Source organism: Terrabacter aerolatus (assembly GCF_007991735.1).
Taxonomy (GTDB): domain Bacteria; phylum Actinomycetota; class Actinomycetes; order Actinomycetales; family Dermatophilaceae; genus Terrabacter; species Terrabacter aerolatus.
In genome coordinates this window covers 56,467-111,459 of record NZ_BJYX01000014.1, presented here as the reverse complement: position 1 = coordinate 111,459, position 54,993 = coordinate 56,467, and the positions used below count along the sequence as shown (strand labels likewise).

The 54,993-nt window shown below is 72.6% G+C and carries 60 protein-coding genes (2 of these 60 cut by a window edge); 31 read left to right on the top strand and 29 right to left on the bottom strand.

Features of this window, described 5'->3' with window-relative positions; translation table 11 throughout:
• Both TAE01_RS13675 and TAE01_RS13670 read right to left on the bottom strand, forming a co-directional pair.
• Positions 1-373 carry the beginning of a carbohydrate ABC transporter permease gene (locus TAE01_RS13675; protein WP_147067348.1) on the bottom strand. Its footprint begins 623 nt before the window's first position, so the window shows 373 of its 996 coding nt (coding positions 1-373); it begins with the start codon at positions 371-373; its stop codon lies beyond the left edge, outside the window.
• Positions 374-502: 129 nt separating this feature from the next.
• Positions 503-1,834, bottom strand: a complete 1,332-nt coding sequence (locus tag TAE01_RS13670) for an ABC transporter substrate-binding protein (RefSeq protein WP_147067347.1) — start codon at positions 1,832-1,834, stop codon at positions 503-505.
• Positions 1,835-2,047: 213 nt separating this feature from the next.
• On the opposite strand from TAE01_RS13670, the gene iolC reads away from it, so the two are divergent.
• Complete coding sequence (gene iolC, locus TAE01_RS13665; protein ID WP_147067345.1) at positions 2,048-3,037, top strand: 5-dehydro-2-deoxygluconokinase; 990 nt, start codon at positions 2,048-2,050, stop codon at positions 3,035-3,037.
• Positions 3,038-3,371: 334 nt separating this feature from the next.
• On the opposite strand, the gene TAE01_RS13660 is transcribed toward iolC, so the two are convergent.
• The 4 genes from TAE01_RS13660 to TAE01_RS13645 form a co-directional block, all read right to left on the bottom strand.
• Entirely contained in the window at positions 3,372-4,712 is a 1,341-nt protein-coding gene (locus tag TAE01_RS13660; RefSeq protein ID WP_147067342.1) for an MATE family efflux transporter, read from the bottom strand.
• Positions 4,709-5,419, bottom strand: a complete 711-nt coding sequence (locus TAE01_RS13655) for a DNA alkylation repair protein (RefSeq protein WP_147067340.1) — start codon at positions 5,417-5,419, stop codon at positions 4,709-4,711. The genes TAE01_RS13660 and TAE01_RS13655 overlap by 4 nt, the downstream gene beginning before the upstream one ends.
• A 64-nt stretch (positions 5,420-5,483) precedes the next feature.
• On the bottom strand, positions 5,484-6,110 hold the full coding sequence (locus tag TAE01_RS13650) for a class I SAM-dependent methyltransferase (RefSeq protein WP_147067338.1): 627 nt from the start codon (positions 6,108-6,110) through the stop codon (positions 5,484-5,486).
• Between the two features lie 21 nt (positions 6,111-6,131).
• Positions 6,132-6,407, bottom strand: coding sequence for a DUF2277 domain-containing protein (locus tag TAE01_RS13645; RefSeq protein WP_147067336.1), 276 nt, complete (start codon positions 6,405-6,407; stop codon positions 6,132-6,134).
• Positions 6,408-6,551: 144 nt separating this feature from the next.
• Between TAE01_RS13645 and TAE01_RS13640 the strand changes: the two genes are divergently transcribed.
• The 3 genes from TAE01_RS13640 to TAE01_RS13630 all read left to right on the top strand — a co-directional run bounded on the left by TAE01_RS13640 (position 6,552) and on the right by TAE01_RS13630 (position 9,757).
• Positions 6,552-7,331 carry a glucosamine-6-phosphate deaminase gene (locus TAE01_RS13640; protein ID WP_147067334.1) on the top strand — a complete coding sequence of 260 codons (780 nt, stop codon included), beginning with the start codon at positions 6,552-6,554 and terminating at the stop codon, positions 7,329-7,331.
• A gap of 436 nt (positions 7,332-7,767) precedes the next feature.
• A complete protein-coding gene (gene dnaB / locus TAE01_RS13635; protein ID WP_147067332.1) occupies positions 7,768-9,156 on the top strand; it encodes a replicative DNA helicase in 1,389 nt (462 codons plus the stop codon).
• Positions 9,157-9,235: 79 nt separating this feature from the next.
• Positions 9,236-9,757: a putative immunity protein gene (locus TAE01_RS13630; protein WP_147067330.1), complete on the top strand. Its 522-nt coding sequence runs from the start codon at positions 9,236-9,238 to the stop codon at positions 9,755-9,757.
• Between the two features lie 8 nt (positions 9,758-9,765).
• Here TAE01_RS13630 and TAE01_RS13625 read toward each other — a convergent pair whose 3' ends face one another.
• The 4 genes from TAE01_RS13625 to TAE01_RS13610 form a co-directional block, all read right to left on the bottom strand.
• Positions 9,766-10,539 (bottom strand): helix-turn-helix domain-containing protein, encoded by a 774-nt coding sequence (locus tag TAE01_RS13625; protein WP_147067328.1) that lies wholly within the window; start codon positions 10,537-10,539, stop codon positions 9,766-9,768.
• Positions 10,540-10,557: 18 nt separating this feature from the next.
• Positions 10,558-11,328, bottom strand: a complete 771-nt coding sequence (locus TAE01_RS13620) for an ABC transporter permease (protein ID WP_147067326.1) — start codon at positions 11,326-11,328, stop codon at positions 10,558-10,560.
• Positions 11,325-12,107, bottom strand: coding sequence for an ABC transporter ATP-binding protein (locus TAE01_RS13615; protein ID WP_147067324.1), 783 nt, complete (start codon positions 12,105-12,107; stop codon positions 11,325-11,327). The genes TAE01_RS13620 and TAE01_RS13615 overlap by 4 nt, the downstream gene beginning before the upstream one ends.
• A gap of 113 nt (positions 12,108-12,220) precedes the next feature.
• Positions 12,221-13,162 carry a hypothetical protein gene (locus TAE01_RS13610; RefSeq protein ID WP_147067323.1) on the bottom strand — a complete coding sequence of 314 codons (942 nt, stop codon included), beginning with the start codon at positions 13,160-13,162 and terminating at the stop codon, positions 12,221-12,223.
• Positions 13,163-13,340: 178 nt separating this feature from the next.
• Here TAE01_RS13610 and TAE01_RS13605 point away from each other — a divergent pair, with 178 nt between their 5' ends.
• The 5 genes from TAE01_RS13605 to TAE01_RS13585 all read left to right on the top strand — a co-directional run bounded on the left by TAE01_RS13605 (position 13,341) and on the right by TAE01_RS13585 (position 16,701).
• A complete protein-coding gene (locus TAE01_RS13605) occupies positions 13,341-14,123 on the top strand; it encodes a metal-dependent transcriptional regulator (RefSeq protein ID WP_147067321.1) in 783 nt (260 codons plus the stop codon).
• Between the two features lie 248 nt (positions 14,124-14,371).
• A complete protein-coding gene (locus TAE01_RS13600) occupies positions 14,372-14,938 on the top strand; it encodes a TMEM165/GDT1 family protein (RefSeq protein ID WP_147067320.1) in 567 nt (188 codons plus the stop codon).
• Between the two features lie 66 nt (positions 14,939-15,004).
• Complete coding sequence (locus TAE01_RS13595; RefSeq protein WP_147067318.1) at positions 15,005-15,844, top strand: DinB family protein; 840 nt, start codon at positions 15,005-15,007, stop codon at positions 15,842-15,844.
• Positions 15,845-15,987: 143 nt separating this feature from the next.
• Positions 15,988-16,314, top strand: coding sequence for a hypothetical protein (locus TAE01_RS13590; protein WP_147067316.1), 327 nt, complete (start codon positions 15,988-15,990; stop codon positions 16,312-16,314).
• A gap of 9 nt (positions 16,315-16,323) precedes the next feature.
• On the top strand, positions 16,324-16,701 hold the full coding sequence (locus TAE01_RS13585) for a cupin domain-containing protein (RefSeq protein ID WP_246111341.1): 378 nt from the start codon (positions 16,324-16,326) through the stop codon (positions 16,699-16,701).
• Between the two features lie 51 nt (positions 16,702-16,752).
• Here TAE01_RS13585 and TAE01_RS13580 read toward each other — a convergent pair whose 3' ends face one another.
• Positions 16,753-17,946 (bottom strand): RimK family alpha-L-glutamate ligase, encoded by a 1,194-nt coding sequence (locus TAE01_RS13580; RefSeq protein ID WP_147067314.1) that lies wholly within the window; start codon positions 17,944-17,946, stop codon positions 16,753-16,755.
• Positions 17,947-17,970: 24 nt separating this feature from the next.
• On the opposite strand from TAE01_RS13580, the gene TAE01_RS13575 reads away from it, so the two are divergent.
• A complete protein-coding gene (locus TAE01_RS13575) occupies positions 17,971-18,447 on the top strand; it encodes an ATP-dependent zinc protease family protein (RefSeq protein WP_147067312.1) in 477 nt (158 codons plus the stop codon).
• Here the strand turns inward: TAE01_RS13575 and TAE01_RS13570 are convergent.
• Entirely contained in the window at positions 18,369-19,604 is a 1,236-nt protein-coding gene (locus TAE01_RS13570) for an MFS transporter (RefSeq protein WP_147067310.1), read from the bottom strand. The two genes, TAE01_RS13575 and TAE01_RS13570, sit on opposite strands and share 79 nt — an antisense overlap.
• Positions 19,605-19,672: 68 nt before the next feature.
• Here TAE01_RS13570 and TAE01_RS13565 point away from each other — a divergent pair, with 68 nt between their 5' ends.
• On the top strand, positions 19,673-20,239 hold the full coding sequence (locus TAE01_RS13565; protein ID WP_147067308.1) for a CGNR zinc finger domain-containing protein: 567 nt from the start codon (positions 19,673-19,675) through the stop codon (positions 20,237-20,239).
• A gap of 47 nt (positions 20,240-20,286) precedes the next feature.
• Here the strand turns inward: TAE01_RS13565 and TAE01_RS13560 are convergent, their stop codons facing one another.
• Positions 20,287-21,282 carry an NAD-dependent epimerase/dehydratase family protein gene (locus TAE01_RS13560; protein WP_147067307.1) on the bottom strand — a complete coding sequence of 332 codons (996 nt, stop codon included), beginning with the start codon at positions 21,280-21,282 and terminating at the stop codon, positions 20,287-20,289.
• Positions 21,283-21,349: 67 nt separating this feature from the next.
• Positions 21,350-21,787 (bottom strand): MerR family transcriptional regulator, encoded by a 438-nt coding sequence (locus tag TAE01_RS13555; RefSeq protein ID WP_147067305.1) that lies wholly within the window; start codon positions 21,785-21,787, stop codon positions 21,350-21,352.
• 82 nt (positions 21,788-21,869) lie between these two features.
• On the opposite strand from TAE01_RS13555, the gene TAE01_RS13550 reads away from it, so the two are divergent.
• The gene (locus TAE01_RS13550; RefSeq protein ID WP_147067303.1) at positions 21,870-22,778 is read left to right on the top strand and encodes an NAD(P)/FAD-dependent oxidoreductase; all 909 of its coding nucleotides are present in this window, start codon (positions 21,870-21,872) and stop codon (positions 22,776-22,778) included.
• Positions 22,779-22,800: 22 nt separating this feature from the next.
• Here TAE01_RS13550 and TAE01_RS13545 read toward each other — a convergent pair whose 3' ends face one another.
• Positions 22,801-23,244 carry a hypothetical protein gene (locus tag TAE01_RS13545; protein WP_147067301.1) on the bottom strand — a complete coding sequence of 148 codons (444 nt, stop codon included), beginning with the start codon at positions 23,242-23,244 and terminating at the stop codon, positions 22,801-22,803.
• A gap of 245 nt (positions 23,245-23,489) precedes the next feature.
• Here TAE01_RS13545 and TAE01_RS13540 point away from each other — a divergent pair, with 245 nt between their 5' ends.
• Positions 23,490-24,824, top strand: coding sequence for a C1 family peptidase (locus tag TAE01_RS13540; protein ID WP_147067299.1), 1,335 nt, complete (start codon positions 23,490-23,492; stop codon positions 24,822-24,824).
• A gap of 44 nt (positions 24,825-24,868) precedes the next feature.
• Complete coding sequence (locus tag TAE01_RS13535) at positions 24,869-25,771, top strand: amidohydrolase family protein (protein ID WP_186815207.1); 903 nt, start codon at positions 24,869-24,871, stop codon at positions 25,769-25,771.
• On the opposite strand, the gene TAE01_RS13530 is transcribed toward TAE01_RS13535, so the two are convergent.
• On the bottom strand, positions 25,764-26,873 hold the full coding sequence (locus TAE01_RS13530; protein ID WP_147067297.1) for an alpha/beta hydrolase family protein: 1,110 nt from the start codon (positions 26,871-26,873) through the stop codon (positions 25,764-25,766). The two genes, TAE01_RS13535 and TAE01_RS13530, sit on opposite strands and share 8 nt — an antisense overlap.
• Positions 26,874-27,054: 181 nt before the next feature.
• Positions 27,055-28,191: a glycoside hydrolase family 76 protein gene (locus TAE01_RS13525; protein WP_147067295.1), complete on the bottom strand. Its 1,137-nt coding sequence runs from the start codon at positions 28,189-28,191 to the stop codon at positions 27,055-27,057.
• A gap of 201 nt (positions 28,192-28,392) precedes the next feature.
• On the opposite strand from TAE01_RS13525, the gene TAE01_RS13520 reads away from it, so the two are divergent.
• The 5 genes from TAE01_RS13520 (at position 28,393) to TAE01_RS13500 (ending at position 33,403) form a co-directional block, all read left to right on the top strand.
• Positions 28,393-28,788 carry a YciI family protein gene (locus TAE01_RS13520; protein ID WP_147067293.1) on the top strand — a complete coding sequence of 132 codons (396 nt, stop codon included), beginning with the start codon at positions 28,393-28,395 and terminating at the stop codon, positions 28,786-28,788.
• A gap of 29 nt (positions 28,789-28,817) precedes the next feature.
• The gene (locus TAE01_RS13515) at positions 28,818-30,041 is read left to right on the top strand and encodes an RNA polymerase sigma factor (protein ID WP_307723847.1); all 1,224 of its coding nucleotides are present in this window, start codon (positions 28,818-28,820) and stop codon (positions 30,039-30,041) included.
• Positions 30,038-30,958, top strand: a complete 921-nt coding sequence (locus TAE01_RS13510; RefSeq protein ID WP_147067290.1) for an alpha/beta fold hydrolase — start codon at positions 30,038-30,040, stop codon at positions 30,956-30,958. Before TAE01_RS13515 ends, TAE01_RS13510 begins: the two co-directional genes overlap by 4 nt.
• A gap of 372 nt (positions 30,959-31,330) precedes the next feature.
• Positions 31,331-32,155 carry an SDR family oxidoreductase gene (locus TAE01_RS13505; RefSeq protein ID WP_147067288.1) on the top strand — a complete coding sequence of 275 codons (825 nt, stop codon included), beginning with the start codon at positions 31,331-31,333 and terminating at the stop codon, positions 32,153-32,155.
• Positions 32,156-32,305: 150 nt separating this feature from the next.
• Positions 32,306-33,403 carry an SGNH/GDSL hydrolase family protein gene (locus TAE01_RS13500; protein ID WP_147067286.1) on the top strand — a complete coding sequence of 366 codons (1,098 nt, stop codon included), beginning with the start codon at positions 32,306-32,308 and terminating at the stop codon, positions 33,401-33,403.
• Between the two features lie 74 nt (positions 33,404-33,477).
• Here the strand turns inward: TAE01_RS13500 and TAE01_RS13495 are convergent, their stop codons facing one another.
• The 3 genes from TAE01_RS13495 to TAE01_RS13485 form a co-directional block, all read right to left on the bottom strand.
• Positions 33,478-33,981 carry a TetR family transcriptional regulator gene (locus tag TAE01_RS13495; protein ID WP_147067284.1) on the bottom strand — a complete coding sequence of 168 codons (504 nt, stop codon included), beginning with the start codon at positions 33,979-33,981 and terminating at the stop codon, positions 33,478-33,480.
• 63 nt (positions 33,982-34,044) lie between these two features.
• Positions 34,045-34,509, bottom strand: a complete 465-nt coding sequence (locus TAE01_RS13490; protein WP_147067282.1) for a GNAT family N-acetyltransferase — start codon at positions 34,507-34,509, stop codon at positions 34,045-34,047.
• A gap of 38 nt (positions 34,510-34,547) precedes the next feature.
• Positions 34,548-35,447, bottom strand: a complete 900-nt coding sequence (locus tag TAE01_RS13485) for a DUF429 domain-containing protein (protein WP_186815204.1) — start codon at positions 35,445-35,447, stop codon at positions 34,548-34,550.
• Positions 35,448-35,548: 101 nt separating this feature from the next.
• Here TAE01_RS13485 and gnd point away from each other — a divergent pair, with 101 nt between their 5' ends.
• The 4 genes from gnd (at position 35,549) to TAE01_RS13460 (ending at position 41,837) form a co-directional block, all read left to right on the top strand.
• A complete protein-coding gene (gene gnd / locus TAE01_RS13480) occupies positions 35,549-37,000 on the top strand; it encodes an NADP-dependent phosphogluconate dehydrogenase (RefSeq protein ID WP_147067278.1) in 1,452 nt (483 codons plus the stop codon).
• A gap of 376 nt (positions 37,001-37,376) precedes the next feature.
• Positions 37,377-38,771 (top strand): sigma 54-interacting transcriptional regulator, encoded by a 1,395-nt coding sequence (locus TAE01_RS13475; protein WP_147067276.1) that lies wholly within the window; start codon positions 37,377-37,379, stop codon positions 38,769-38,771.
• A gap of 195 nt (positions 38,772-38,966) precedes the next feature.
• A complete protein-coding gene (locus TAE01_RS13465) occupies positions 38,967-41,021 on the top strand; it encodes a vWA domain-containing protein (RefSeq protein WP_307723846.1) in 2,055 nt (684 codons plus the stop codon).
• 51 nt (positions 41,022-41,072) lie between these two features.
• Entirely contained in the window at positions 41,073-41,837 is a 765-nt protein-coding gene (locus tag TAE01_RS13460) for a GNAT family N-acetyltransferase (RefSeq protein ID WP_147067272.1), read from the top strand.
• Between the two features lie 131 nt (positions 41,838-41,968).
• Here the strand turns inward: TAE01_RS13460 and TAE01_RS13455 are convergent, their stop codons facing one another.
• Together TAE01_RS13455 and TAE01_RS13450 are read right to left on the bottom strand one after the other, a co-directional pair.
• The gene (locus TAE01_RS13455) at positions 41,969-42,250 is read right to left on the bottom strand and encodes a DUF427 domain-containing protein (RefSeq protein WP_147067270.1); all 282 of its coding nucleotides are present in this window, start codon (positions 42,248-42,250) and stop codon (positions 41,969-41,971) included.
• 103 nt (positions 42,251-42,353) lie between these two features.
• Positions 42,354-43,022, bottom strand: coding sequence for a class I SAM-dependent methyltransferase (locus tag TAE01_RS13450; protein WP_147067268.1), 669 nt, complete (start codon positions 43,020-43,022; stop codon positions 42,354-42,356).
• 184 nt (positions 43,023-43,206) lie between these two features.
• On the opposite strand from TAE01_RS13450, the gene TAE01_RS13445 reads away from it, so the two are divergent.
• Both TAE01_RS13445 and TAE01_RS13440 read left to right on the top strand, forming a co-directional pair.
• Positions 43,207-43,596, top strand: coding sequence for a DUF6578 domain-containing protein (locus TAE01_RS13445; RefSeq protein ID WP_147067267.1), 390 nt, complete (start codon positions 43,207-43,209; stop codon positions 43,594-43,596).
• Positions 43,597-43,605: 9 nt separating this feature from the next.
• Positions 43,606-43,923 carry a hypothetical protein gene (locus TAE01_RS13440; protein WP_147067265.1) on the top strand — a complete coding sequence of 106 codons (318 nt, stop codon included), beginning with the start codon at positions 43,606-43,608 and terminating at the stop codon, positions 43,921-43,923.
• On the opposite strand, the gene TAE01_RS13435 is transcribed toward TAE01_RS13440, so the two are convergent.
• Positions 43,893-44,477 (bottom strand): dihydrofolate reductase family protein, encoded by a 585-nt coding sequence (locus TAE01_RS13435; RefSeq protein ID WP_147067262.1) that lies wholly within the window; start codon positions 44,475-44,477, stop codon positions 43,893-43,895. The two genes, TAE01_RS13440 and TAE01_RS13435, sit on opposite strands and share 31 nt — an antisense overlap.
• 33 nt (positions 44,478-44,510) lie before the next feature.
• Positions 44,511-45,611 (bottom strand): DNA glycosylase AlkZ-like family protein, encoded by a 1,101-nt coding sequence (locus tag TAE01_RS13430; protein ID WP_147067260.1) that lies wholly within the window; start codon positions 45,609-45,611, stop codon positions 44,511-44,513.
• Between the two features lie 135 nt (positions 45,612-45,746).
• Between TAE01_RS13430 and TAE01_RS13425 the strand changes: the two genes are divergently transcribed.
• Together TAE01_RS13425 and TAE01_RS21105 are read left to right on the top strand one after the other, a co-directional pair.
• Positions 45,747-45,950, top strand: a complete 204-nt coding sequence (locus TAE01_RS13425) for a hypothetical protein (protein ID WP_147067258.1) — start codon at positions 45,747-45,749, stop codon at positions 45,948-45,950.
• Positions 45,951-46,047: 97 nt separating this feature from the next.
• Positions 46,048-48,972: a cation-translocating P-type ATPase gene (locus TAE01_RS21105; protein WP_147067256.1), complete on the top strand. Its 2,925-nt coding sequence runs from the start codon at positions 46,048-46,050 to the stop codon at positions 48,970-48,972.
• Here the strand turns inward: TAE01_RS21105 and TAE01_RS13415 are convergent.
• Entirely contained in the window at positions 48,861-49,652 is a 792-nt protein-coding gene (locus TAE01_RS13415) for a methyltransferase family protein (RefSeq protein ID WP_147067254.1), read from the bottom strand. The two genes, TAE01_RS21105 and TAE01_RS13415, sit on opposite strands and share 112 nt — an antisense overlap.
• A 20-nt stretch (positions 49,653-49,672) precedes the next feature.
• Between TAE01_RS13415 and TAE01_RS20565 the strand changes: the two genes are divergently transcribed.
• Entirely contained in the window at positions 49,673-49,822 is a 150-nt protein-coding gene (locus tag TAE01_RS20565; RefSeq protein ID WP_186815202.1) for a hypothetical protein, read from the top strand.
• Here TAE01_RS20565 and TAE01_RS13410 read toward each other — a convergent pair.
• The 3 genes from TAE01_RS13410 to TAE01_RS13400 form a co-directional block, all read right to left on the bottom strand.
• Positions 49,786-50,805: an alpha/beta fold hydrolase gene (locus tag TAE01_RS13410; protein WP_147067253.1), complete on the bottom strand. Its 1,020-nt coding sequence runs from the start codon at positions 50,803-50,805 to the stop codon at positions 49,786-49,788. The genes TAE01_RS20565 and TAE01_RS13410 overlap by 37 nt on opposite strands.
• Before the next feature lie 56 nt (positions 50,806-50,861).
• Positions 50,862-51,323, bottom strand: a complete 462-nt coding sequence (locus TAE01_RS13405; RefSeq protein ID WP_147067251.1) for a DUF4440 domain-containing protein — start codon at positions 51,321-51,323, stop codon at positions 50,862-50,864.
• Positions 51,324-51,422: 99 nt separating this feature from the next.
• Positions 51,423-51,992: a TetR/AcrR family transcriptional regulator gene (locus TAE01_RS13400; protein WP_147067249.1), complete on the bottom strand. Its 570-nt coding sequence runs from the start codon at positions 51,990-51,992 to the stop codon at positions 51,423-51,425.
• A gap of 49 nt (positions 51,993-52,041) precedes the next feature.
• Between TAE01_RS13400 and TAE01_RS13395 the strand changes: the two genes are divergently transcribed.
• On the top strand, positions 52,042-53,067 hold the full coding sequence (locus TAE01_RS13395) for an SDR family oxidoreductase (RefSeq protein ID WP_246111339.1): 1,026 nt from the start codon (positions 52,042-52,044) through the stop codon (positions 53,065-53,067).
• A 108-nt stretch (positions 53,068-53,175) separates the two neighbouring features.
• Positions 53,176-53,538 (top strand): YciI family protein, encoded by a 363-nt coding sequence (locus TAE01_RS13390; RefSeq protein ID WP_147067247.1) that lies wholly within the window; start codon positions 53,176-53,178, stop codon positions 53,536-53,538.
• A 146-nt stretch (positions 53,539-53,684) separates the two neighbouring features.
• Here the strand turns inward: TAE01_RS13390 and TAE01_RS13385 are convergent, their stop codons facing one another.
• Positions 53,685-54,071, bottom strand: coding sequence for a DUF805 domain-containing protein (locus TAE01_RS13385; protein ID WP_147067245.1), 387 nt, complete (start codon positions 54,069-54,071; stop codon positions 53,685-53,687).
• Between the two features lie 385 nt (positions 54,072-54,456).
• Here TAE01_RS13385 and ung point away from each other — a divergent pair, with 385 nt between their 5' ends.
• Positions 54,457-54,993, top strand: partial view of a uracil-DNA glycosylase gene (ung, locus tag TAE01_RS13380; protein ID WP_147067243.1) — the 5' portion only. Its footprint extends 138 nt past the window's final position; only the first 537 of its 675 coding nucleotides appear in the window; it begins with the start codon at positions 54,457-54,459; its stop codon lies beyond the right edge, outside the window.

Sequence of the window (54,993 nt, the reverse complement as noted above, 5' to 3'; positions counted from 1 at the left end):
CGATGAGCAGGGCGGCGATGACCTGGGGGACGCTCGAGAGCAGGAAGATGCTGACGGTGTTCTTCAGCGCGTTCCAGAAGTAGGGCTGGGCGAGCACGTCGGTGTAGTTCTTGAGCCCGACGAAGGCGCCCTGGCCGCCGATGAGGCTCCACCTGTGGAGGGAGACCCAGGCCGTGTAGAGCAGCGGGAAGAGCCCGACGACGCCGAAGAGGATGAAGAACGGCGAGATGTACGCGTAGGGCGCGCCCCGCTCGTCGAGCCTGGTCAGGCGGCGGCGCCACCGCGGACGGGGCTTCAGGGGCGAGCGCTGCACGAAGGCCGGGGTGCCCGCCTCGGGGGACTGCGTCGTGCGCGTGGGGGACTGGACGGTCATGGCGGTTCCGATGGTCGGGCGGACGGCCCGGTGCCCGGGTGAACGGTGAGGGGGTGCACCGGGCCGTCCGCGGTCGGCTGGTCGATCCGTCGCGTGGCGTGTCGCGACGGGTCGGCCGGCGGGGTCAGGTCAGCCGAGCGCCTTGACGTCGCCGACCCACTTGTCCCAGGACTCCTGCGGCGAGGTGCCCTGCTCGACACGGGTCAGGGCCTGCTGCATCGCGTCGTTGATCGCGAAGTAGTGCGAGCCCTTGTACGGCGTCATGGTGACGGCCTTGGCCCGGTCGGCGAAGATCTGGCCGGTGGGGGCGTTGTTGAACGAGGCGACCTTGAAGGAGAGCAGGTCCTGGCTCTCGAGCGCCTGCTTCTGGCTCGGGAAGGCACCGACCTTCTGGAAGGCCTTGATCTGCTGCTCGGGCGCGGTCAGCCACGCGGCGAGCTCACGAGCCTCCTTCGGGTGGGCGCTCTGCTTGGGCACGGTCAGGTAGGACCCGCCCCAGTTGCCACCGCCGCCGGGGAAGGTGTTGGCGACGTCCCAGCCCTTGACGCCCTTGGCGTTGCCCTCGATGACGCCGACCATCCAGCCGGGGCAGAGCATCGTGGCGAAGCCGTTCTTCTGGAAGCTGGCCGTCCAGTCGTCACCCCACTGCTGGAGCTTGGCCGACAGGCCGTCGGTGATGCCCGCCTGGATCACCTGGTCGTAGGCCTTCTTGACGTCGGCGTTGTCGGTGGCCGTGATGCTGTCGTCGCTCGGGTTCTCGTAGGCGGCCGGGATCTGGTTGACCATGCCCTGGTAGGTCGCGCCGATGCTGTCGAAGAACGGCACCTTGGACTTGGCCTTGAACTGCTTGCCGGCCGCGAAGTAGCTCTCCCACGTGGTGCCGAAGAGCTTGGCGACCGACTCGCGGTCGCTCGGCAGGCCGGCGGCCTTGAAGAGGTCGCTGCGGTAGCAGATCGCCTCGGGCCCGGAGTCCGTGCCGTAGCCGATGAGGTGGCCGTCGGAGTCCGTGGCGGCCTTGGCCTTCCAGTCGAGCCAGCGGCCGGCGACGTCGGGCGCGTTGAGGTCGGTGAACTTGTCGGAGTACTGGAGCATCTCGGGGAGCCAGTCGACCTCGACGGCCTCGACGTCGGCCATGCCGCTGCCGGCCGAGAGGCGGGTGAAGAAGGTGTCGCGGGCCTCGTTGGAGGTCGCGGCCTTCTTGTGGGTGACCTTGATGTTCGGGTGCGTCTTCTCGAACTCGGGGATGAGGTCCTCGTAGCCGAACTGGTTGAACGTGGCGAGCGTCAGGGTGACGGGACCGCCGGCAGCGCCGCCGGTGCTTCCGGCCTGCGTGGCACTCCCGTCGGTGCCGGAGCCGGAGCTGCAGGCGGTCAGAGCCATCAGCCCGACGGTGAGGGTGGCGAGTACGGCATGGCGAGAGCGCACGGAGGGCGCGCCGATCCGGGTGGAACGGGATGTCATGGAGAGCTCCTTTGGTCTCATCCCCAGGGTGGGTGTGGGAGCGCTCTCCGTGCGTGAAACGCAACTGTGAGAGCGCTCTCACGAGGAGGATGGAGGGAACGAGGGGCCTTGGTCAAGACTCGTGACCATTCCGTGACCTGATGGGCCGCGCGGATCGCCGCTAGCGTTGAGGTGCCGGCACCGCCCGGGCCCCGGCGTCCCGCAGGAGGCACCATGACCGTCCACGACCTCGTCGCGATGGGCCGGGTGGGTGTCGACCTCTACCCCCTCCAGCACGGTGTGACGCTCGACGAGGTGCGCACCTTCGAGAAGTTCCTCGGCGGGACGGCGGCCGACGTCACGGTCGCCGCGGTGCGCCACGGCCGGCGGGCGGCCCTCGTCAGCGCCACGGCCGACGACGCCTTCGGACGCTTCGTGCACCGCGAGCTGCTCCAGCTCGGCGTCGACGACGCGTACGTGCAGACGATCACCGACGGGCCGCCGACCCCCGTCACCTTCTGCGAGATGTTCCCGCCCGACCGCTTTCCGAGGTGGTTCTACCGCTACCCGACGGCGCCGGACCTGCTCATCACTCCGGAATCGCTGCCGCTGCAGGCGATTCGCGAGGCCAAGGCGTACTGGTCGAGCCTCACCGGTCTCAGCCGGGAGCCGAGCAGGGCCGCCCACCTCGCAGCGCTCGAGGAGCGCGGTCGCCGGCCCCTGACGGTGCTCGACCTCGACTACCAGGAGACGTTCTGGCGCGACCGCGGCCGGTCCTCCGACGACCCTCGCGACCGGGCGCGCGTCCAGGCGGCCGAGGCGCTGCGCCGTGCCACCGTCGCGGTCGGCAACCTCGACGAGTGCGAGCTGGTGACGGGCGAGTCCGATCCACGGCGGGCCGCCCGCGCCCTGCTCGGCGCGGGGGTCGACCTGGCCGTCGTCACCCTGGGTGCTCGGGGCGTCGTGGCCCTGACGGCCGACGAGGAGGTCGGTGTCGACGGCTTCCCCGTGACGGTGGTCAACGGGCTCGGCGCCGGGGACGCCTTCGGGGGCGCGCTCGTGCACGCGCTGCTCGCCGGGTGGGACCTCGAGCGCACGCTGCACTTCGCCACCGTGGCCGGGGCGCTCGTGGCCGGACGACTCGAGTGCTCGACGGCGATGCCGACGACGGCCGAGGTGCAGGCCCTGCTCTCGGACGTCGAGGTGGCCGACGGCGCCCTGTGAGGGGGGCGCGCCGATGACCGGTGCCCTGTGAGGTGGAGCGCCCGGGGGACGGTGCCGTCACGGCCGCGGGCGACGTCGCGTCGGGCCCCGGAAACGAGAAAACCCGCCCCCGCTGGTCACGTCGCCGAACTCGACCAGCGGGAGCGGGTGCCCTTTGACTCGATGATCCGACAGGGGGGAGGAGATCACCGAGTCGCACAGGAGCAACTCACGAGATCGACTATGCGCGCCGGACCTTAAAGAACACTGGGAAACCCGTAGCAGTTGGCCCTGACCTCGGCGACCGGCCCGGGGGCGGGCACGCACGTCGCCGGCGGCGGACGGCATACGCCCCTCAGCGGGCGCCGACGACCATCCAGTCGTCGCGGCGCGCGCGCCACCCCAGCACGACACCGCGGATGACCATGAAGGCGGTGAACGCGATCCACAGCACGACGACGTCGCGGCTCGGTGAGTCGCTCGGGCCGGCAGCGCGGACGGCCAGGGCGAGCGGGAGGTAGGCCACGAAGGTGACGACCATGCCGCGCGCCAGCCAGCGTCCGTCGCCGGCTCCGATGAGGACCCCGTCGAGGACGAAGACGTAGCCGGCGACGGCCTGCCCGAGCCCGACGACGACGAGTGCGGCGCCGAGCGCGTGCTGCACCGCGGGGTCGGGCGTGAAGAGCGGCGGGATGACCGCGTGCAGGGCGGCCAGGACGAGCCCGAGCACGAGTCCGCCCCAGACGCCCCAGCGCACCATGGTCCCCATGGCGACCCGGACTCCTGCGCGGTCGCCCGATCCGAGCGCGCGGCCGGTGATCGCCTGCGCCGCGATCGCGAGCGCGTCGAGGGCGAAGGCGAGGAACGACCACACCGTCAGGGCGACCTGGTGGGCCGCCAGCGGGACGTCCCCGAGAGAGGCTGCGACCCACGTCGTGACGAGCAGCGTCGCGCGCAGGGCGACTGTGCGAACGAGCAGGGGTATGCCGGTGCGTGCGGCCGCGAGGACGCGTGCGGGATGGGGGCGCAGCCGGGCGTGCCGGGCCCGCGCCTTGACGAGCAGGACGGTGACGAGGGCGAGACCCATCCCGGTCTGGGCGATGACGGTGCCCCACGCGGATCCCGCGATGCCCCAGTGCAGCCCGTAGACGAAGACGAGGTTGAGCACGATGTTGGCGCCGAAGCCGACGACGGAGGCGACGAGTGGCGTCGTCGTGTCCTGCAGGCCCCGGAGCACCCCGGTGACGGCGAGGACGACGAGCATGGCCGGGATGCCGAGGGCAGAGATGCGCAGGTAGGTCGTGGCCTGCTCGAGGACCTCGGGCGAGGCGCCGAAGACGGCGCTGATCGGGCCGGCCCACAGGGCCACGACGCCAGCGGTCACGACGCCGAGACCGACGGCGAGCCAGAGCCCGTCGATGCCGGCGCTGACCGCCGAGCGCTCGTCGCCCGCTCCGAGGTGCCGGGCGACGACGCTCGTCGTGCCGTAGGCGAGGAAGACGAAGATGCCGGCCGCCGTGACGAGGGCGGCGCTCGCCACCCCGAGGCCCGCGAGCTCTGCGGTGCCGAGGTGCCCGACGATCGCGGAGTCGGCCAGCAGGAAGAGCGGTTCGGCGATGAGGGCCAGGAAGGCCGGGACCGCGAGACGGACGATCTCGCGGCGGTGGCCCGTCGGTGGTGACGGCGGTCGGCTCACGACAGCGGCCCCAGGTGCTTGAGCGCCTCGCGCCGCGAGAGGCCGGACAGGTCGGGGTGTGCGGCGACGAAGGCCCGCACCCACTCCGGGGCGACCCGGGCGTGGTCGCGCAGGGCCCAGCCGATCGCCTTGCGGCTGAAGAAGTCCGGGTCCTCGATGTTGGGCTCGATGACGTCCGACAGCAGCTCCTGGTCGAGGCGGTCGCGCGCGCCGACCTGGCAGATGATCGCGGCCCGCCGGACCCAGAGGGAGTCGCTCGCGGCCCAGTCGCGCATGCGCAGGCCCTCGACCGTCGGGTGGGCGAGCACGGTGTCCCGTACGAGGTGCGTCGCGATGTCGTCGACGACGTCCCACCAGGCTCCGGCCCGGATCAGCCTCTCCCACAGGGACATCGCGTCGCTGTCGACCCTCGGGCGGTAGGGGCGGTGGCGCGCGAGGGCGATGGCGGCATACCACTGCTCCCGGTGGGTGGCGTCGTCCCAGAGCGCGCGGATCGTGGCCTCCCACTGGGCGCGCGACACCATGGCGAGACCGGGGTCGCGCAGCAGGGGAGCGAGGACCGCCTTGAGTCGCGGTGAGGTCAGGCCGAAGTACGGCATCGACGACTTCATGTAGCGCTGCTGCCCGGCGGCACGGTCGGGATCGGCCTCGGCCACCAGGGCGGCCCGGACCTCCGACACGAGGTCGGGGTGGGGGCCGCTCGTCATGCGCCCACCGTAGTCGGCGTCACCGACGCCCTCTCCGGGGCCGGAGCCCGGCCTCGAGCCCGCGTCAGTCCGGTCGGGTGGCCCGGCCGAGGTAGGCGAAGACCCACGGACGCATGACCTTCGGCATCGGGGCGTACGCGCGCTCGATCGTCTCGATGACGAGCCCGGACTCCTCGACGAGCCGGTCGATGCGTCGGGTCAGGTGACAGCCGTCGAAGACCTTCTTCTGGATCGGCTCGAGGAGGCGCTGCCAGCGCTGCACGCCCTCGTCGGGGGCGACGCCGTGCTCGAGGAAGTGCAGGGCGCCCCCCGGACGCAGCACGCGTTTCACCTCGGCGAGAGCGCGGTCGACGTCGGGGATCGTGCACAGCGTGAACGTCGAGAGCACCGCGTCGGCGCTCGCGTCAGGGAGGCTGAGCCACTGCCCGTCGAGGTCGCCGCGGACGATGGGGATCGGGCTGCGGGAACGGCGGGCCGCGCCGAGCTCCCACGCCACGTCGGACGGCTCGACCGCGACGACGCGCGTGACCTCCGTCGGGTAGAGCCCGACGTTGTGGCCGCTGCCGAAGCCGAGCTCGACGACCTCGCCGCTCAGGCCCCGGCAGGTGCGGGTGCGCAGCTCGCGGACGGTCTCGTCCTCGCCGCCGGCGGCGACGAGGCGCGGCGTGACCTGGGTGGCCCAGATGCCCATGGGGCCAGAGTAGGGCGGTCGTCAGGCAGGCGTGCCGAAGCGCAGCGCGTTGCGCTCGCGGGCCCGTTGGCGCTCGACCTCACGGTCCTTGGGTGGGGCGCTCGTCGTGAGGTGGTCGAGCAGGTGCTGCGTCGCGTGGGCGATCGCCTCGACCGCCTCGTCGAAGGCGTGCGCGTTGGCCTGGCTCGGCTTGGTGCTGCCACTGACCTTGCGGACGTACTGCAGCGCGGCGGCCCGGACCTCGTCGGTGGTCGCGGCCGGCTCGAAGTTGTGGAGCTGTCGGATGTTGCGGCACATGCTTCGACTGTAGGTCGCGCCGCCGTCTCCGTGGGCCGACGTGGTCGCGCGAACGGGGTCCGCGTCGAGGAGACGTCGACCCGGAGGTGGTCGGAGCGTGGATCGGGCCCCCGGGGCTCCCGCGTCCGGTGAGAGGGTGGGGCGATGGAGGTGCTCGTCCTGCCCACGGCCGCCGATGTCGCGCGCCGAGCCGCCGAGGTCGTCATCGAGGGCCTCGGCGCTGCCCGCCGGGACGAGCCGGTGCTCGGGCTCGCCACGGGCTCGTCCCCGCTCGGGCTCTACGCCGAGCTCGCCGCCGCAGTGCGAGCCGGGCGGCTCGACCTGACGCGCGCCCGGGGCTTCGCCCTCGACGAGTACGTCGGGCTGCCGGTCGGGCACCCGCAGTCCTACCGCGAGGTACTGCTGCGCGAGGTCTGCGGACCGCTGGGACTCGACCCGGGCCGGCTCGACGTCCCCGACGGGTCCGGACGGGACGAGGACGAGCTCGTCGCCGGGGCTGCCGACTACGAGCGGCGCATCGCCGCGGCCGGCGGGGTCGACGTCCAGATCCTCGGGATCGGGGCCAACGGGCACCTCGGCTTCAACGAGCCCGGGTCGGCCTTGTCGTCACGCACCCGGGTGAAACGGCTGTCGGACCGGACCCGGCACGACAACGCGCGCTTCTTCACCGGCCCGGAGGGCGTGCCGACCCATTGCGTCACCCAGGGCCTCGGCACCGTGCTGGCCGCCCGCCGCCTCGTCCTCGTCGCGTCGGGACCGGCCAAGGCCGACGCCGTGGCCGCCGCCCTCGAGGGCCCGCTGTCGGCGTCGTGCCCGGCGTCGGTGCTCCAGTGGCACGCCGACGCCACCGCCGTCCTCGACGAGGCCGCGGCGGCCCGACTGCGCAACCGCGACTACTACGACGCCTCGGCGGCAGGCCTGTGAGCACGGGGAGCGCAACCCCCGCCGCACGGCATACCCCACGGTCGGGCGTGTCGCGCGGGTCTGTGGACAACGCACAGGGGTGAGGAACTTGTTCTCCACAGCCCGTGGACGAGCATCCGCGCAGGTCACCGAGCACGAGAGGGTGTGACCGCCGACACATGCCCACAGTTGTGCACACACCTTGTCCACACCTGTTGACGGCGTGTCGGAGGTGCTCGTCCACCGGTTGTCCACAGGGGTGGGCCGGGGAGGAGCGCCTGAGGTTGTTGTCGGCCGAGCCGGGCACCTACGGTGGGGCGGTGCTCCTCGGGGAGGGGGGTGGACGCGCCGCTCCGTGCGCGTCGTCGCCCCCTCCGCGACGCTGTCGGCGTCGCGTTGTCTACTGGTGTGGACCGGTTGCACCGATGTCATCCACCACTCAGGGGAAGGGGAGCACGTGTCGCTCGCTGAGCTGAGCACGAGCGCTTTCGCGTCGTCGTCGTCCCGCGAGAGCGGACCACCCGACGACCGGCTCCCACCCCAGGACGTCGGGGCCGAGCAGTCCGTCCTCGGCGGCATGCTCCTGTCCAAGGACGCCATCGCCGACTGCGTCGAGCAGCTCAAGGGCACCGACTTCTACCGCCCCGCGCACGAGCTCATCTACGACGCCGTCCTCGACCTCTACGGCCGCGGTGAGCCTGCCGACGCCATCACCGTCAGCGACGAGCTGACCAAGCGCGGCGACCTCGGACGCGTCGGTGGCCAGGCCTACCTCCACCAGCTCATCGCCTCGGTCCCCACGGCGGCCAACGCCGGCTACTACGCCCAGATCGTCGCCGAGCGCGCGGTGCTGCGCCGGCTCGTCGAGGCCGGCACCCGCATCGTCCAGCTCGGTTACGCCCAGGGCGGTGGCGACGTCGAGGACATCGTCAACGCGGCGCAGGCCGAGGTCTACGCCGTCGCCGACAAGCGCGGCGGCGAGGACTACCACGCCATCGGCGACGTCATCGAGGCCACGGTCGACGAGATCGAGGTCGCCTCGGGCCGTTCCGGCGAGATGACCGGAGTCCCGACGGGCTTCACCGACTTCGACGCCCTGACCAACGGTCTGCACCCCGGGCAGATGATCGTCATCGCCGCCCGTCCCGCCATGGGCAAGTCGACGATCGGCCTCGACATCGTGCGCTCGGCCGCGATCAAGCACAAGATGGCCGCCGTCGTCTTCTCGCTCGAGATGAGCCGCACCGAGATCACGATGCGTCTGCTCTCGGCCGAGGCCGGCATCCAGCTCCAGCACATGCGCAAGGGCACGATGCGCGAGGAGGACTGGACCCGCCTCGCCTCGACGATGGGCCGCGTCTCCGACGCCCCGCTCTTCATCGACGACTCGCCCAACATGTCGCTCATGGAGATCCGCGCCAAGTGCCGCCGGCTCAAGCAGCGCGAGAACCTCAAGCTCGTCGTCATCGACTACCTCCAGCTCATGAGCTCGGGCAAGCGCGTCGAGTCGCGCCAGCAGGAGGTCTCGGAGTTCTCGCGTGCGCTCAAGCTGCTCGCCAAGGAGCTCGAGGTCCCGGTCATCGCGATCTCGCAGCTGAACCGTGGTCCCGAGCAGCGCACCGACAAGAAGCCCGCGATGAGCGACCTGCGTGAGTCCGGCTCGATCGAGCAGGACGCCGACATGGTGATCCTCCTCCACCGCGAGGCCGCCTACGAGAAGGACTCCCCTCGTGAGGGTGAGGCCGACCTCATCGTGGCCAAGCACCGAAACGGCCCCACCGACACGATCGTCGTCGCCTTCCAGGGCCACTTCAGCCGCTTCACCAACATGGCCAACAACTTCTGACGCTCGTGCCCTTCGTCGAGGTGGACCCGGACGGCGGATCGCCCGGCGCGGCAAGGGACTTCGGCGCTGAGCCCGGGCCGTGATCCTGCCCGAGGTCCGCGACCCCCGCTCCGTGACGATCCGCCGCGGCGGGACGCTGACGGACGCGGACCACCACCTGCTGGCGCTCTGGGCGGCGGCCTGCGCCGAGCACGTGCTCGGCCTCTTCGAGGCGGCGCGCCCGGACGACCCTCGCCCGCGCCAGGCGGTGGAGCACGCCCGCGCGTGGGTGCGGGGCGAGGTTCCGATGATGGTGTCGCGCGCAGCCGGCGGACACGCGATGGGCGCGGCCCGCGAGCTGCACGGCGCACCGCGCTTCGCGGCCTACGCCGCAGGTCAGGCCGCGTGCGTCGCCCACGTGGCGGCGCACGAGCTGGGAGCGGCTGCCTACGCCATCAAGGCGGTTCGGGCGGCGCGCCCGTCGTCGGCGACGGACGGCGACGCCGCTGGGCGTGCCGAGTGCGCCTGGCAGCGCGACCAGCTGCCCGACCCCATCCGTGAGCTCGTTCTCGACGACCAGCGGCTGCGCAACGCGATCTGCTGGTCGGTCTTCGTCCCCTGACCCCCGGTTCAGCCGGCGGGTGCGATGCGACGGACGTCGGTCCAGCCGGTCCAGCCGCGCTCCTCGAGCAGCTCGAGCAGCCGGCCCGCGCAGGCGAAGGACTCGAGGAACGCCGCATCGAGCAACTCGACGAGGTCGGCGCTGACGGGGTGCTCGTCCTCCATCCCCTCGCTCCGGGCGGCTGCGGCCTCGATGAACGCGACCACCCGGTCGGCGAGGGCCGGCAGGCGGGGGTCGTCCGGACCGCAGTCGACGAGGTCGCCGAGGTCGAGGTAGAGCCGGCGCAGCGGCTCGTGGTCGATCTGCGCCTGCTTGATCTCCATGAGGGCAGCCACCGCGTCTGGCATCTGGGCCGCGATGATGATCCAGCTGTCACGCTCGACCTCGATGAGCCGGTCCGGGAAGCCGAGCTCACGCATCCGGTCGACGTAGGCCACCACCTCCGGCGGGAGTGCCAGGCTGTCGCCGGCCGCGAGCTGCGCGATGCGTTCCCGGTGCCGGCGCAGCTCGCGGATCTCGGCGCGCAGACGGCGGTCGATCTCCTCGACGGCCGCCGCGAAGTCCGGCTCACCGGCGTTGAGCAGCTCCTGCACCCGCGAGAGGGGCACGCCGGCGTCGGCGAGGACGCGGATCCGGACGAGCTGCACCACCGCGGCCGCGTCGTAGCGCCGGTAGCCGGACCGGTCCCGTTCGGGCTCGGGCAGCAGGCCCTTGGCGTGGTAGTGACGCACCGCCCGGACCGTCACCCCCGCGTAGGTCGCGAGCTGGCTGATGGTGAGCATGCCGGCATTGTCCCGTCGTCAGGCGATCTTGCGACGGTAGGTGCGCATCGCCAGACCGTAGGCGACGACGAGCAGTCCGACGCACCAGGCGAGGGCGACCCAGACGGTGGAGCCCAGCGGCGCCCCCGCGAAGAGGTTGCGGATGGTGTCGACGATCGACGTCACGGGCTGGTGCTCGGCGAACCACCGCACTGGTCCGGGCATGCCGTCGGTCGGCACGAAGGCCGAGCTGATGAACGGCAGGAAGATGAGCGGGTAGGAGAAGCCGCTGACGCCGTCGACGGACGTCGCCGTCAGCCCCGGGATGACGGCCAGCCAGGTCAGGGCCAGGGTGAAGAGCACGAGGATCCCCAGGACGGCCAGCCATGCGAGCAGCCCGGCGCCTGAGCGGAATCCCATGGCCAGCGCGACGAGCACGACGAGCGCGAGCGAGACGAGGTTGGCCACGAGCGAGGTCAGCACGTGTCCCCACAGCACGGCCGACCGGGCGATCGGCATCGACTGGAAGCGCTCGAAGATGCCGGTCGACACGTCGGTGAACAGCCGGAAGGCCGTGTAGGCGATGCCGGAGGCGACGGTGACGAGCAGGATGCCCGGCAGCAGGTAGTCGACGTAGCTGCCGCCCCCGACGCGGATGGCGCTGCCGAAGACGTAGACGAAGAGCAGCAGCATGGCGATCGGCGTGACCGCGGTGGTGATGATGGTGTCCGGGCTGCGCAGGATGTGGCGCAGCGACCGCTTGAGCAGGACGGTGGTGTCGCTCGTGACGTGCCCGACGGTGGTGGTCATCGCTGGTCTCCTTGGCTGAGGGCGGTGTCGTGCCCGACGATCGAGAGGAAGACCTCCTCGAGCGTCGGCTGCTTCTCGACGTACTCGACGGTGGCGGGTGGGAAGAGCTGACGGAGCTCGGCGAGGGTGCCCTCGGCGATGATCCGGCCCTCGTGCAGGATGGCGATCCGGTCGGCGAGCTGCTCGGCCTCCTCGAGGTACTGCGTCGTGAGCAGCACCGTCGTGCCGTGGCCGGCGAGCTCGCGCACCGTGCGCCACACCTCGTTGCGCGACTGCGGGTCGAGCCCTGTCGTCGGCTCGTCGAGGAAGAGCACGGGTGGGTCGCCGATGAGGCTCATGGCGATGTCGAGCCGGCGCCGCATGCCGCCGGAGTAGGTCGCGGTCCGGCGCTCGGCGGCGTCGACGAGGTCGAACCGCGCGAGCAGCTCGTCGGCGACACGGTCGGGTCGCTCCAGGCGGCGCAGCTCGGCGACGAGCACGAGGTTCTCGCGCCCGGTCAGGATCTCGTCGACGGCCGCGAACTGCCCGGTGAGGCTGATCGACGCGCGGACCCGGGCGGCCTCGGTGGCGACGTCGTGGCCGTCGACCGACGCGCTGCCGCTGTCGGCCCGGAGCAGCGTCGACAGGATGCGTACGGCGGTCGTCTTGCCCGCCCCGTTGGAGCCGAGCAGGGCGAGGACGGTGCCGCGTGGGACGACGAGGTCGACCCCCCGGAGCACCTGCTGGTCGCCGTAGGCCTTGGTCAGGCCGACGGTCTCGATGGCGTGGGATGTGGTCATGCGACAAGGCTGCAACCCTGCCGCAGCGTCAAGGTCAAGCCCCGGTGACCGGCCAGTTTCGGCGGCCCCCGGTGCCGGGGCTCACGGTCGAGCCGCCGGGGTCGAGGGCCAGGTCAGAGCGCGGCCGCGAGGATGCGCCGCCGCACCTCGCGCAGCTCTCTTGCGACGGTGTCGGAGGCGCGGCTGGGATCCGTGAGCCAGTCCACGAGCGAGCCGTCGTCGCGCGTCACCCCGGCCGACGTGTCGGCGACTGCCGCCGCCAGCAGGGCACCGGTGCGCGGCACGGGTTGGGCCGCTCCCAGCGCCTCGTCCACCCAGCGCTCGGCGGTGCGCATCAGGTCGTCGTCCACGTGTTGCCGACGGGTCGTCGCCAGCGCGAGCGCGGCGGCCGGGAGCGAGCCCACTGCCTCCGCGTCGTCCGCGGCCGGCTCACCTTCCGGGTCGGTCCCCGCCGCCGGACCCACGACCGAGCGAACCTCGGTCACGAGCGCGCCGAGGTGGATCTCGAGCAGCCAGGACGGCATGCCTCGCGCGGCAAGCACCCGCGCGAGCCACTCGACCTGGTGGACGGCACGCTCCGGCTCGAGGGGAGCCAGCGAGATGAGCCACGCCGAGTCGGTCGTCGCGAAGCGGGACCCGCGCGCCCCGTAGCGCGCGCCGTAGTAGGGCATCGCGTCGATCGACCCCTGCGCGGCGCGCACTGCTGCCCGGAGCAATGTCGCGTCGGTGGTGATCTCGTAGCCTCCGGAGGCGGGGTTGACGACGCCGGCGTCCACCGCCTGCCCGGACGCTCGACGGATGAGTCCTGCCGACACGTGGCCCCGCCCCTCCTCGACGAGCTCGGCGAGGTGGTTGGCGTCGGCTCCCGTCACCGGGCGCCCCTCGAGAGCATCCCGAAGCAGCTCCGGGTTCGTCGACCCCGTGGCCACGACCAGCCGCTCGACCGCGACGACCGCTGCCACGACCGCAGGGTCGTCCAGCGCTCCCACGGTGGCTCGGTCCACGTGCGACAGGAGGAGCTCGTGCACGTCGTCTGCACCGGCCGTCGTCGTCATGGGCGCATTCTCTCGCGCGCCGAACCGGTGCGTTCGCCACCCTGTCTCGGTGCGCCCATGATAAAAGTTAGGCATGCCGAACTTCATGGTCAGGAGTCTTGTCGCCGGCACGGTGCGGACGGTCGTGTTCGTCGCGTGCTTCGTGCTCGTGGCCACGCTCCTCCCGTAGTCTCTGGCGGTGGCCAGGACCGAGAACCGCACCGCGATCGAGGACTATCTCAAGGTCATCTTCGGCCTCGGCGAGTGGCAGGACGAGACGGTCAGCAACGCCGCCGTCGCGGCTCGGCTCGGGGTCTCCACGTCGTCGGTGTCCGAGATGGCGCGCAAGCTCGCCGATGCGGGTCTCGTCGCGCACAAGCGCTACGGGGGCATGCGGCTGACCGACGAGGGGCTCGGCCAGGCCCTCCGGATGGTGCGCCGGCACCGACTCGTTGAGACCTTCCTCGTCACGTCGCTCGGCTATGCCTGGGACGAGGTGCACGACGACGCCGAGGTGCTCGAGCACGCCGTCTCCTCACTCATGGTCGAGCGCATGGACGAGCAGCTGGGCCGCCCGTGGAGGGACCCCCACGGCGACCCCATCCCCACGGCCGAGGGGGTGCTGCACCAGCCGACGACCGAGCCTCTGGCAGCATCGCCGATCGGTGAGCGTCGCTTCGTCGCCCGGATCGACGACGACGACCCTGCCCTGCTGCGCTGGCTGGCCGACGCGGGGATCGACGTCGACGCCGAGGTCGTCGTCCGTGAGCGCCGGCCGTTCGGCGGCGCGACCCTCGTCGACGTGACACCTCGCGGGGGCGTGGACGGGCCGAGCCGCTCCTCCGAGCTCGGCGACCAGGCGGTCGCAGCCCTGCTCGTGAGCATCGACCCGGCTTCGCCGAATCCCTTGAATGCCAACGGTTGTCACTACGCCGACTGCCGACACATCAGCGCTGCAAGGGTTTCCGAGAAGAATCGCTAGGCGCACCGAGACGTTGCAGGGCGGTCCGGGGTCGCCTACGGTCGTCACATCGAAAGGGAGTAGTCCCCAACGACCGCATCGACATACTGGCTCCGGCCCGGTGCGGTGGGCCTCGGTTCGCGTCGCCGGCACGGCGGTCGCGGTCCTCACGGCGGACGAGACTTTCGACCTCGTGCCGACCCACCGACGGGCGCGCCAGGTCGAGGCTCCCCGGGGTGCTTCGCGTGCGCGCCGAGGAGACCCACCGCATGTCAGCCTTTCTCATCAGCGCAGCCGTCATCTTCGTCGCCGAGCTCGGGGACAAGAGCCAGCTCATGGCGATGACGTTCGCCACCCGCTTCAAGATGCTTCACGTCCTCATCGGGATCACCATCGCCACGGCCGTGGTCCATCTCGGCTCGGTCGCGATCGGCGTCGCGATCGGCGACCACCTCCCGCGCGCCGCCATCTCCGTCACGGCCGGCATCGCCTTCCTCTTCTTCGCCGCGTGGACGCTGCGCGGTGACTCCCTGTCGGACGAGGAGGCGGCGGTCGCGAGCACGACGCGGCGCACGGCGATCATCGCGGTGACGATCGCCTTCTTCCTCGCCGAGCTCGGTGACAAGACGATGCTGGCGACGATCACCCTGGCCACCCAGCACGGCTGGTTCGGCACGTGGCTCGGCAGCACGATCGGCATGGTCGCGGCGGACGCCCTGGCCATCGTCGTCGGCGCTGCCCTCGGCAAGCGCCTGCCCGAGCGCGTCATCACGTGGGGTGCCGCGCTCGCCTTCGTCGTCTTCGGTGTCCTGCTCATCGTCGAGGGACTGAGCTGACCGGACGCCGATCGTCCGGGACGCGTCCTACGCTGCCCGTGACCGCAGACGGACGAGGGGACCGAGATGACCGATGTGACCTACGACGACCAGCAGGGCGCCCGCTTCGAGCGCGTCCGCCTGACTGGCGCCACCTTCGAGGACGTCTACCTCGACGGCGCGCGGCTGCACGACGTCGACCTGCGGGGCGCGTCGCTGCGCATGGTCGACCTGCGCGGCCTGCGCGCCCGCGACGTCTGGCTCGAGGACGTCGACATCACCGGCGACGTCGAGAACCTCGTCATCAACGGCGTCGACGTGGCGCCCCTCATCGAGGCCGAGCTCGACCGGCGCGACCCCGACCGGGCCAAGATGCGGCCCACCGACGCCGCCGGCTACCGGGAGGCGTGGGACGTCGTCGAGCGGCTGTGGGCCGGCACGGTCGAGCGGGCGCGCACCTTCTCGCCGGAGCAGCTGCACGAGCGGGTCGACGGGGAGTGGTCGTTCATCGAGACGCTGCGCCACCTCGTCTTCGCGACGGACGCCTGGGTGTGCCGCGCCCTCCTCGGGGACGCCGAGCCGTGGGACGCCCTCGACCTGCCGCACGACGACATGCCCGACAGCCCGCCCGTGCCGCGCGACCGCACGGCCCGCCCGTCGCTCGACGAGGTGCTCGTCCTGCGCGCCGACCGCATGGCGACGGTGCGCCGCGTCATCGAGGGCCTCAGCGACGAAGCGCTGTCGGGGACCACCGCGCCCGTCACCGCACCCGGCTACCCGGAACCCGAGTCGTATGCCGTGACGCGGATCCTGCGCACGATCCTCAGCGAGGAGTGGCACCACCGGCAGTACGCCGAGCGTGACCTCACGGCGCTCGAGTCGGGGTCGCTCGAGCCGGGGTCGCGCGAGCCGGCGTCCACGACCTGAGCCCCCGGGGCTGAGCCCCCGGGGCGGCCGGTCCACAGCGAACTCCCGGCCGATTCCCACCCCCGCCCCCTAGCGTGGCCGTTCACCAGGCGTGTGCAGGGGCCGGTACCTGCCGGGCCCGCCGACCCATCAGGAGGTTCCCCGTGCCTGATCTCGGTTGGCCGGAGCTCATCGTCGTCGTCGCTGTGGCCGGGGTGGTCGCCTTCGTCTGGACGCGCCTGCCGGACCGGACCCGCGGCACCCGGCGGCCGTCGCACCCGGGCGCCCCCGAGGTCGACCGGGGCACCTCCTCGCCCGGCGCGCGCGACCTGTTCGACTCGCGGCAGGTCCCTCCCGCGACCCGGCTGAGCGTCGACGAGGCCCACGAGGCCGTCGTGCGCGCCGACGACCGGGTGGCCGAGGCCGATGCCGAGGTGGCCCGCCTGCGGGCCGAGCTCGTGCGTCGGAGGAACCAGCGGGGCTCGCACTAGTCTGCGAGCGTGACGACCGATCCCTCCACCCGTCCCGGCGCGACGCCGGGACGACTGCTCGCTCCCGACGTCCTCGGCGCCCCGCTGCTCGAGCCGGTCCCGGCGGGCGTCGACGTGCTCGACGGCTCGCCCACCGCGTCGGTGACCTCACTCGCGCACGTCGCCGGCGCCGAGGTCGGGGTCTGGGAGATGACGCCCGGCACCGTCACCGACGTCGAGGCCGACGAGGTCTTCGTCGTCCTGTCCGGTCGCGCCGCGCTCACGGTGGGCGGCGCCGAGCCGCTCCACCTGGGGCAGGGATCCGTCGTGCGGTTGCGCGCCGGTGAGCGCACGACGTGGACGGTCACCGAGACGCTCCGCAAGGTCTACGTCACCCCCAGCGCCTGACGGCATACGACCGACGGGCCGTATGCCGTGAGCCGCGCGGGCCTGCGTCGCTCAGGCGACGGTGTGGATGGGGTCGCTGGGCAGCTTGCGCACCTTGGCGCGGCGCCGGCGGCGCTCGGGGATCATCGAGCGCATCTCCTCGAGCCGGCCGAAGCAGAGCAGCCGGTCCTCGGCCTCGAGCACGACCCGACGGCGCGGGTTGGGGATGACGCTCGTGCCGCGGTGCAGGGTCAGCACCTGCAGGTCGCGCTCCTCGAGCCCGGACTCACCGATGGTCTTGCCGATGATGTCGGCGCCCGCGTGGACGACGAGCTCGGCCACGCCGTAGCCCGTCGAGACGGTGAGGCGCTGGCGCACGTCGATCTCGGGGAAGGCGACCTGGCCGGCGATGTGGTCGATGATCGCGCCGGCGACGTCGAGCTCGGTCGCTCTCTCGATGCCCTCGAGGCCCGGGGAGGAGTTGACCTCCATGACGAGCGGGCCGTCGTTCCCCTCGAGCATGTCGACGCCCGCGACGCGCAAACCCATGATCTGGGCCGACCGCACGGCGGCCTGCTCGTACTCCGGGGTCAGCTCGACCGGCTCGACCGTGCCGCCGCGGTGGACGTTGGAGCGGAACTCGTCGCCGCTGGCTCGACGCCGCATGGCCGCGACGACGCGGTCGCCGACGACGAGGGCGCGGATGTCGCGACCCCGGCTCTCGGTGACGAAGCTCTGGATGAGGACGTTCTGCTTCGTGCTGTGCAGCGTCTCGATGATCGCCTCGGCGATCTTGATGTCCGGCGCGAGGATGACGCCGATGCCCTGCGTGCCCTCGAGCAGCTTGATGACGACGGGCGCACCGCCGACGCGTTCGATGGCCGGCATGACGTCGGCGCGGTTGCGCACGAACGTCGTGGCGGGCATGCCGATCTGGTGGCGCGAGAGGATCTGCGCGGCGCGGAGCTTGTCGCGGGCGTTGGCGATGCCGTTCGCGGTGTTGGGCGTGTAGACGTCCATCTGCTCGAACTGGCGCACGACGGCCGTGCCGAAGTAGGTGATCGAGCTGCCGATGCGCGGCAGGATCGCGTCGTAGTCCGACAGTGGCCGACCCCGGAACTGCAGGTCGGGCTCGGGGCCGGACAGGTCGATGGCGAAGCGGAGCGTGTTGAGCACCCGCACCTGGTGTCCGCGGTCGAGCGCGGCGGTGCGCAGGCGCTGGGTGGAGTAGGCACGCGGCGCGCGCGAGAGGATCGCGAGTTTCATGCAGGGTCCTGCCAAGATGGGCGGGTGTCTGGGCCGGCCTATTCAAGCACTCCTGTCGGATGGCGGGAGTGGGTCTCCCTGCCCGGTGTGGGGCTGCCGTGGCTCAAGGCCAAGGTCGACACGGGGGCGCGCACGTCGTCGCTCCATGCCGAGGACGTCGAGGAGTTCGAGCGCGACGGCGAGCCGTGGGTCCGCTTCACCGTTCACCCGTGGCAGGACACTTCCGACGACACCCGGACGCTCGAGTGCCCGGTGCACGACCGCCGCAGCGTGCGCAGCTCGTCGGGACACGTGACCAAGCGCTACGTCGTGACCCTCGACCTCACGCTGGCCGGCCGCACGGTCCCCGCGGAGGTCACCCTGAGCAAGCGGGACCGGATGGGTTTCCGGATGCTCGTGGGCCGCGAGGCGCTGCGCCAGGGCTACGTCGTGGACCCGTCGCGCTCGTATGCCGGCGGCCGACCTCCCAAGGACGTCCGCCGCCGCAACCGGGGCCACTGAATCGCTCGGACGAGGGCCGACCCGAGCAGGGCCACGGCTGCCGCGGCGAAGGGCGATCCGGGGCCGTATGCCGTCCCGAGCGTCGCGAGGACGGCCGGCGCGATCGACGTGGCGAGACCCCACGTGAGTCCCAGCACGGCGAGGTAGGTGCCGCGGGCCCGGTCGGGGGCGAGGGTGCCGGCGCGGGCCATCGTCGTGGCGATGACGAGCAGGCTGCCGACGTCGAAGGCGACGAGGCCCGTCGCCAGACCGAGCGGGTGGGTGGCGAGGGCGAGAGCGACGAGACCTGCGGCGGCGGTCACCTCGCCGGTGAGGAGGACGCCTCGGTCACCGGTACGACGGCGCACCGTGGCGGCCAGCCAGGCACCCGGGACGCTGGCGGCGGCGCCGGCGGCGAGGACCCAGCCCGTCGCGGCGGGCGCCATGCCCCGCTGCTCGACGAGGAGCGGGACGCCGAAGACGACGATCATCGTCACGGTGGCGACGACGGTGCCGAAGCCGACGACCGGGCGCAGCCGTCGGTCGCGCAGCGCCGTGAGCCAGCGCTCGCGCGCCGGCGTCGGAGGCTGCCCGCCCGGGCGCGCCGCGCGGGCCGGCCTGACGCAGGCGGCGACGAGGACGGCACAGGCCATGCAGGTCGCCGCGTCGACGACGAAGAGCCACCGCAGCCCGAGTCCGGCCACCGCCGCGGCGACGAGGCCGGCGGCGACGCCCGCGACCGCGAGCGAGGCGTTGAGCGCCGAGTAGGCGAAGGCCAGCTCCTCCTCGCCGACGAGCTCGGTGACGAGGGCCTGGGTCGGCGGCTCGACGATCTCGTAGGCCAGGCCGAGCAGGGTCGCGCCGACGAGTGCGCCACCGACGGTCGGGGTGGCGGCGATGGCGAGCTGCGCGACCGCGCACCCGACGAGCCCGAGCAGCATGGTCTGGCGGTGGCCCCAGCCGTCGGCCAGCTGGCCCCCGAGGATGCGTGAGGGGATGGTCGCGACGCCGAAGCAGGTCAGCGCGAGGGCCGTCTCGGCCGCGCCCGCACCGAGCTCGCGCACGAGCAGCACGCCGAGGAAGGCCATGGAGAAGCCGCCGAGCCGGTTGACGCACCGGGCCACGACGAGCACCCGCAGCTGCCGCGGAAGTGCGGTGGTCCCGGACCTCCGCTCCATCGTGTCTCCTGACTGTCGAACTAAACTTCGGCAGTCACGAACCTACGATCCGAGAGGTGACTGGTCAAATGCGTTTCGACAGTCACATCGAGCGGCTGCTCGACACGACGGTGGCGCTCGTGAACCTCGCCAGCCCCGGGGAGGCGCACGGGACGGCATACGACCCGCCGGTCGGGCGTGACCTGGTGGCGGGCGTCGCGGACGTGACGTCGACGCCGGAGCAGCGTTCGCGGCCGACTCCTGCCGAGGCGTCGGCGCTGCTCGAGGTCGTGCCGAGCGCGCGGGCCGTCTTCGAGGCCGCTGCGCGCGACGACCTCGCCGCCGCGGCGGCCATCGCGAACGACCTGCTCGACACGACCCGCGCCCGACCCCGCCTCGACCCCGACGAGGGCGGCCGCTTCCAGCTGCACTTCCACGGGCCCGACGACGGCTACGTGCGCGGCTGGCAGGCGGGGATCGCGTCAGGGCTCGCGGTGGCCCTCGGATCCGACCTCGGCGGCCGGCTCGGGGTGTGCGAGGCGGCAGGGTGCGACCGCGTCTTCGTCGACGGCTCGAAGAACGGGACCCGGCGCTTCTGCTCGCCCCAGTGCCAGAGCCGGGTCAAGGCGGCGGCCCACCGCGCCCGCTCGCGCTGACCGACCGCTGACTGACCGCTGACCGATCGCTGACCGACCGCTGGGCCTCAGGTGGCGGCCGCGCGGGCGGCCCAGAGGCGGGCCTCGGCGGCGGCGTCCATGGGACCGCCGCCGCGGTTCGTCGGCCGCTCCGGCAGGCCCTCGCGCTGGAGCCAGGCCCACGTGTCGGCCACGGTCTCGGGCATCGGCCGACAGTGCAGTCCCGCCGCGCGGGCCGCCGAGGAGTCGAGGGCGTGCAGGCCGGCGAGCTCGCCCGTCGGCGGGACCCAGATCGGCAGCTCGGTCCAGGGCTCGACGCCGGCCGCCTCGATCGTCTCCGGGTCGAGCCAGACGAGCTCTGCATCGCTGCCGGTCGCGGAGCGCACCTGCTCGAGCAGGGCCCCGATCGTCGTGTGGCCGCGCTCGCTCACCGTGTTGAAGGTCCCCACCGGATGTGCCCCGAGCACCCAGTCGGCGATGTCCCGGCCGTCGACGTACTGCAGCGGCCGCTCGCGGGGACCCGGGGCCGGCACGCGCCCGCCGGCTGCGATCCGCCTGAGCCAGAACGGCATCCGGCCGACGATCTCGTAGGGCCCGAGGATCAGGCCGGCGCGCGCGATCGCGACCTCACCGTCGAACTCCGCCAGGGCGGCGAGCTCGCCGCCCCGCTTGGCCGCCGCGTAGTCGGAGGAGTCCGTCGAGGCCTGGTCGCCCGACACGACGGGCGCGCCCTCGTCGGAGCCCGGGGCGATGGGCCACGTGTAGACCGAGCACGACGAGATGTACGTGTAGTGCCCGGCGCGTCCGTGCAGCAGCCGTGCGGAGGTCTGCACGGCCACCGGCTCGCCCGACCACGTGTCGACCACGGCGTCCCACTCGTCGTGGCCGAGGGCCGCGCGCAGCGCGTCGGGGTCGAGGCGGTCGGCGTGCCGGGCCTCCGCGCCCTCGACGGGGGTGCCGGTGCGGCCCCGGGTCACCGTGGTGACGTCGTCGCCGCGGGCGAGCGCGGCCTCGACGAACGCACGGCCGACGTGGTGGGTGCCTCCGAGCACGAGCAGTCTCATGGGCACGATCCTCGCCCGTGTCGACGGCTGGGCCAAGGCCGCTTCGCTGTCGACGGAAGGGTGGCGCCTACTCCCAGTCGGCGATCCGCGCCGTCGGAGCGCGACCGTCGGTCAGGTCCGCGACGTGCTGCGAGAAGCGCGGGCAGGCGACGATGTCGTGCGCCGTGCACCGCAGCGCGTGCTCGGTCATCTCGCGTGACCGCTCGATCGACCGGGCGCGCTCGTCGAGGTCGCGGAGGTGGGCCTCGAGCACCTCGTGCCGTCCGGCCGCCTCGCCGTCGAGCAGCACCCCGATCTGCTCGAGCGTCATGCCGGCCGCCTTGTTGCGGAGGATGACCGCGACACGGACGAGGTCGGTCCGGCCGTAGCGCCGGTAGCCGGACCCGTCGCGCTCCGGCGTCAGGAGCCCGAGCGTCTCCCAGTGGCGCAGCACGTTCGTCGGCAGGTCGAAACGTGCCGCCAGCTCCCCGACGGTCCAGGTCTCCTCACGCGTCCTTGCCTTCATGTCGACATGAAGGTACACGCTGATTCGCATCAGGCACAGAGCCGTCCGGGCGCTCGCCCGATCGTCCACCCGAGGAGCCGCCATGACCGCCAGCACGCACACCGAGATCGCCGTCATCGGCGGAGGCCCGGCCGGCCTCCAGGCCGCCCTCAGCCTCGGCCGCGTCCACCGCGACGCCGTCCTCTTCGACGACGGCACCTACCGCAACGCCGCGGTCAGCCACATGCACAACGTCGTCGCCCACGACGGCACCCCGCCGGCGGACTTCCGCGCCGCCGCGCGGAGGCAGCTCACGGCATACGGAACGGTGAGCGTGCGGGAGGGGCGCGTCGCGACGGTCGAGGAGGTCGACGGCACCTTCCACCTCGGCCTCGCCGACGGGACGACCGTCACCGCGGCCGCCGTGGTCCTCGCCACCGGCGTCCGCGACAGCCTGCCACCGGTGCCGGGTCTCGAGGCCCTGTGGGGCGACCTCGTCGCGCACTGCCCGTTCTGCCACGGCCACGAGTTCAGCGGTCAGCGGGTCGGCATCCTCGGGGCAGCCATCGCGCCCCACCTCTCGGGGCTGCTCGGGCGCATCGCATCCGAGATCGTCGTGCTGACGGACGGGGAGGACGTGCCCGACGGGCTCCCAGCGGGCGTCGCCGTGCGCACCGAGCGCGTCGTCGGGGCAGAGCGGCACGACGGGGGCGTACGCGTCGTGCTCGCGGGTGCCGACGGCGAGCACGTGCACGAGCAGGTCGCCGGCCTCTTCGTCAGGCCCGTGCTGCACCAGTCGGCGCCGTTCGCGGAGCAGCTCGGGCTCGAGCTCAACCCGTCGGGCGGCGTGCGCGTCGACGAGCTCGCGCGGACGAGCCGTGAGCGCATCTTCGGTGCGGGGGACATGGCCCACCTCGCGGCCCACCCGATGCCGATGGCCTCGGTCGTGGCCGCGGCCGCGGCGGGCCAGCTGGCCGCCGCGGCGGCGACCATGTCGCTGCTGTCGCACTGACCGTCGCGCGTGCGGGCGGCTGCTACAGACGGGCCGAGGGCCGCCGCAGGCGTCGGTGCAGCGCCCGGGCGATGTCCCGGAGCCACCACACGATGAAGCCGCCCGCCACGACCAGGGCGAGGGCGATCAGAACCCACAGGTCCGACCCCGGAACGTGCACCTGTGGAGGGCTCGACTCGCCCAGGTAGACGACGGAGACCCGATCCCCGACCGCTCCGTCGCCGTCGAGGTGCGCGTCGGGGAGCGTCACGCTCCCGTCGATGCTGACGTAGCGTCCGAACGGTTGGCAGCCACCCTTCGTGCACTGCACGCGGGTGACCGTGACGGTCCCCGGCAGACCCTCACCCCGCGAGGCGGCGAGGGCGGGTCCGAGGGCGCCGGCGCCGACCACGAGGGCAGAGAGCGCCATGACCGGGATGAGGATGCGGAGCACGCCGACACGACCAACCCAGCTCAAGACCGACACCGCGGCAACCTAGCACCGGCTCTCCAGCGCCGTGGTCAGCAGTCGTGAGCCGCGGCCCACGCCCTGCTGCGTGTCGTGCGTCCGCCTCCAGGCGGCCCGAGCCGCGGCGACGTCTCTCCCTCCGAGGCTGGGCGCGCGACGTCTCGACCGCGGCCGGACGGAGCGACCTGCGGGACGGAGCCCCCGTGCGGACGGAACCCCCGGCATACGATGCAAGGATCCCGAGAAGCTCGAAGGAGTGGCCCATGCCGCACGACCTCGCCCCCGACCTCGTCGAGCGCCTCACGAAGGCGTTCGAGGCCGACCCCACCGCACGGATGCTGCAGAACGCCGTCACGACGACCTCGGTCGACGACATCGCGCTCGATCGCCGGGTCGTGACGAGCATCGACCACTCGGTCTCGCACCTGCTCGACGACTGGGCCGCGACGTCACAGGAGAAGAGCGGCCGCTGCTGGCTCTTCGCCGGCACCAACCTGCTTCGTGCCGGCGCCCGGGAGAAGCTCGGCGTCAAGGACTTCGAGTTCTCGCAGAACCACTTGCTCTTCTGGGACAAGTTCGAGAAGGCCAACCACTGGCTCGAGTCGATCATCGCCACGGCCGACCGGGACGTCGACGACCGCACCGTCGCCCACCTGCTCGCGACCCCGGCCGAGGACGGCGGCCAGTGGAACATGTTCGTCGCGCTCGTCGTCAAGCACGGCCTCGTGCCCAAGATCGCGATGCCCGAGACGAAGAGCTCGAGCAACACGCGACTGATGAACCGCGACATCAGCACGATCCTGCGCCAGGCCGCTCGCGACCTTCGCGCCCGGGCCGCGGACGGCTCCGACGCCGACGACCTGCAGGACGCCAAGGAGACGGTGCTCGCCTCGATCCACCGGCTGCTCTGCATCCACCTCGGCACGCCGCCCGAGTCGTTCGTGTGGCAGTGGAAGGACAAGGACGGCGGCTTCCACCGGGACGGCGCGATGACGCCGCTCGAGTTCGCCGAGCGCTACGTCACCGTGCCCCTCGAGGACTACGTGTGCCTCGTCAACGACCCGCGTGCGAGCAGCCCCTACGGCCGGACCTTCACCGTCGAGCACCTCGGCAACGTCGTCGGCGCACCGCCCGTCACCTACCTCAACGTCGAGCCGGACCTCATGAAGTCACTGGCAGCGCAGGCGATCGTCGGTGGCGAGCCGGTGTGGTTCGGCTGCGACACCGGCCAGATGTCGCATGCCGACCTCGGTGTCTGGGACGCCGCGCTCTTCGACCACGCCGCGGTCTACGGCACCGAGCCCAGCCTCGGCAAGGCCGACCGGCTGCTGCACCACGAGTCGCTCATGACGCACGCGATGCTCTTCACCGGCGTCGACCTGCACGACGACGTGCCCCGCCGGTGGCGCGTCGAGAACAGCTGGGGCACCGAGAAGGGCGACAAGGGCTTCATGACGATGAACGACTCGTGGTTCGGCGAGTTCGTCTTCGAGGTGGCCGTGCGCCGCGACGCCCTGCCGGCCGAGCTGCAGGAGGCCCTGAGCCACGACCCGATCGTGCTGCCCGCCTGGGACCCGATGGGCGCCCTCGCCCGTTGAGCAGCCTGTCGAACGGCCCGTCGAACGGCCCGTCGAACAGTACGGTGGGAGGGAGCCCGACGACGCCCGGGCCGGCGACGGATGCCGACGTGCCGGCATACGTGCGCTCGCTCGGTCTGCCGGGCCTCGCCGACGTGCACGTGCACTTCCTGCCCGAGGCGATGCAGCGCAAGGTCTGGGCCTACTTCGACGAGGCCGAGAGGCTCTACGGGCTGCCGTGGCCGATCACGTACCGCGTCGACGAGGAGCGCCGACTCGAGACGCTGCGAGCCCTGGGGCTGCGGGCGGTCCCGGCTCTCGTCTATCCGCACAAGCCCGGCATGGTGTCGTGGCTCAACGCCTGGTGCGCCGACTTCGCCCGCCGGGTGCCCGACGCGGTGCACTGCGCGACCTTCTACCCCGAGCCCGGCATCGGCGACGAGGTCGCGGCGGCACTCGACGACGGGGCCCGCCTCTTCAAGATGCACGTCCAGGTCGGTGACTTCAGGCCCGACGACGAGCGCCTCGACCCGGCCTGGGCGCGGCTCGAGGCCGCCCGGGTGCCCGTCGTCGTCCACGCCGGGTCGGCGCCCATCCGCGGCACCCACACCGGACCGTCGGCGGTGCGCGAGGTGCTTCGTCGGCATCCGGACCTCGTGCTCGTCATCGCCCACCTCGGCATGCCGGAGTACCACGAGTTCGCCGACCTCGCAGACGAGTTCGCGGGAGTGCATCTCGACACGACGATGTGCGGCACGGACTTCACGAACCGCTTCGCGCCCTTCCCCGACGGCTACGTCGAGCGTCTCGGAGGGCTGCGTGACCGGGTCGTGCTGGGGTCGGACTTCCCGAGCATCCCCTACCCGTACGCCCACCAGGTCGAGGCGCTGACGCGGCTGGAGCTCGGCGACGACTGGATGCGGGCGGTGCTGTGGCACAACGGTGCCCGACTGATGGGGCTCACCTGAGGTGGCGCGCCAGGAAGGCTTCGGTGCGGCGGATCGAGGTGTCCCACTGCGGTGACGTCAGGGTGTGGCGGCCGCCGGGATAGACGTCGAGCTCGACCGACTTGCCCCTGGCCTCGAGCGCGGCGACCGACTCGCGCGACCACGAGAGCGGGCACTCCTCGTCGGCCGTTCCGTGGTGGATGAGCAGCGGCTCGGTGATGCGCCCGAAGTAGGTGCGAGGGCTCGTCGCCGCCCAGGCTGCCGGCTCCGCCTCGGGGGTCCCGAGCCGCGCGATGACGGCGCGCGCCGCGCCCGACCGTGACGCGTCGCGGCGCACCCACTTGTCGAAGTTGTCGACGGTGTCGGAGCTCACCGGCGCGTAGGCCACGGCCGCTCGGAAGAGCCCGGGGCGTACGACGAGGGCGGTGTAGACCACCCCACCACCCATCGAGCGCCCGATGAGCGCGAGCCGACCCGGGTCGACGTAGGAGGCCTTCTTCAGCGCGAGCCCGGCATTGATCGCGTCGACGGCGTAGCCCGCGCGGAGGTTGGCGTCGTTGCGCGGGTCCTGGTCGGACTGCGCGTGGTTGCGGTAGTCGATGTGCAGGGTGACGTAGCCGTGCCGGGCGAGGTGGTCGCGTTCGCGCAGCATCGTCTCGCCGTTCGTGTAGACAGCCGGGTCGACGTAGCCGTGCGCGAGCACGACCGCCGGGAACGGGCCTGTACCGCGCGGGATGTTGATGCGCCCCGAGATCGTCAGGCCGTTGCTCTCGTAGGTGACGAAGTACTGCCGGTAGGCGCTGGTGCTGCCCTGCTCGCGGCCGAGCCGGAGGTCGCCGGCGGTGAAGCGCGTCGCGATGAGCGCCTCGATCGACGCCGGGTCGGGCGCCGGCTGGGTGGTCGTGGTCGGGTTGGTCGTCGAGGAGGTGGGGCTGGACGTGCCCGGGGTCGGAGCGCTCGTGGCCGGTGGCGTGGTCGTGCTGCTGGCGTATGCCGTGGGGCGCGGTCCCGAGGTGCCGCCATCCCCGTCGTCGGTGGGGGCTGCGGTGGAGCAGGCGCCGAGCAGCAGGACCGCCGTCAGACCGGTGGTCAGGCGGGCGGCGAGAGCTCGGGGAGTGCGCACGCCTCGAGTCTCACCCGGACCGGCCCCGATTCCCAGCCCGCTCCCAGCCTCGTGCCCGATCCGAGACCTGCCCGATCCGAGACCTGCGCCGACCGACGACCGTTGGTCTTCCCAGCCCCACGACACGCCGCGCGACACGCCTGGAACGGGCGGGACGGCATACCAACGGTCGTCGGTCGGCTCAGGCGAGAGTGGCGGCGGCCTCGAGGACGATCCAGGCCTGCAGCTGCGGCGACAGCTCGAGCGGCATCCGGGGGGCCGCCTCACCGGGTGCCAGGGGGAACACCATCGGGTCCCGGCGGCCGGCTACGGCGAGGCCGGCGCGTCCACGCCACAGTGCCTGCGCCGTGTCGTCGACGAGCCGGCGGGCCGTGGCACGTGCCTCGGCGCCCAGCCCGGAGCCGGGAGCCGCGGCGAGGGCGAGGTGGCGCACGAGGATGCCGGTGAACAGTCCACCGTCGCCGCCACCGTGGGTCCGGAGCACTCGCGTGCCGTCCACGACCATCGTCAGCCCCGCGTCGACGGCGGCCACGAGCGCGCTCGCCCGACCGAGGCTCTCGGGGTCGCCGAGCGTCAGGAGCGCGCCGAGCACCGGGCCCTGGTTGTAGGACCAGACGTCCGGCACGAGCACCTCCGTGCCGGCGGTGAGGCGTATGCCGTCCTGCACGAGTCCGCTCTCCGGCGACCACAGGCGTGCGTACAGCCAGTCGACGAGCCGGCGTGCCTCCTCGACCTCGCCGAGGCGCGCCAGGTGCAGGGCGGCCGGGCCGGTGGCGGGAGTGTTCTTGAAGTCGCGGTCCCGGCTCCAGAAGAGGCCGCCGCCGAGGTCGTCGGTCTCGGCCGCGCGCAGCTGCGCGGTGAGGTGGCGTCCCGCAGAGCGCAGGCGCCGCGTGCGGGCCGTGCGGCCGATCTGCTCGTGGAGGTCGCGGAGCCGGCCGGCGGCCAGGGCGAGCCAGGCCATGTCGTCGTAGAAGTCGTTGACCCACCGTGCACCGTTGCGCAGGCGGATCGTCTTGAGGAGGCGGTCCGCGCGAGCGGCGTGCTGCAGCGCGGCCGTCCGGTCTCCCGTCCGCAGGGCGCGCAGGCCGGCATCGACGACCGCGTCGAGGTAGTGCGCCTGCCACCAGTAGTGCCACGGCCCCCGGAACCGACCGGCCGGCCCCGACCCCGTCGGCGCGGGATGGGCGACCCGCGCCAGGTGCGTCAGCGGCAGTCCCCCGAGCGAGCCTGCGAAGAGCGTGGTCACCGACCGCTCCGCCTCGGCAGCGCGCTCGTCGAGCCCTGCCGGGGGCGGCTGGGGGAGGTTGTCGGCTGACACGATGTGACGCTATCGCGGCGCCCGAGCGAGGGGAGTCTGTGGAAGGGTCGGGCACGTGTCGAGATGGCGGGCCCCGCTCCGACGTCCCATGACCCGGCGACGAACGCGACCCACGCGACCCACGCGACCCACGCGACCCACGCGACGGACGCGACGAACGTGGCGGACGCCGGACGACGCCGCCAGGACGAAGGAGCCGACGTGAAGTACCTGCTCATGATCTGGAGCAACCCGCAGACGTGGGGTCACCCGATCTTCCTGCGCACGCCCGAGGCCGCGGCGATGACCGGCGACGAGCGGGCGGCGATGCTGCGTGACTTCGAGGAGCTGATGGCCGAGATCAGCGAGTCGGGTGAGCTCGTGACCGCCCAGGCGCTCGCCGACCCGCTCACCGCGAGGAGCGTCCGGGTGCGTGACGGCGAGAGCCTCGTCACCGACGGCCCCTTCGTCGAGGCGAAGGAACAGATGGCCGGCTACTTCGTCGTCGACTGCGCCACGCCCGAGCGCGCCGAGGAGATCGCCGGGCGCTTCCCGGACGCCCGGTTCGCCGCCGTCGAGGTGCGCCCGCTCATGGGCGGATCGGCCGAGGACCTCTGAACGGGCTCGTGGGAGTGAGCGGACCCGTGGTGACCGACGACCTGTGGCGCAGCGTGACGCCACAGGTCATCGGCGCGCTCGTGCGCCGCTACCGGGACTTCGACCGCGCCGAGGAGGCCGCGCAGGAGGCACTGCTCGCCGCCGCCGCCCAGTGGCCCGAGGAGGGCGTGCCCGTCGACCCCAAGGCGTGGCTCATCCGGGTCGGCTCGCGGCGCCTCATCGACGCGCTGCGCAGCGACGAGGCCCGCGCCCGTCGCGAGCTCGCCGATGCGACCCGGGTGCCCGCGGACAGCCTCGTCGCCCCGTCCCCGTATGCCGTCGGGTCGTCCGAACAGGACGACACCCTGACGCTGCTCCTCCTCTGCTGCCACCCGGCGTTGACGCCCGCGGCCCGGATCGCCTTGACGCTCAGGGCTGTCGGGGGTCTGACGACTGCCGAGATCGCCCATGCCTTCCTCGTGCCCGAGGCCACGATGGCCCAACGGATCAGCCGCGCCAAGAGACAGATTCGCGACACGGGCGCCACGTTCGTCATGCCGGCACCCGACGACGTGCCCGACCGGCTGAGGGAGGTGCTCCACGTGCTCTACCTCGTCTTCACCGAGGGTCACACCGCGAGCACCGGTGACGCACTGCACCGGATCGACCTGACGGCAGAGGCGATCCGCCTCACCCGGCAGGTGCGCACGCTGCTGCCCGACGACGGCGAGGTGGCGGGCCTGCTCGCCCTCATGCTCCTGACCGAGGCGCGCCGACCCGCCCGCACCAGTGCGGCCGGAGAGCTCGTGCCGCTCGCCGAGCAGGACCGCACGCGGTGGGACACGGCATACGTCCGGGAGGGCGTCGCCCTCGTCACGGATGCCCTGACCCGGACGAGGCTCGGGCCCTACCAGGTGCAGGCGGCCATCGCCGCGGTGCACGACGAGGCGCCGTCGGCCGCCGAGACCGACTGGGAGCAGGTGCTCGCGCTCTACGGGCTGCTCGAGCAGCTGGCGCCCGGCCCGGTGGTCACCCTGAACCGGGCCGTGGCCCTCGCCATGGTCGAGGGTCCGGCGGCGGGTCTCGCGGTCCTCGCCGACCTCGAGAAGGACAGGCGGGTCGCCCGGCACCACCGACTGCACGCCGTACGGGCGCACCTGCTCGAGCTGGCCGGCGACACCGAGCAGGCCCGCGAGAGCTACCTGCTCGCGTCACGCCTGACGACGAGCATCCCCGAGCAGGACCACCTCCGACGAAAGGCCGAAGCCCTGTGAGCGAGACCCCGACCACTCCACCGAGCCCGGTGACCGAGCGCGACGTCGACCTCGGCGACGGTCACGTGCTGCACGTCTACGACACGGGCGACCCCGGGACGCCAGGCGTCGAGCCGCTCGTCGTCGTGTGGCACCACGGGACGCCCAACATCGGTGCGCCGCCCCGCCCGCTCTTCGACGCGGCGGCGCGTCTCGGCATCCGGTGGGTGTCCTACGACCGCCCGGGCTACGGCGGCTCGACCCCCCGCCCCGACCGGGACGTCGCGTCAGCCGCCCGGGACGTGGCGGCCGCGGTCGACGCGCTCGGTGTGGGCCCCTTTGCGGTGATGGGTCACTCGGGTGGGGGTACCCATGCGCTCGCGCCGGCGGCCCTGCTCGGCGATCGGGTGCTCGGGGTCGTCAGCATCTCGCCGGTGGCGCCGTTCGGCGTACCGGAGCTCGACTGGTTCGACGGCATGGCCCCGGGCGGTGAGGCCTCGCTGCGGGCGGCCGCCGCCGGGCGTGCGGTCAAGGAGGCGCACGAGGCGGCCGCGGCTCTCGTGCCCCAGGGGCAGGTCGACTTCGGCTTCGTGCCCGCCGACGAGCAGGCCTTCGAGGGGCCGTGGGGCTGGCTCGGGTCCGTCGTCGGCCCCGCTCTCGCAGCAGGCCCGGCGGCCCTCATTGACGACGACCTCGCCTACGTCACCGACTGGGGGTTCGACCCGGCCGGCATCGCCGCTCCGACCCTCGTCGTCCACGGCGGCGCGGACCGCATGGTGCCGCCGGCGCACGGCGAGTGGCTCGCCGGCGCGATCCCCGGTGCCGAGCTCTGGCTGCAGCCCGAGGACGGGCACATCTCGGTGCTCCGCACGGCCGAGGAGGCCCTCACGTGGCTCGCCCGAGCCGCGCGCCCTCCCCGTCCCACCGGGACCGACTGACCCACAACCTGTTCGAGGTGATGCCGGCACCGGAGTGGCCGCCGGCATCACCTCGCATCACCCTGCATCACCCTGCATCACCTCGAACGGACGGCGGGGTTGAAGGCCCAGAGGGTGTACTCGTCGAGCCATCGGACGATCGACCTCATGCGGTTCATGGCTGCTCCTTCGCGGGGACGCGGATCACGACGGACGACCCCGCGGCGGCCTCATCGCATGCACTTCGCGATCACGCGTGCGAAGCCGTCACTGACCACACTGCCTCCCCGAGGTTGCACCCCGGTGAGATCGGTGTGACGACGACGTTTCGGTCGGCGGGACCGACCAGCGCGGCTTGCGTTGGAGCGCACTCGAAGTCATAGCGTCGAACGCATGACGAAAACGTGGTTCATCACCGGAACGTCCCGTGGGTTCGGTCGCGAGTGGGCGGCCGCCGCCCTCGAGCGGGGCGACAACGTCGCCGCGACCGCCCGCGACACCAGCACCCTCGACGACCTCGCGCAGCTCTACGGGGACCGGCTGCTCCCGATCGCCCTCGACGTCACCGACCGCGACGCCGACATCGCCGCCGTGAAGCAGGCGCACGAGCGCTTCGGCCGCCTCGACGTCGTCGTCAACAACGCCGGCTACGGCCACTTCGGCTTCGTCGAGGAGCTGAGCGAGGCCGACGTGCGCCACCAGATGGAGACGAACTTCTTCGGCGCCCTCTGGGTGACGCAGGCCGCGCTGCCGATCATGCGCGAGCAGGGATCGGGCCACATCATCCAGGTCAGCTCCATCGGTGGCATCTCCGCCTTCCCCATCGTCGGGGCCTACCACGCCTCGAAGTGGGCGCTCGAGGGCCTGAGCCAGTCGCTGGCCCAGGAGGTCGCGCCGTTCGGGATCCACGTGACGCTCATCGAGCCGGGTGGGTTCTCGACGGACTGGGCAGGCCCGTCCGCCAAGCACTCCGACCCGCTGCCGACCTACGACGACATCCGCGAGCGCACCCACCGCGAGCGCGCGGCCCGCAACACCTCCGGTCCCGGCGACCCCAAGGCGTCGGCCGCCGCCGTGCTCAAGGTCGTCGACGCGGAGGAGCCGCCGCTGCGCGTCTTCTTCGGCGCGGCCCCGCTCTCGATCGCCAAGGCCGACTACGCCTCGCGGATCGAGACGTGGGAGAAGTGGGACGACGTGTCCCAGCTCGCGCAGGGCTGAGCCCAGGCACCCGCAGACGAGGTATGCCGTCGCGCCGGTTCGCGACGGCACACCTCGTCTCGCTCGACCCCCGACCCCGACCGGCGCGTGACCTCTCCGGTGACGGACTCGTTCTCCTCCGAGACCGACACCGGACGAAGGAGTCCAGCCGTGCCCCGTTCCTCACGCACCACCCGCTTCGCCCGCGCCGCGGCAGCCCTCGTGGCAGCCCTCGCCGCGACCGCCGCGCTGGCGTCCGGCGCTCCGTCCGCCGGCGCGACCACGACGCCGCACGTGGTCCAGCTCGGCGACTCCTACTCCGCCGGGAACGGCACGGGCACCTACGAGGAGCGTGACTGCTACCGCTCGCCCGACAACTACGGCTCGCAGGTCGCGGCCTCCATGGGCGCGACCTACACCGATGTCGCGTGCAGCGGCGGGGTCGTCGCCGACATCCTCGCGCCGCGCGACCTGGGCAACGCCTCCACGAAGTCCGCGACCTACTCGATCGACCCCAACCAGTACCCCGACCAGAGGAGCGAGTGGCTGAAGCGCGCCGAGACCGAGCGCCTCTGCGGCGTCCCGGCGCAGCCCGACTTCTCCTACACGTACACGTTCGTCGCGGGTGCCGGCGTCAACGACCTCTACACCGGCACCGTCTCGTGCCAGCTCACCACGCGGGCGCAGATCGATGCGGTGACACCCGACACCGACTACGTCTTCGTCACCATCGGCGGCAACGACATCGGCTTCTCGACGATCGTCGTCGACTGCCTGACCCCGCGTGACCCGTCGAGCTGCAAGCAGGCGCTGAACGCCGCGACGGCCAAGGCGCCCACGATGGTCGAGCGCACCAAGGACGCCCTGCGCGCCGTCGAGCAGAAGTCCGGTGGGCACGCGCAGGTCTACCTGCTCAGCTACCCCTTCCTCATCGACACGGAGAGCTACGGCATCCCCGAGGCCGCGCCGGTCTACGACGCCGGCACGGCCCTCAACGACCTCCAGCGCCTCGGCGACCAGCTCCAGGCCCGGGGCATCTCCGAGCTCAACGCCGAGCCTGGCGCCGACAACTACCACTTCGTCGACACGGTCAAGGCGGCCTGGGGCGGCCGCGTGCACGGCCTCGACCCGCACGTCGTCGCCGACGACTCGAACGCGTGGCTCGTGCCGGTCGGCACTCCCGGACGGGACACCGCCGAGTTCGTCCACCCGACCCAGCCCGGCTGGAACGCCACCGCCGGAGCCCTGCGAACCGCCGTCGGCGGCTGACGACCCCGCTGCGCTGGGTGGAGGTATGCCGTCGCGCCCGGTCGCGACGGCATACCTCGTCAGCGTGGGGCAGGTCAGTCCAGCGGTGAGACCGCGCCCATGAGCTCGTCGAGCAGGGGGGCAAGTCGCACGGAGGGGTCGGCGGCCCAGGTCGCCTGCGCGATCTCGAGGCAGGCCAGGGCACTGCTCGTCAGCGCCGCCGCACGCACGTCGGGCCCCCGGTGCCCGCGACGGCGCGGCATGCGCTCCCCGACGAGCGGCGACAGGGCCTCGAGCCAGCGGCGGTGCTGCTCGGTCACGGTGCTGCGCAGCACCGTCTCGGTCTGGAGCATGAGCTGCAGCGGCCGGGACCGCTCGGCGTGCGTCTCCTGCAGGGTCACGATGGCATCGAGCGCGCCGCGCAGGGCCGTCCACGCCGACTCGTCGGCCGGTCGGGCACGTATCGCCTCGACGACCGCCTCGCCCGACTCGAGGAGGCGCTCGAGGACGAGCTCCTCCTTGCTGTCGTAGTAGCGGAAGAAGGTCCGGCGCGACATGCCCGCCGCCTCGGCGATCTGGTCGACGTCGAGTGGAGGTATGCCGTCGCGCCCGGGCGCGACGGCATACCTCGTTCACGTGCGGCGAGGGGTGTCGGGACCCGGTCAGAGCTCCAAGGTCAGGAAGGTGCTGTGCGGATCGAGCCGGTAGGAGCCGAACGGACCGCACTCGGTGAAGCCGTGCGCGGCGTAGAGCGCCCGCGCCGGGGCGAAAAAGTCGTCCGAGCCGGTCTCGAGGCTGACCCGGGACAGGCCGCGGCGGCGCGCCTCCGCGAGGATCTGCGCCAGCACCGCCCGTGCGACTCCTCGCCGCTGGGCCCGCGGGGCGGTGCGCATCGACTTGACCTCGCCGTGCCCGGGCGCGACCTCGGTCAGGGCCCCGCAGCCGAGCACCTCGTCACCGTCGCGGGCCACCCACAGGCTCACCCCCGGCGCGCGCAGGCCGTCGAGGTCGAGGGCGTGCGTGCTCTCGGGCGGTGAGATCGACCGCAGCTGCGAGACGTGCCCGTCGAGCAGGTCGATGACGGCGGTGTCGACAGGGTCGGCGAGGTCCTCCACCGTGATGTGCATGGCACCCATCGTCGGACATGCCCGCCGGCGCGCGCCGCTCAGGCCCAGATCGCGGCCGGGATGCCGTCGGAGAAGACCTCGGGTGGGTCGGGCAGCGGCCGCGCCAGGCCGGTGGTGTGCCGCACGGCCGACCAGGCGACCGCGCACGCGTCGAGCACGTCGTCGGCGGCATACCCCTGGCCCTTGAGCACGGACGGGCGCGCGATCCCTGCTGCGGCGAGGGCGGCGAGGCGCTCGTCCCGTCCCTCGTCGGTCTTCTTGCCCACGAGGATCGGGGACCCGGTCATCGTCGCGAAGGACAGCTCCGGGTGGACCTCGAGCACGGTGACGGTGGGCCGGGTGCGCAGCCAGGCGTCGACCTCGACGATCTTGTCGCGCAGCGCGAACGCCTGGGCGCCGACCCCCTGACCGACGAGGCCACGGTTGACGGCGTCGGCCTCGAGTCGGGTGGGGGCGGCATACGCCGAGCGGGTCAGCGTCGAGAAGATCGACGACGACTTGCCCGGCAGCGCCCGGCGCGCGAGCCGGTCCGCCTGCCGGATCGTGCTGTCGGGCAGACCGATCGGGATGTCGATGCCGACGACGGCGATGCCGGTCGACTCGCGCACCATCGCCACGAGCTCGCCGATCGTCGGTGCGACGACGATGCGCGGGCGCGGCGCACCGGGCTCGAGCAGCGCGCCGACCCAGCCCGCCTTGCAGCCGTCGACACCGAGCACCGGCACGACGACCTCGACCGGAGCGGGTCTGCCTGCAGCGGCGGCGCCCCCTCCGTCTCCCTCTCCGGCATCGAGCGCGTCGGCCAGTCGCCCGAGGGAGCGCGCGGCGTCGACGGCGGCCTCGCGTGCTGCCGCAGGACCGTCTGCCGCCGGACCGTCGTCGCCCGTGAGCTCGGCCGCGAGCGCCCGGATGCGGGCGCGCCACTGCTCGGTGTCCATGGCACCACCCAACCGCATCGACACACCCCCGCGCGGGCCGGCTCAGGCCGAGGGGTGGACAGCGCCGGAATGGACCGGACCGCGCGAGGGTTGTCGCTCCCATGGAGACACGCGCAACGATCGGCGTCACCGGCCTCGCCACGATGGGCCGCAACCTCGCCCGCAACATCGCCCGCCACGGCCACACGGTGGCGGTCCACAACCGCACGACCTCGCGGATGACGAGCCTCGTGGAGCAGTTCGGCGACGAGGGCGACTTCGTCGGGGCGGAGACGGTCGAGGACTTCGTCGCCGCCATCGAGCAGCCGCGAGCCATCATCGTCATGGTCAAGGCCGGCGCGCCGACCGACGCCGTCATCGACGAGCTCGTGCCGCTGCTCGACGAGGGCGACATCCTCGTCGACGCCGGCAACGCCCACTTCGCCGACACGCTCCGCCGCGAGAAGGCGCTCGCCGAGAAGGGCATCCACTTCGTCGGCATGGGCGTCTCGGGCGGTGAGGAGGGCGCCCTCAACGGCCCCTCGATCATGGTCGGAGGGTCCGACCACGCCTACGAGCGCCTCGCGCCGGTCGTCGAGTCGATCGCCGCCCAGGTCGACGGCACACCGTGCGCCGCGCACCTGGGTCCCGACGCCGCCGGCCACTTCGTCAAGATGGTCCACAACGGCATCGAGTACGCCGACATGCAGCTCATCGCCGAGTCCTTCGACCTGCTCCGCAGCGTCCTCGGCCTCGAGCCGTCCGAGATCGCCGACGTCTTCCGGGAGTGGAACGAGGGCGACCTCGAGTCCTTCCTCATCGAGATGACCGCCGACGTGCTCGCCCACACCGACGCCTCGACGGGCAAGCCGTTCGTCGACGTCGTCGGTGACGCCGCCGAGCAGAAGGGCACCGGGCGCTGGACCGTCCAGAGCGCCCTCGACCTCGGCATCCCCGTCACGGGCATCGCCGAGGCCACCTTCGCCCGGAGCCTGTCGGGCCACACGAGCCAGCGCGCCGCGGTGCGCACGACCTTCGCGGACCTCGCCGACCTCGACCCCTCGACGCAGCGTGAGGTCGAGCGGGACGCCTTCGTCGACGACGTGCGAGCCGCCCTCTACGCCTCGAAGATCGTCGCCTACGCCCAGGGCTTCGACCAGCTCGCCGCCGGCTCGAAGGAGCACGGCTGGGACCTCGACCTCGGTGAGGTCGCGACGATCTGGCGCGGTGGCTGCATCATCCGAGCCCGCTTCCTCGACCGCATCAAGGAGGCGTATGCCGCCGAGCCCGGTCTCGAGACCCTCCTGACCGCGCCGTGGTTCGCCGACGCCATCGGCGAGGGCGTGCAGGCGTGGCGCCGCGTCGTGGCCGTGTCGGCCGAGCGTGGCGTCCCCGCGCCGGCCTTCGCGTCGTCGCTCGCGTACTTCGACGGGCTGCGCCGCGACCGCCTGCCGGCGGCCCTCATCCAGGCGCTGCGCGACAACTTCGGTGCCCACACGTACACGCGCGTCGACCGCGAGGGGACCTTCCACACCGACTGGGCCGGCGACCGCTCGGAGTCCTCGACCGACTGACATCGGCGACCGACCTCGGCGTCGTTCGACACCGACCACACCACGCCACGGCACGACCCCGGGAGCAGCCCAGGGGTCGTGCCGTGATGCATGGAGGTGAGGTCGCACAGCACGTCGGTGACGTCGGTGACGCCGGTGACGCCGGTGACGCCGTTGCTGAGCGGGGTGGAGCAGTGTCCGGGCCACCCGCGGACCGTCACGCTGCTCGACGGACCGGGGGGACACGGCATACGGAAGCCGGGCAGCGCCCGACACCACCCGAACAACGAGGAACTCCGGCAGGCGTTACGGCCACGGCGCCCGGAGATCGGCCGACGGGTGCCCAGCCCTCGACGGACCCTTCGACACGGTCGGGAGTCGGACGTAGCGTGAAGCAATGACCCGCCCCGACACCGACGCCTCGACCCTCGGCGAGCTGCGCGCCTCCGGCCACGTGCACCGCAGCGTCAAGAGCGAGCTCCGCGAGAACCTGCTGGCCCGGCTGCGGGCCGGTGAGGACGCGTTCCCGGGGATGGTCGGCTTCGACGAGACCGTGCTGCCCGAGCTCGAGACGGCCCTGCTCGCCGGTCACGACCTCGTCCTGCTGGGCGAGCGCGGCCAGGGCAAGACGCGCCTCATGCGCACGCTCGCCGGCCTGCTCGACGAGTGGAGCCCCGTCGTCGAGGGCTGCGAGATCGGCGACGACCCCCACCAGCCGTCGTGCGTGCGCTGCCGGCGGATGCTCGGGGAGCTCGGTGAGGACCTGCCCGTCGTGTGGCGCCACCGCAGCGAGCGCTACACCGAGAAGCTCGCGACGCCCGACACGAGCGTCGGTGACCTCGTCGGCGACGTCGACCCGGTCAAGGTGGCGCAGGGGCGCACGCTCGGCGACCCCGAGACGGTGCACTACGGCCTCGTGCCGCGAAGCAACCGCGGCATCTTCGGCCTCAACGAGCTGCCCGACCTCGCCGAGCGCATCCAGGTCGCCCTCTTCAACGTCCTCGAGGAGCGCGACATCCAGATCCGCGGCTACTCGTTGCGCCTGCCGCTCGACCTGCTGCTCGTGGCCACGGCCAACCCCGAGGACTACACCAACCGCGGCCGCATCATCACGCCGCTCAAGGACCGCTTCGGCGCCGAGATCCGCACGCACTACCCGACCGAGGTCGCCGACGAGGTCGCCCTCATCGCGCAGGAGTCGGTGCTCGTCGCCGACGTGCCCGAGCACCTCCTCGAGGTCGTGGCGCGCTTCACCCGCGGGCTGCGCGAGTCGTCGGCGGTCGACCAGCGGTCGGGGGTGTCCGCGCGGTTCGCCATCGCGGCCGCCGAGGGCGTGGCCGGCTCCGCGCTGCGCCGGGCCGCCCGCTCGGGGGAGGCGTATGCCGTCGCCCGCGTCTGCGACGTCCCCACCGTCGTGCCCACCCTCCTCGGCAAGGTCGAGTTCGAGATGGGCGAGGAGGGGCGTGAGCGCGACGTGCTGACGCACCTGCTCCGGCTCGCCGTCGCCGAGACCTACCGGTCGCGGCTGTCGGGCCTCGACCTCACCGGCTTCACCAACCTCTTCGCCGAGGGGGCCGTCGTCGAGACCGGCGAGCTCGTGCCGGGCGCCGACCTGCTCACCCAGGTGGGTCCGGTGTCGGGCCTGTCGAAGGTGCTGGACCGGCTCGGCCACGGCGACGACGCGACGCCGGGGCAGGTGGCGGCCGCGATCGAGTTCGTGCTCGAGGGCCTGCACCTGACGCGACGCATCGACAAGGACTCCGTCGCCGGCCGCACCGTCTACGGGGCCTGACACCGTGCCCCACAGCCTCGACCCGACACGCTCCACCTCGCAACACACCGAGAAAGTCACAACGCACCGGCATCCGATCCCGGTGAGTTGCGACCTGCACGGTGTGTTGCGGGTGCAGGTGCGGGTGCAGGTGCGGGTGCAGGCGGGCGGGGGGCGCGGGCGATGACGCCGCTCGGGCCGGGCGAGGGTGGGGACGTGCACGGGCGGTTCCGCTACACCCCCTGGCACGGCGGGCCCGACCCGCTCGCGCCACCCTTCGACGTCCGCTCGGCGCTCGACGAGGTGGGTCAGGACGTCCTGGCGGGCGGCTCGCTGCGTGAGGCGCTGCGCGAGCTGCTGCGGCGCGGCATGGACGGCCGGCGCGGCCTCGACGACCTCGCCGAACGCGTCCGCCGGCTGCGCGAGGCCGCGCGCCGGCGCGGTGACCTCGGCGGCACGCTCGACCAGGTGCGCGCCATGCTCGACCAGGCGCTCGCCGAGGAGGGAGACACCCTGGCCGGTGAGTCCGGCGACGACGCCCGTCTCGCCGAGATGGACCTCGCGACGATCCCCGACGACGTCGCCGGCGCCGTGCGCGCCCTCGGTGACTACGAGTGGCACTCGCCGGAGGCGAAGGAGACCTACGAGCAGATCCAGCAGATGCTCCAGCGCGAGGTCGTCGGGGCCCAGTTCGAGGGGCTCACGCAGGCCCTGTCCGGCAACGACCCGCAGTCACGGCAGGCCATGCAGGCTGTTAAGGACATGCTCGCCGACCTCAACCAGCTCCTTGCCGCGCACGCGCGCGGCGAGGACACCGAGGACCAGTTCCGCGACTTCATGGACAAGCACGGCGACCTCTTCCCGGAGCAGCCCGAGTCCATCGTCGAGCTCATCGACGCCCTCGCCCGGCGTCAGGCCGCCGCCGACCGGCTCATGGCCTCGCTCACCCCCGAGCAGCGCGAGCAGCTCGGCCAGCTCATGTCCGACGCCCTCGGCGACCCCGACCTCGCGTCGCAGATGGCGCAGCTCTCGGACAACCTGCGGGCGCTGCGCCCCGGGCTCGACCGGCGCAGTCCCGTGCAGCAGGGTCAGGGCGGCGAGCCGATGGGCTACGGCGACGCCGTCGGGGCGGTGGCCGAGCTCGCCGACCTCGAGCAGCTCGGCGAGCAGCTCGGGCAGAGCTACTTCGGAGCGACCCTCGACGACGTCGACGTGGAGCGCCTCGAGCAGTACCTCGGCGCCGACGCCGCCCGCGACATGGAGGCCCTGCGCCAGCTCGAGCGCGAGCTCGAACGCCAGGGCTACGTCTCGCGCGGCGACGACGGCCTGCGCCTGACCCCGCGGGCCGTGCGCCGGCTGGGTGAGACGGCGCTCAAGCGGGTCTTCGAGCGGGTCGAGGCGGCCGGCCGCGGCGACCACGATGACCGCGCCGCCGGCCAGGCCGACGAGCTCACCGGGCTGAGCCGCCAGTGGGAGTTCGGCGACGAGCTGCCCATCGACACGGTCCGCACCGTCTCGAACGCCCTCCAGCGCAACGCCCGGGCGGGACGCCGTGCCCCCTCGACTGTGGGGGTGGGTGACCCCGCCCCGTCGCGCGGGCACGGCGCCACGCGCGCGGCGGACACGGCATACCACCCGTCCGGTGGGGTGGAGCTGCTCGTCGAGGACTTCGAGGTGGCCGAGACCGAGCGGCGCGCGGTGGCGGCTGTCGCGCTGTGCGTCGACATGTCGTTCTCGATGATGCAGGAGGGTCGCTGGGGGCCGATGAAGCAGACGGCGCTCGCGCTCTCGCACCTCGTGCAGACCCGGTTCCGGCACGACGCGCTGCAGATCATCGGCTTCAACCTCGCGGCGCGGCGGCTCACCCCGGTCGAGCTGGCCGAGGCCGACCCCGAGTGGGTGCAGGGCACCAACCTCCAGCACGCGCTGATGCTCGCCTCGCGCCACCTGCGCCGCCACCCCGACGCGGAGCCGGTCGTCCTCGTCGTCACCGACGGCGAGCCGACGGCCCACCTCGAGTCCGACAGCCGGCCGACGTTCCACTGGCCGGCGACCCAGCAGACGGTGCGCGCGACGGTCGCCCAGGTCGACGAGCTGCGGCGGTCCGGCGCCCAGCTCAACGTCTTCATGCTCGGTGACGACCCGGGGCTCGCCCGCTTCGTCGACGCCGTCGCGCGGCGCGCCGGCGGTCGCGTCTTCACGCCAGACATCGCGCGGCTCGGCGAGTACGTCGTCGCCGACTACCTCCGCACCCGTCGCGGGCGGCGCTGACCTGCAGCAATTCGGTCGCCCACCGGGGGCGGTGGCTGTCATGGTGGCGCGATGGGGCGAGCTCACGACGCGCGGCTGGACCGCATCGAGGCGTACTACGACTGCGTCCCGCGGGCCGTCGCCACGGTCGAGCAGGTGGGGCCGTTCACGCTCTTCGTCGCCGACGCGGGCACCGGGTGGCAGTTCTACGCGCGACCGCGGCTGGGCGCCGGGGCGGCCTTCACCGCCGACGACGTATGCCGTGTGCTCGAGCGCCAGCAGGAGCTCGGCGTTCCGCGCGCGATCGAGTGGGTCGACGAGGTGACTCCCTCGCTGCTGTCGGCGGCGCGGGCGGCGGGGCACGAGCCGCACCGCTACCCGCTGCTCGTCATGCCTGCCGACGTCTCGGTCGCCGCCGACCCGAGGGCTCGGGAGCTCCGCCCGGCCGAACCGCACCTGTCACTCGCGCTCGGCTCGGTGTCGGCGGGGTTCGCCGGACATGACGAGGTGGAGCCGAAGGACCCGGGCCGACAGCCGGAGCTCATGGAGCGCGGGGACCTCGTCGTCGTGGCCTCGTTCGAGGGCAACCGCCTGTGCGGCGCCGGTTCGGCGGCACCCCGGGGCGACGTGGCCGAGCTGATGGGGATCGCGGTGCCGCCGGGCCACCGCGGCCGTGGGCACGGCACCGCCATCACGAGCACCCTCGTCGCGACCTGCCGGGACCGGGGCGTCGAGACCGTGTTCCTGTCGGCGGGCTCGGACGCCGCGGCGGGGATCTACCGTCGGGTCGGCTTCGTCGACCTCGGCACGGCCTGCATCCTCGGCCTCGACGACTGACCTACCGCCCCGGCGCCCCTGCACCCGCCCCCGCAACACACCGAAGAACGGTCAACCCTGCCGGTTGCAACCGTCACGGTTGGCGACTGCTCGGTGTGTTGCGAGTGGGGGAGCTGGCGGTGTGGGCGGGCTCAGTCGGTGACGGTGACGCCGCGCCAGAACGCGACGCGGTCGGCGATCTCCGCGGCGGCACTCTTGGGGTTCGGGTAGTACCAGGCCGCGTCGCGGTTGGTGTCTCCGTCGACGGCGAGCGAGAAGTACGACGCCTGGCCCTTCCACGGGCACGTCGTCTGCGTGCCGCTGTCGACGAGCACGCTGTCGTCGACGGACTCGCGGGGGAAGTAGTGGTTGCCCTCGACGACCACGGTGTCATCACTCTCCGCGATGACCTTGCCGTTCCAGATCGCGCGCACGCTGAGCTCCTCTTCGGTCGGTCCCCGGGGTGGGGGCGTCTGAGGCGACAACGGGCGGGCCACCCGATTCCTTCCTGAGGTTGGACAGACCAGCCGCCCCGCGTCACTCGCGCCGGGCGAGGAGGAACGCCTGCGGCGTCTTCTCGTAGTCCTGGGCAGCGCGCTCGGTGCGGACCGTGACCCGGAAGCCGGCCTGGCCGAGCTGACCGGTCACGCTGTCGGGGTCGTGCCGGTGCGCCTCGAAGGTCACCTCGTGGCCGTAGGCCTGCTCGTGGCGCACCGTGAACCCCCCGAGCTGGAAGGCCAGGAGCAGCAGGCCGTTCGGACGGATGACCCGGTGCAGCTCGGCGAAGACGTCGGGCAGCAGGGGCGGCGGCCTGTGGATGACGGAGTACCACGCGACGACGCCGGCCACCGACGCGTCGGCGAGGTCGAGCGCGGCCAGGCTGCCGGTGCTGAAGGCGATGTCGGGGTGTCGGCGCTGCGCCTCGGAGACCATCGCGGGTGAGAGGTCGATGCCGCTGACGTCGAGACCGAGGCTCGCGAGGTGCCCGGTGATCCGCCCGGGTCCACACCCGACGTCGACGACCGGACCGCCGCCGCCGCTCTCGACGAGCTCGGCGAAGTGCCCGAGCAGGGCCCGGTCGAGCGGGCTCCGGGCGAGCTCGCCGTCGAGCAGCCGCGCGTAGTCGACCGCCACCGTGTCGTATGCCGTCCGCGTCTGCGTGACGTGCGACGGCTCGGTCGCGCCGCTGGTGGACACGGTGCTCATGCAGGCTCCTGAGGTGGTGAGGCCGAGGGGTGCGGCCGGTCCTCGCGGGACCGGAGACGGGACGCCACGGCACAGGGGCCCGGTGGCGTGCGGGACGTCAACGGTACGTCCCGTCCTGCGTCCCTCACGGAGGACGCGCTGAAACAGGGTGGGGTCTCGGAGCCTTCCTTGGCACAGTGGGGTCGTGCGCTACGTCGTGTGGGTCGATGCCTGGCAGATGCAGTGCTGTGGCGAGCCCTTCGCCGTCGGAGACCGGGTCGGCTGGACGCTGCGCGACCTGCCGCGTGGACGGGTCCTCGACGACGTCGTCGGCCCCGAGGTCGCGGCGCGCCTCACCCACGCCGAGGAGCACCACGGTGGCGTTGCCGAGGATGCGCCGGTGGTGCACGGCACGGTGCGGGCGATCCGCGCCGCGCACGCGACCTTCGTGCGCGAGTCGCACTGGGTGCCGGGTGAGTTGCGCACGGTCCGGTCGGCCGACGGCACGGACGACGTGCCGGGCCTCGCCTTCAACGGCTACGTCGTCGACCTCGACGTCGAGGCGCCACTTCCTGAGGCTCCCGGACCTGCCTAGGCTGCGGTCATGGCCCCAGCGCGCAGTGGGAAGTGGTCGATCGCGTCGCGGGACTCGTTCCTGTCGATCGGGTCGACCGGCTCGGTGCTCTCGATCGGGAGCGTCGGGTCGGTGCTCTCGATCGCAAGTGTGGGCTCGTTCGCGTCGTTCCTGTCGATCGGGTCGTCGATGAGCGCCGGCTCGCTGCTGTCGAACATGTCGCGGCTGTCGGTGCTCTCGCACCAGAGCGACGGGGCGGTCCTGTCCGCGCAGTCCACGCGGGCCGTGGGCGGCTACCGCGTCGACGGGACATCGGGTCAGCGGGACTCGGCGTCGGCGGGTCGGTAGACCAGCCAGAGGGCGCCGGTCGACGTCGGGGTCGCGCTGACGAGCTGGAGGCGCGTGAGGTCGGTGGCCCGCTCGAAGAGGCGTCGACCCTCGGGGTCGACGACGGGCGCGACGGCCAGGTGCAGCTCGTCGACGAGCCCCTCGGCGAGGAGTGACTGCGCGAGCTCGATGCTGCCGTGAACGCCGATGTCGTCGCCCGGCAACGCCTTCAGGTTGCGGACGATGTCGGTGAGCGACCCCGAGACCGCCTCGGCGTCGCCCCACTCGGTCGCGAGCGGCGTGGAGGTGACGACGTACTTCTTGACCCCGTTGATGAAGTCGGCGAAGGGCTGCTCGTCGGAGGTGGGCCAGTAGCGCGACCACTCGTCGTACATGTGTCGTCCGAGGAGGACCGCGTCCTGCTGCTCGATGAGGGCCGTCTCGCGCTCGATGAGGCCGTCGTCGAAGGTCGGCGGGTGGGGCCGCTCGGGGTCGACGTCGGGCGGGAAGCACCGCGTCGGGTCGTCGACGGAGCCGTCGAGCGAGGTGATGGTGTAGACGACGATCTTGCGCACGGGTGGTCTCCTGGAGGTCGGTGTCTGGTCGGTCTAGGGCGCGGCCGGCCCGCTGAGGCCCAAGCCGAGCCAGGCGGCGAGGTCGGCGACCTCGCGGTGGACGGCCGTGGTGATCGCCTTGGTGAAGCGGACGTCCTCGTGGATCGCGTTGACGACGAGCGTGCCCGCCTTGCGGTCGGCCTGGGCATCGAGCTTCCCGACGAGCCGGTCGTGGTGCAGGATCGGCAGCGCGAAGTAGCCCCAGCGGCGTTGGGGCTTGGGCTTGTACATCTCGAGGATGTACTCGAAGCCCCACAGCTGCTCGGCGCGGGCGCGGTCGTGGATGAGCCGGTCGAACGGGCTGAGCAGCGCGGTGCGCCCGCGGAAGTCGTCGACGACGTCGAGGTATGCCGGGTGCACGCGCCACGTGCCCGCCACCCCTCGGATCTCGGCGGGCTCACCGGCCTCGCCGACGTAGGGTCCTTCGCCGGGGACCACGGTGCCGGTGGCGCGAGCGATGCCGAGGGCGGCGAGGCGCCGCTCGTTGCGGTGCGCGACGGCCTGGTCGAGCGTCAGCGTCGGCAGTCCCGCCGGGTAGACGCGCTCCGGCAGGTCGAAGTAGCGCTGGCGGCCCTTGCGGCCGGCGATGGCCACCTCGCCGCGCAGGGCGAGGGCCTCGAGCATCTTGGTGGTGTTGCGGTTGTTGGTCCAGCCGCTCGAGGGCCACGGGACGACGCACGTGTCGGGGATGTCGCGCGAGAGCAGGGGACCGTCGGCCTCGAGCGTGGCCAGGATGTCGCGGCGGAAGGAGTCGTTGGCGGCGAGCCACTCGGCCATGAACGCGTAGGGCTCGGTGTCGCGGACCTCGGCGATGACGGCGGGCAGATCCTGCGGGCTGCGGACGTAGGCGACGGTCTCGACGAGCGTGCGGTCCTGCTCGACGGCTCTCGTCAGCTCGCCCGGGTCGTAGGTGCGGCCGAGCCGGCTCCACAGCACGAGGTCCGCACTCGGTGCGATGGCCGCCGTCGGGTCGATCTGCAGGAAGGTCAGGCGCTCGACGGTGGCGACGAGGTCGGTCGGGCGCGGCCGGTCGAGCAGCTGCGCGTGCACCGCGATGCGACGTGCCTGCTCGACCGTGAGCTCGTGGACCACCATGGCGCAGACGCTAGCCGAGCGCGGGGACAGGGCGACCGATCCGTGCCGGCGCGCTTCGAGGGCCGACGCCGCGGACGTGGCTCACGGCATACGTCATCGCGAGGGAGCGGGCGAGGGCGCGGCTACTGTGGCCGCATGGCTGGTGAGTTCGAGGCGCCCTTCTGGGCCAAGGTGATCGCGACGTTCACGGGGTGCGCGGCGATCGGGGCGCTCGCCGGTCTCATGGGCGGCGCGCTGACCCACGACGTCGGCCGCGGGCTCGTCGTCGGCGTCGTCGCCGGCCTGCTCGTCGCCCTCGCGCTCGTGGTCCTCAAGCCGGAGCGCATCCGCGGCGAGTGACGTCGGTGAGTGACGTCGGCCACGCGGCGCCGGAGGCGATGGACAGCAGGACCGGCCCCGGACTCTAATGAGGAGGGTCAGGGGAGTCTGGGGGCGCATGTCTCAGCCGGTGACGGGCCTGGCCCCGGACGGTGTCTCGGCCGTCGACCCGCAGGAGTCGCTCGACCGGGTCCTGCGCGACCTGCGCACTCGCCGCGAGGGCCTCTCGGACCGGGAGGCCGCCCGTCGCCTCGTCGTCTTCGGCCCGAACGAGCTCGTGCGACGCCAGGGCAGGACGTGGCCCCGCGACCTGCTCGCGCAGCTCACTCATCCGCTGGCCCTGCTGCTCTGGCTCGCCGCCGTGCTGGCGGCCGTCAGCGGCACCACAGCCCTCGCCGTCGCCATCGTCGTCGTGATCCTGCTCAACGCCGCGTTCGCCTTCGCCCAGGAGCGGCACGCCGAGCGGTCGGTCGAGGCCCTCTCGGCGTACCTGCCGCTCACGGTGCGCGTCGTCCGGGACGGGACGCCGAAGGCCGTGGAGGCCCGCGACCTCGTGCCGGGTGACGTCATCGTCATCGAGGAGGGCTCGCGCATCCCGGCGGACGCGCGGCTGCTGTCCGGCTCGGTGGAGCTCGACCTGTCGACGCTCACCGGTGAGTCGCTGCCGGCGCTCCGCGAGGCCGAGCCGTTCGACACCCGGGGCCCGATCCTCCAGGCGCGTGACCTCGTCTTCTCCGGGACGAGCTGCACGGAGGGCGAGGCCACCGGGGTGGTCTTCCACACCGGGATGCACACCGAGCTGGGGCGGATCGCCGCACTCTCGCAGCAGGTGGGACACGAGGACAGCCCGCTCGAGAAGCAGGTCAAGCACGTCGCCAGGCTGATCGCCCTCGTCGCGGTGGGGATGGGGGTCGCGTTCATCCCGATCGGCACGTTCGTCGCCGGGCTCTCGCTGGGCGACGCCGTGAACTTCGCCATCGGGCTGCTCGTGGCCAACGTGCCCGAGGGCCTGCTGCCGACGATCACGCTCGCCCTCGCGGTCGGGGTGCGGATCCTGGCCCGGCGAGGCGTGCTCGTGAAGCGGATCTCGGCGGTGGAGACGCTCGGGTCGACGAGCGTCATCTGCACCGACAAGACCGGCACGCTGACCCTGAACCGGATGCGCGTGACGCGGGTCTGGACGGCGCAGGAGGTCCTCGACCTCGGTGCACCCCCGGCCGAGGTCGGTGCGCGGTCGGCGGCCGCCCGGCTGGCTCGTGCCGTCGTCGCCTGCAACAACGCCGAGCTGGCCACGGCCGGGCCCGGCGGCGGCCAGGGCGACCCCGGCGACGACGATCACCGCGGCGACCGTGGAGACCCGACCGAGCTGGCCCTGCTCCGGCTGGCCGCATCGCTCCCGCTCGCCCCGGGCGCGGACCGCCGCGACGGCGTGGAGCGCCTGAAGCAGTTCCACTTCGACCCGGCGCTCCGCCGGATGTCGACCGTCGACCGGGTCGCGGGCGGGGTCCGCGTGCACACCAAGGGCGCTCCGGAGGAGCTGGTGGCGCGCTGCACGCGGGTCGTGGGCGCCCACGGCGACGAGCGACCGCTGACCGACGCCGACCGTCGGTCGTTCGATGAGCTCGTGTCCTCGTGGGCGGAGGAGGGGCTGCGCCTGCTCGCGGTGGCCGAGCGCGCCGTCGACGACGCGGAGCCGACGAGTCTGACCCGGGAGGTGGTCGAGCGCGACCTGACGTTGCTGGGGATGGCGGCCATGCTCGACCCGCCCCGGCCGGAGGTGGCCGACGCGGTCGCGCGCTGCCACTCGGCCGGCATACGACTCCTCGTCGTCACCGGCGACCACGGGCTGACGGCCCGCGGCATCGCCGAGGACGTCGGCATCGGGAGGGTGGGCCTGCGCGTCGTCACCGGTGCCGAGCTCGACGCCCTGACGGAGGCCGAGCTCGACGAGCTCCTCGCGGCGGGCGAGGAGCTGATCTTCGCGAGGAGCTCGCCCGAGGACAAGATGCGCATCGCCGACGCCCTGCAGGACCAGGGGCACGTCGTCGCCATGACGGGCGACGGCGTCAACGACGCACCCGCGCTGCGACGGGCCGACATCGGTGTGGCCATGGGCCGGTCGGGTACCGACGTGGCGAGGGAGGCCGCGACGATGGTGCTCACCGACGACAACTTCGCCTCCGTCGTGGCGGCCGTCGAGGCGGGGCGCCGCGTCTACGACAACGTGCGCAAGTTCATCGTCTACATCTTCGCGCATGCGACCCCCGAGGTCGTCCCGTTCCTCGTCTACGCGCTCTCCGGGGGCCGGATCCCCTTGCCGCTGACGGTGATGCAGATCCTGGCGATCGACCTCGGCACCGAGACCCTGCCGGCTCTCGCGCTCGGCCGCGAGCGCGCCGAGCCGGGGCTGATGTCCCGTCCGCCCCGGACGCGCACGCAGAACGTCATCGACGTGCCGATGCTGGCCCGCGCGTGGGGTCTGCTCGGCGGTGTCTCGGCGCTGCTCGTCATGCTCGTCTTCCTCACGACCCTGGTTCAGGGCGGCTGGCACCTGGGCGACGACGTGGCCTCGGGACCCCTGCACCACGTGTGGCAGCAGGCCACGACGATGAGCTTCCTCGGCATCGTGGCATGCCAGGTCGGCACGGCCATGGCCGCCCGCACCCAGCACGCGTCGCTGCGTCGGGTGGGGGTCCTGAGCAACCGGCTGCTGCTGTGGGGGATCGCCTACGAGGTGGTCTTCGCGGCCGCGCTCGTGACCGTGGGTCCGCTGCAGGACGTCTTCGGCACCACCGCCCCGGCTCCGTGGCAGGTCGCGTTCGTCCTCCCCTTCCCCGTCGTGGTCTGGGGCGTCGACGAGCTCTGGCGCTGGGGCTCCCGCCGTCGCGCGACAACGGCCGCGCCCAGCGCCCCCGGAGACGCCTCCACGTCTCAGGGACGGGCGCGCCGCGCGCTGGTGCCCGTTCCAGCGACCACACCCCGCTGCAACCGGAGCCGCAGCCCGGGCACGAGCGCGGGGACGCGGGCGGCATACGCCTCGTAGTCCTGACCGAACGTGCGGCGCAGGTCGCGCTCCTCGAAGGTGATCCCGACGATGACGTAGGCGGTGGCCGCGACGGCGAAGAGCAGGTGGGGCGCGCTCATCCGCGGGGTGGCCCAGAACGCGACCACGAGGCCGGTCATCAACGGATGGCGGACGACCGCGTGCAGCCCGCCGACCCGGAGCGGCGGGGACGTGTCGGCGCCCGTCGTCGCGTGGGAGCCCCACCCGGCCTGCCGCAGCCCGATGAGCTCGAGGTGGTCGACGGCGAAGGTCGCCGCGATCGCCAGCACCCAGCCCGCCGCGCACAGCGACCACAGGGCGTATGCCGTCACGCCCTCGACCTGCCAGACCCGTTGGTCCCAGGGTTGCCACAGCGCCAGCAGGAGCGCGAGACACGCGTCGGTGGCGAGCACGTAGGTGGTGCGTTCGAGCTCGGCCGGCACCCGCCGCCGGAGCCACGCCTTGACCGGGCGACGCGCCATGACGGAGTGCTGCACGGCGAAGAGCAGCAGGAGGGCGAGGTCGACGGTGACGGCCCACCCGGTGCTCGATCGCGCGGGTCCGTCGACGGTGCGGGGCAGCCCCACGCCGGCGAGGAAGGCCGTCGTCCACGCGGTGACGGCGACGAAGCCGCACCATGCGACGGCGGAGACGATGAGGAAGGCGATGCGTCGGGTCATCTGCCCAGCGTGCCGACCGGGTGCCCGTGCCGCAGCCGTGGAACTACCCCACTGCGCGGGGTCTGACGCGGGGTCTGACGCGGGTCTGGCGCTGGATCTTCCGCGGGGTCTTCCGCGGGGTCTTCGGTGGGCTCTACGGGGTGCGGGCGACGTACCAGGCCGCGACCTGAGACCGGGAGCTGAACCCGAGCCGTAGCCGGATGCGTTCCAGGTGCGACTCGGCCGACCGCTCGGAGATGTCGAGCCGCTCGGCGATCTGGCGGTTCGTCAGGCCCTCGGCCACGAGCGCGGCGACCTCGCCCTGGCGCGTCGTCAGACCGGTCGGGACGGACCGGCGCAGCGTCGGCAGGCCGAGGAAGCGCCGCACCTCATCGACCACCGCCTGCGCGTCGCCGATGGCCGGCAGGTGCGAGCGGCCCTCGAGCTCGACGAGCTCGGCGCCCGGGATCGCTTGTGCCAGAGCGCGTCCCCCGGCCGCGGGTGCGGCCCGGTCCCCTCGCCGGTGCAGCACGAGCGTCGGCGCGCGCACCCGCCCGAGGTGCGGGGTGACGTCGAGCGAGTAGGCGAGCCGGAGCAGCGCGACCGCCGTCCCGGCCGAGGAGGCCGCGCGCTGGTAGCGGGCGAGCGTGCGCCTCGTGCCCGCGTCGGCGTCGGGCGCGAAGACCTCCGTGAGCAGGTCCGAGCCGAGGCCCCAGTGCGTGGCGAGCAGGCCGAGCACGTGCTGCCGGCTGTCGTCGTCGCCGATGGCGGACCCGGCGGGCCAGCCGCCGTAGAGCACGAGTCGCGAGACGGTGTCGGGTCGCTCGGCCGCCCACTGCACCGCCGCCGCCGCCCCCAGTGACCAGCCCAGCAGGTCGAAGCGCTCGGCGCCGACCGCGTCGGCGACGGCCGCGATCGTCGCGACCTCGAGGTCCATGGTGCGCGGGCCGTCGTAGGCGCCGGACAGGCCGCAGCCCGGGCGGTCGTAGCGCACGAGGGTCCGTCCCGACGACAGCGCCTCGTGGAACATCCGCTCGGCCGGGATGGCCCAGCCCATCTCGAGGTGACTGAGCCACCCCGGGGCGACGAGGAGGAACGGCCCGCTGCCCGTGACGGCATACGCGACCCTCGTCCCGTCCGTCAGGGACGCCGTCCCGAGGCGCTGCCCAGCCACGCTCCCAGTGAACCGCAGCGAGGCGTCGATCGGGTCGCGCGCGGGGTCGGGTGGGCTCAGTCCGCGTCGGTCGGCAGCGTCAGGCCGTCGCGCTCGTCGTCCCACGCGGCCGCGCTGATGCGCCAGCCGCCGGGCGTCCGCACGAGCTGGATCGTCTTCATCCCGCGCCCGGTGAACGGCTCGCCCGCCTGCGTGCCCGCCTTGGCGTACGCGCCGAACCAGTGGGCGATGTCGCCGAAGACCTCGATGCGTCCCTCGACGGGCCACTCGCGGAAGTCGGTCAGCGAGCCGTCGGTGAGGAGGGCTTCGCGTGGTGCGATGAACTCCTCGACGCCCATGACCGCCGGCTCGAGGCCGCACGTGCGCACGACGACGGCCTGCGGGAGCAGCAGTCCGCGCAGCAGGTCCATCCGCTCGGCGCAGCCCGGGCCCGAGACGAACGCCCCGAAGAACGCGTCGACCATCCCCTGGATGGCGTCCTGGTCGGTGGCCTCGTCTGCTGTCACGTCTGTCGTCACGGGCCACACGCTAGCCGCGTCAGCACCACCGACGGCGTATGCCGCGTGCCCGGGTCGGGCGGGCCGCTCGGTGGGTGGTCGGCTCGGCCGGGGGTTCGCTCAGCGGCCGGCGGTGACGGCCTTGAGCCGGTCGAAGCACTCGCTGACGTGGTGCTGGAGGTCATGGGCGTCGGTGGCGTCGTTGACCCACGTCTCGAAGCCGACCTTGAAGGCAGCGATGCCGGCCTCGGCGGTGAGGCTCGCCGTGGGGTCGGTGACGCCACGGGCCCGGAGCGCGTCGGCCATGGCCGCCCCGAGCGAGGCGAGCTTGATGAGCTCACGCTCGCGCAGCATGGGGTTGGCGTCGATGACGCGCTGGCGCAGGCGCGAGCCCTCCCGGTTCTGCTGCATGAGGCCGCTGACGCTGTCGAGCGCGGTTGCGACGGCGTCGATCGGCGAGGTCGAATCAGCCTGTGCCGCAATGGACTCCGCGAGCAGTGCGTGCAGGTCGATGGGCCCGGCGAAGAGGACCTCGCGCTTGTCGGCGTAGTGCCGGTAGAAGGTGCGCTCGGTCAGCCCGGCGCGGGCGGCGATGTCGGCGACGGTCGTCTGCTCGAAGCCGTGCTCGAGGGACAGCTCGATCGCCGCCGCCATCAGGCGACCACGTGCGTCCGGCTCCCATCGACCCATGCTGCGATCCTATCGATGACAGGGACTGACATCAGGGGTTATGGTGGTGATGTCACAGACTGACATCACCACGCCGGCATCACTCGTCGCGACCCGCGGCGGGGTGTCGGTCTCGATCAGGAGGATCACCATGCGCATCTTCGTCACCGGGGCTTCCGGCTGGATCGGCTCCGCCGTCGTCCCCGAGCTCCTCGGCCACGGCCACGAGGTCGTCGGACTCGCCCGCTCCGACGCGTCGGCTGCGGCGCTCGAGCAGGCCGGGGCGGAGGTGGTGCGCGGCAGCGTCGACGACCTCGACGTGCTGGGAGCCACCGCCTCGGCGTCCGACGGCGTCATCCACCTCGCCTTCAAGCACGACATCGCCTTTTCGGGCGACTTCGCCGGCGCGGCCACGTCGGACGGCGCGGCGATCGAGACCCTCGGCTCGGCGCTGGAGGGGACGGGCAAGCCGTTGTTCATCGCCTCCGGCGTCCTGGGCCTCGTCCCGCCGGGCCAGGTCGGGACGGAGGCGGACGGTCACGACGTCGACCCTTCCGCCGTCGGTCCCGCGGCCCGCGCCCTCAATGCGGAGCTCGCGCTGTCCTTCGCCCGGCGTGGCGTGCGGTCCGGGACGGTGCGCCTGGCCCCGACCGTGCACGGCGACGGCGACGAGGGCTTCATGGCGAGCATCGTCGGGGTGGCGAGGGAGACGGGCGTGTCGGCCTACGTCGGCGACGGCTCGAACCGCTGGCCGGCCGTGCACCGGTCGGACGCCGCCCGGCTCTATCGCCTCGCCGTGGAGCAGGCGCCGGCCGGCTCGACGCTGCACGGTGTCGCGGAGGAGGGCGTGAGCTTCCGCGACATCGCGGAGGCCATCGGGCGCCAGCTCGACGTGCCGGTCAGGTCTATCGAGCCGGCCGACGCCGCTGCCCACTTCGGCTGGCTCGGCGGCTTCATCGGCCTCGACTCGGTCGCGTCGAGCGCGGCGACCCGCGACCTGCTGGGGTGGCAGCCCACCGGGCCGACCCTCCTCGAGGACCTCGACGCCGGGCACTACACCCGGTCGTCCCGGGCCGACTGGGCGCCGGCCACTTGACCGCCCCGGAGACGCGCGAAAGAAATCTCGAAAGACGTGTCGAAGTGCCCCCCACCCGGTCGACGTACGAGTACGAAGGACCCAAACCAACCAGGAGGAGACATCGACATGCCGCGTTTCATGGGTTTCGTGAGGATGGAAGAGGGCATCGGCACGCCGCCGCAGGCACTGTTCGACGCGATGGACGTCTTCATCGGCGAGCGGGCCGCCTCGGGCGTGTTCCTCGACGGTGGCGGGCTGTACGGGACGGAGGACGCGGTGAACTTCGTGTCGAGCCGGGGTGAGGTCACCCAGCACGACGGGCCGTATGCCGAGTCCAAGGAGATCGTCGGCGGGTGGTCGCTCATGAAGTACGACACCGTCGAGGACGCCGTGGCCGACCAGCGCAGGTTCGCCGAGCACTGGCCCGAGGTCACCGTGGTCGCGACCCTGCGGCAGGTCTCGGACGGCCCGGACGCGCCCGGCGACTGAGGGCGCGCACCCGGACGGAGGGTCCGTCCCGCGCAGGGTCGGGATCGCCCAGAGCGGTTCGGGAAACGCGCGAGCGCCGCCCCTGACCAGCACGTGGCTGGTCGGAGGCGGCGCTCGGTGACGGAGGAACCCGTCGGATGCGTGGGTCAGGCGGTGACGGGGTAGCCCTCGACGTTCTTGACCGGCGGGCCGTAGGCGTTCGGGCCGGGCTGGCTGTCGCCCACGAGGAAGACGAGCAGGACGATGGCGCCGACGAGCGGGATGAGGCCGATGAGGATCCACCAACCGGAGCGGCCGGTGTCGTGCAGGCGACGAGCCGCGACGGCCAGGCCCGGGATGATCGCCGCGAGGGCGAAGACGCCGACGAGGATCTGGAAGATGTTCGAGTGCGTGGCGGCCGTCAGGACGTTGAGCACCATGGCCACGATGGTGTTGAAGAGGTAGACCCACCAGTACTCGGACCGGCGCGCACGACCGCTGAACGTGGCGTACTTCTGCGTGTAGACCGTGCGTACAGCTTCACCGAAAGACATGTCTGTTGAACCCCTGGGTTTGGCGGCGTGATCGGCGCCCTCCTGAGCGCCGAGCGGAGGCTAGCAGTCGGCAGCGCGGTCGAGGACGTAATTCGCATTCCGTGCCGAACGTGCCGCAGTCACGGTGCCCGCGCGGATCGGATGGGCCGCGTTCCCCGCAAGACGTCGACTTCGATGCCCCTCCACGTCCCGGGGTTGTGGTTGCGTGTGGCCGAGGCGTCAAGCGTCGACGTCATGACACGACGTTCAGGAACAGCGGCTGGAGGGACCGAGAAGGCGTAGGCCGGATGTTGCGCGAGGGATGTACTGGTTCTCGCCTGGGTACTCGCGGGAGGCGAGATGATGACTTGGGTTGAGGTACCTGCCTGACGATGAGGAGGACTTGATGCTCCCCGATGGCTGGGATGTCGTTCTGGGTGAGGTCCTGCGCTCGCGAGGCTGGTCAGAACTCACCAAATTCGTCGCTCAGGAGCGCAAGGCCGGCACCGTGTACCCGCCCGCGGAAAACGTCTTCCGCGCATTCGAACTGACTCCTTATTCCATGGTGCGAGTGGTCATCCTGGGCCAGGACCCCTACCACGGTGAGGGGCAGGCGCAAGGCCTCGCCTTTTCGATCGCCCACGGGAGGCTCACGCCATCTCTACGCAAGGTGCTTCAGGAACTCGAGCGCGATCCGGAGGTTGCGCCACCCGATGGAGGCAACCTCGAAGGCTGGGCTCGGCAGGGCGTCCTGCTGCTCAACGCTGCCCTCACGGTGCGAGCAGGCAGTCCAAACTCTCATCGCGGTCGTGGTTGGGAGGACTTTACGGATGCCGTGATCAGTGCTCTTAACCAGAAGACGGATCGCGTCGTATTCCTCCTCTGGGGTGCGGCCGCTCACAGGAAGGCGCGGTTGATCACCAACCCGAGGCACACGGTCATC

Bases quoted from the DNA above. Each gene is read 5' to 3' on its own strand.
- TAE01_RS13425 (WP_147067258.1), top strand. From the start codon at position 45,747: ATGGCTGGTGAGTTCGAGGCGCCCTTCTGGGCCAAGGTGATCGCGACG.
- TAE01_RS13570 (WP_147067310.1), bottom strand. From the start codon at position 19,604: ATGGAGCGGAGGTCCGGGACCACCGCACTTCCGCGGCAGCTGCGGGTG.
- iolC (WP_147067345.1), top strand. From the start codon at position 2,048: ATGACCGTCCACGACCTCGTCGCGATGGGCCGGGTGGGTGTCGACCTC.
- TAE01_RS13395 (WP_246111339.1), top strand. From the start codon at position 52,042: ATGTCACAGACTGACATCACCACGCCGGCATCACTCGTCGCGACCCGC.
- TAE01_RS13610 (WP_147067323.1), bottom strand. From the start codon at position 13,162: ATGACGACGACGGCCGGTGCAGACGACGTGCACGAGCTCCTCCTGTCG.
- TAE01_RS21105 (WP_147067256.1), top strand. From the start codon at position 46,048: ATGTCTCAGCCGGTGACGGGCCTGGCCCCGGACGGTGTCTCGGCCGTC.
- TAE01_RS13475 (WP_147067276.1), top strand. From the start codon at position 37,377: ATGACCCGCCCCGACACCGACGCCTCGACCCTCGGCGAGCTGCGCGCC.
- TAE01_RS13655 (WP_147067340.1), bottom strand. From the start codon at position 5,419: ATGACGAGCGGCCCCCACCCCGACCTCGTGTCGGAGGTCCGGGCCGCC.
- TAE01_RS13400 (WP_147067249.1), bottom strand. From the start codon at position 51,992: ATGGGTCGATGGGAGCCGGACGCACGTGGTCGCCTGATGGCGGCGGCG.
- TAE01_RS13560 (WP_147067307.1), bottom strand. From the start codon at position 21,282: ATGAGACTGCTCGTGCTCGGAGGCACCCACCACGTCGGCCGTGCGTTC.
- TAE01_RS13580 (WP_147067314.1), bottom strand. From the start codon at position 17,946: ATGAAACTCGCGATCCTCTCGCGCGCGCCGCGTGCCTACTCCACCCAG.
- TAE01_RS13640 (WP_147067334.1), top strand. From the start codon at position 6,552: ATGGAGGTGCTCGTCCTGCCCACGGCCGCCGATGTCGCGCGCCGAGCC.
- TAE01_RS13650 (WP_147067338.1), bottom strand. From the start codon at position 6,110: ATGGGCATCTGGGCCACCCAGGTCACGCCGCGCCTCGTCGCCGCCGGC.
- TAE01_RS13595 (WP_147067318.1), top strand. From the start codon at position 15,005: ATGACCGATGTGACCTACGACGACCAGCAGGGCGCCCGCTTCGAGCGC.
- TAE01_RS13485 (WP_186815204.1), bottom strand. From the start codon at position 35,447: ATGGACACCGAGCAGTGGCGCGCCCGCATCCGGGCGCTCGCGGCCGAG.
- TAE01_RS13490 (WP_147067282.1), bottom strand. From the start codon at position 34,509: ATGCACATCACGGTGGAGGACCTCGCCGACCCTGTCGACACCGCCGTC.
- TAE01_RS13620 (WP_147067326.1), bottom strand. From the start codon at position 11,328: ATGACCACCACCGTCGGGCACGTCACGAGCGACACCACCGTCCTGCTC.
- TAE01_RS13415 (WP_147067254.1), bottom strand. From the start codon at position 49,652: ATGACCCGACGCATCGCCTTCCTCATCGTCTCCGCCGTCGCATGGTGC.
- gnd (WP_147067278.1), top strand. From the start codon at position 35,549: ATGGAGACACGCGCAACGATCGGCGTCACCGGCCTCGCCACGATGGGC.
- TAE01_RS13390 (WP_147067247.1), top strand. From the start codon at position 53,176: ATGCCGCGTTTCATGGGTTTCGTGAGGATGGAAGAGGGCATCGGCACG.
- TAE01_RS13505 (WP_147067288.1), top strand. From the start codon at position 31,331: ATGACGAAAACGTGGTTCATCACCGGAACGTCCCGTGGGTTCGGTCGC.
- TAE01_RS13550 (WP_147067303.1), top strand. From the start codon at position 21,870: ATGACCGCCAGCACGCACACCGAGATCGCCGTCATCGGCGGAGGCCCG.
- TAE01_RS13540 (WP_147067299.1), top strand. From the start codon at position 23,490: ATGCCGCACGACCTCGCCCCCGACCTCGTCGAGCGCCTCACGAAGGCG.
- TAE01_RS13440 (WP_147067265.1), top strand. From the start codon at position 43,606: ATGGCCCCAGCGCGCAGTGGGAAGTGGTCGATCGCGTCGCGGGACTCG.
- TAE01_RS13555 (WP_147067305.1), bottom strand. From the start codon at position 21,787: ATGAAGGCAAGGACGCGTGAGGAGACCTGGACCGTCGGGGAGCTGGCG.
- TAE01_RS13430 (WP_147067260.1), bottom strand. From the start codon at position 45,611: ATGGTGGTCCACGAGCTCACGGTCGAGCAGGCACGTCGCATCGCGGTG.
- TAE01_RS13625 (WP_147067328.1), bottom strand. From the start codon at position 10,539: ATGCTCACCATCAGCCAGCTCGCGACCTACGCGGGGGTGACGGTCCGG.
- TAE01_RS13615 (WP_147067324.1), bottom strand. From the start codon at position 12,107: ATGACCACATCCCACGCCATCGAGACCGTCGGCCTGACCAAGGCCTAC.
- TAE01_RS13385 (WP_147067245.1), bottom strand. From the start codon at position 54,071: ATGTCTTTCGGTGAAGCTGTACGCACGGTCTACACGCAGAAGTACGCC.
- TAE01_RS13645 (WP_147067336.1), bottom strand. From the start codon at position 6,407: ATGTGCCGCAACATCCGACAGCTCCACAACTTCGAGCCGGCCGCGACC.
- TAE01_RS13565 (WP_147067308.1), top strand. From the start codon at position 19,673: ATGCGTTTCGACAGTCACATCGAGCGGCTGCTCGACACGACGGTGGCG.
- TAE01_RS13600 (WP_147067320.1), top strand. From the start codon at position 14,372: ATGTCAGCCTTTCTCATCAGCGCAGCCGTCATCTTCGTCGCCGAGCTC.
- TAE01_RS13670 (WP_147067347.1), bottom strand. From the start codon at position 1,834: ATGACATCCCGTTCCACCCGGATCGGCGCGCCCTCCGTGCGCTCTCGC.
- TAE01_RS13460 (WP_147067272.1), top strand. From the start codon at position 41,073: ATGGGGCGAGCTCACGACGCGCGGCTGGACCGCATCGAGGCGTACTAC.
- TAE01_RS13450 (WP_147067268.1), bottom strand. From the start codon at position 43,022: ATGAGCACCGTGTCCACCAGCGGCGCGACCGAGCCGTCGCACGTCACG.